At 42.6% G+C, this 57671-nt stretch carries 51 protein-coding genes, 1 tRNA gene and 5 pseudogenes (2 of these 57 running past the window's edge); 9 read left to right on the top strand and 48 right to left on the bottom strand.

The window, feature by feature from the left end; translation table 11 throughout:
* The 6 genes from smc to yycF all read right to left on the bottom strand — a co-directional run.
* Positions 1-2247 carry the 5' portion of a chromosome segregation protein SMC gene (gene smc, locus LXO72_RS01345; RefSeq protein ID WP_233331295.1) on the bottom strand. Its footprint begins 1299 nt before the window's first position, so the window shows 2247 of its 3546 coding nt (coding positions 1-2247); its start codon is at positions 2245-2247; its stop codon lies beyond the left edge, outside the window.
* A complete protein-coding gene (gene rnc, locus LXO72_RS01340) occupies positions 2238-2939 on the bottom strand; it encodes a ribonuclease III (RefSeq protein ID WP_233331699.1) in 702 nt (233 codons plus the stop codon). The genes smc and rnc overlap by 10 nt, the downstream gene beginning before the upstream one ends.
* 158 nt (positions 2940-3097) lie before the next feature.
* A complete protein-coding gene (locus LXO72_RS01335) occupies positions 3098-3460 on the bottom strand; it encodes a YbaN family protein (protein WP_125329070.1) in 363 nt (120 codons plus the stop codon).
* Between the two features lie 83 nt (positions 3461-3543).
* Positions 3544-4353: an MBL fold metallo-hydrolase gene (locus tag LXO72_RS01330; protein WP_048689535.1), complete on the bottom strand. Its 810-nt coding sequence runs from the start codon at positions 4351-4353 to the stop codon at positions 3544-3546.
* An 8-nt stretch (positions 4354-4361) separates the two neighbouring features.
* Positions 4362-5708 carry a cell wall metabolism sensor histidine kinase VicK gene (vicK, locus tag LXO72_RS01325; RefSeq protein WP_140814219.1) on the bottom strand — a complete coding sequence of 449 codons (1347 nt, stop codon included), beginning with the start codon at positions 5706-5708 and terminating at the stop codon, positions 4362-4364.
* On the bottom strand, positions 5701-6402 hold the full coding sequence (gene yycF, locus LXO72_RS01320; RefSeq protein WP_048717457.1) for a response regulator YycF: 702 nt from the start codon (positions 6400-6402) through the stop codon (positions 5701-5703). The genes vicK and yycF overlap by 8 nt, the downstream gene beginning before the upstream one ends.
* Before the next feature lie 577 nt (positions 6403-6979).
* Here yycF and LXO72_RS01315 point away from each other — a divergent pair.
* Positions 6980-8029, top strand: coding sequence for a DUF389 domain-containing protein (locus LXO72_RS01315; RefSeq protein WP_233331294.1), 1050 nt, complete (start codon positions 6980-6982; stop codon positions 8027-8029).
* A 360-nt stretch (positions 8030-8389) separates the two neighbouring features.
* Here LXO72_RS01315 and thrS read toward each other — a convergent pair whose 3' ends face one another.
* The 4 genes from thrS to ccpA form a co-directional block, all read right to left on the bottom strand.
* Complete coding sequence (gene thrS / locus LXO72_RS01310) at positions 8390-10333, bottom strand: threonine--tRNA ligase (protein WP_233331293.1); 1944 nt, start codon at positions 10331-10333, stop codon at positions 8390-8392.
* Positions 10334-10711: 378 nt separating this feature from the next.
* Complete coding sequence (locus LXO72_RS01305; RefSeq protein WP_048789601.1) at positions 10712-12034, bottom strand: glycosyltransferase family 4 protein; 1323 nt, start codon at positions 12032-12034, stop codon at positions 10712-10714.
* A 1-nt stretch (position 12035) separates the two neighbouring features.
* Positions 12036-13034 (bottom strand): glycosyltransferase family 4 protein, encoded by a 999-nt coding sequence (locus LXO72_RS01300; RefSeq protein ID WP_006597024.1) that lies wholly within the window; start codon positions 13032-13034, stop codon positions 12036-12038.
* 95 nt (positions 13035-13129) lie between these two features.
* Positions 13130-14134 carry a catabolite control protein A gene (gene ccpA, locus LXO72_RS01295; RefSeq protein WP_006595886.1) on the bottom strand — a complete coding sequence of 335 codons (1005 nt, stop codon included), beginning with the start codon at positions 14132-14134 and terminating at the stop codon, positions 13130-13132.
* 160 nt (positions 14135-14294) lie between these two features.
* Between ccpA and LXO72_RS01290 the strand changes: the two genes are divergently transcribed.
* The gene (locus LXO72_RS01290) at positions 14295-15377 is read left to right on the top strand and encodes a M24 family metallopeptidase (protein WP_233331292.1); all 1083 of its coding nucleotides are present in this window, start codon (positions 14295-14297) and stop codon (positions 15375-15377) included.
* Between the two features lie 93 nt (positions 15378-15470).
* Positions 15471-15740, top strand: a complete 270-nt coding sequence (locus tag LXO72_RS01285; RefSeq protein ID WP_229099990.1) for a cytochrome O ubiquinol oxidase — start codon at positions 15471-15473, stop codon at positions 15738-15740.
* Positions 15741-16112: 372 nt separating this feature from the next.
* Here the strand turns inward: LXO72_RS01285 and LXO72_RS01280 are convergent, their stop codons facing one another.
* The 4 genes from LXO72_RS01280 to LXO72_RS01265 all read right to left on the bottom strand — a co-directional run bounded on the left by LXO72_RS01280 (position 16113) and on the right by LXO72_RS01265 (position 21047).
* Positions 16113-16562, bottom strand: coding sequence for an Rrf2 family transcriptional regulator (locus tag LXO72_RS01280; RefSeq protein ID WP_023023935.1), 450 nt, complete (start codon positions 16560-16562; stop codon positions 16113-16115).
* A 143-nt stretch (positions 16563-16705) separates the two neighbouring features.
* The gene (locus LXO72_RS01275; protein WP_195610841.1) at positions 16706-17548 is read right to left on the bottom strand and encodes a metallophosphoesterase family protein; all 843 of its coding nucleotides are present in this window, start codon (positions 17546-17548) and stop codon (positions 16706-16708) included.
* 68 nt (positions 17549-17616) lie between these two features.
* On the bottom strand, positions 17617-20334 hold the full coding sequence (locus LXO72_RS01270; RefSeq protein WP_195610842.1) for an FtsX-like permease family protein: 2718 nt from the start codon (positions 20332-20334) through the stop codon (positions 17617-17619).
* Positions 20335-20345: 11 nt separating this feature from the next.
* Positions 20346-21047, bottom strand: coding sequence for an ABC transporter ATP-binding protein (locus tag LXO72_RS01265; protein WP_140814225.1), 702 nt, complete (start codon positions 21045-21047; stop codon positions 20346-20348).
* Positions 21048-21591: 544 nt separating this feature from the next.
* Between LXO72_RS01265 and LXO72_RS01260 the strand changes: the two genes are divergently transcribed.
* Positions 21592-22152 carry a TetR/AcrR family transcriptional regulator gene (locus LXO72_RS01260; protein WP_048789594.1) on the top strand — a complete coding sequence of 187 codons (561 nt, stop codon included), beginning with the start codon at positions 21592-21594 and terminating at the stop codon, positions 22150-22152.
* Positions 22153-22317: 165 nt separating this feature from the next.
* Positions 22318-24486, top strand: a complete 2169-nt coding sequence (gene nt5e / locus LXO72_RS01255) for a cell surface ecto-5'-nucleotidase Nt5e (protein ID WP_195610843.1) — start codon at positions 22318-22320, stop codon at positions 24484-24486.
* A gap of 81 nt (positions 24487-24567) precedes the next feature.
* On the opposite strand, the pseudogene LXO72_RS01250 reads toward nt5e, so the two are convergent.
* Together LXO72_RS01250 and LXO72_RS01245 are read right to left on the bottom strand one after the other, a co-directional pair.
* A pseudogene (locus tag LXO72_RS01250) lies at positions 24568-25122 on the bottom strand (transposase); the annotation flags it as partial.
* A pseudogene (locus LXO72_RS01245) lies at positions 25111-25217 on the bottom strand (IS30 family transposase); the annotation flags it as partial. The pseudogenes LXO72_RS01250 and LXO72_RS01245, both read right to left, overlap by 12 nt.
* A gap of 293 nt (positions 25218-25510) precedes the next feature.
* Here LXO72_RS01245 and LXO72_RS01240 point away from each other — a divergent pair.
* Positions 25511-25816 (top strand): rhodanese-like domain-containing protein, encoded by a 306-nt coding sequence (locus LXO72_RS01240; protein ID WP_048689571.1) that lies wholly within the window; start codon positions 25511-25513, stop codon positions 25814-25816.
* Positions 25817-25910: 94 nt separating this feature from the next.
* Here LXO72_RS01240 and LXO72_RS01235 read toward each other — a convergent pair whose 3' ends face one another.
* Complete coding sequence (locus tag LXO72_RS01235) at positions 25911-26168, bottom strand: metal-sensitive transcriptional regulator (RefSeq protein WP_048689573.1); 258 nt, start codon at positions 26166-26168, stop codon at positions 25911-25913.
* Between the two features lie 86 nt (positions 26169-26254).
* Positions 26255-26860, bottom strand: a pseudogene (locus LXO72_RS01230) (VOC family protein); the annotation flags it as partial.
* Here LXO72_RS01230 and LXO72_RS10220 point away from each other — a divergent pair.
* Positions 26860-27366: pseudogene (locus LXO72_RS10220) on the top strand (transposase); the annotation flags it as partial. The pseudogenes LXO72_RS01230 and LXO72_RS10220 sit on opposite strands and share 1 nt — an antisense overlap.
* A gap of 99 nt (positions 27367-27465) precedes the next feature.
* Here the strand turns inward: LXO72_RS10220 and LXO72_RS01220 are convergent.
* The 20 genes and pseudogenes from LXO72_RS01220 to LXO72_RS01125 all read right to left on the bottom strand — a co-directional run bounded on the left by LXO72_RS01220 (position 27466) and on the right by LXO72_RS01125 (position 46771).
* Entirely contained in the window at positions 27466-28296 is an 831-nt protein-coding gene (locus tag LXO72_RS01220) for a PrsW family glutamic-type intramembrane protease (protein ID WP_048689576.1), read from the bottom strand.
* Positions 28289-29950: a C69 family dipeptidase gene (locus LXO72_RS01215; protein ID WP_048689579.1), complete on the bottom strand. Its 1662-nt coding sequence runs from the start codon at positions 29948-29950 to the stop codon at positions 28289-28291. Before LXO72_RS01215 ends, LXO72_RS01220 begins: the two co-directional genes overlap by 8 nt.
* Positions 29951-30162: 212 nt before the next feature.
* Positions 30163-30858, bottom strand: coding sequence for an LrgB family protein (locus LXO72_RS01210; RefSeq protein WP_048689583.1), 696 nt, complete (start codon positions 30856-30858; stop codon positions 30163-30165).
* Complete coding sequence (locus LXO72_RS01205) at positions 30858-31229, bottom strand: CidA/LrgA family protein (RefSeq protein ID WP_061564218.1); 372 nt, start codon at positions 31227-31229, stop codon at positions 30858-30860. Before LXO72_RS01205 ends, LXO72_RS01210 begins: the two co-directional genes overlap by 1 nt.
* A gap of 135 nt (positions 31230-31364) precedes the next feature.
* Positions 31365-32225 (bottom strand): SAM-dependent methyltransferase TehB, encoded by an 861-nt coding sequence (gene tehB / locus LXO72_RS01200; protein ID WP_048689588.1) that lies wholly within the window; start codon positions 32223-32225, stop codon positions 31365-31367.
* 159 nt (positions 32226-32384) lie between these two features.
* Positions 32385-34130, bottom strand: coding sequence for a C69 family dipeptidase (locus LXO72_RS01195; RefSeq protein ID WP_233331290.1), 1746 nt, complete (start codon positions 34128-34130; stop codon positions 32385-32387).
* Between the two features lie 184 nt (positions 34131-34314).
* Positions 34315-34782, bottom strand: coding sequence for an SsrA-binding protein SmpB (gene smpB / locus LXO72_RS01190; protein WP_048689598.1), 468 nt, complete (start codon positions 34780-34782; stop codon positions 34315-34317).
* Entirely contained in the window at positions 34745-37102 is a 2358-nt protein-coding gene (gene rnr / locus LXO72_RS01185; RefSeq protein WP_125329079.1) for a ribonuclease R, read from the bottom strand. The genes smpB and rnr overlap by 38 nt, the downstream gene beginning before the upstream one ends.
* 126 nt (positions 37103-37228) lie before the next feature.
* Positions 37229-37462, bottom strand: coding sequence for a preprotein translocase subunit SecG (gene secG / locus LXO72_RS01180; RefSeq protein WP_048689602.1), 234 nt, complete (start codon positions 37460-37462; stop codon positions 37229-37231).
* Between the two features lie 43 nt (positions 37463-37505).
* Positions 37506-37655 (bottom strand): 50S ribosomal protein L33, encoded by a 150-nt coding sequence (gene rpmG / locus LXO72_RS01175; protein WP_081453577.1) that lies wholly within the window; start codon positions 37653-37655, stop codon positions 37506-37508.
* Positions 37645-38844, bottom strand: coding sequence for a multidrug efflux MFS transporter (locus LXO72_RS01170; RefSeq protein WP_281281321.1), 1200 nt, complete (start codon positions 38842-38844; stop codon positions 37645-37647). Before LXO72_RS01170 ends, rpmG begins: the two co-directional genes overlap by 11 nt.
* 16 nt (positions 38845-38860) lie before the next feature.
* Positions 38861-39457, bottom strand: coding sequence for a dephospho-CoA kinase (gene coaE, locus LXO72_RS01165; protein ID WP_048689609.1), 597 nt, complete (start codon positions 39455-39457; stop codon positions 38861-38863).
* A complete protein-coding gene (gene mutM, locus LXO72_RS01160; protein WP_233331289.1) occupies positions 39458-40282 on the bottom strand; it encodes a DNA-formamidopyrimidine glycosylase in 825 nt (274 codons plus the stop codon).
* Positions 40283-40330: 48 nt separating this feature from the next.
* Positions 40331-41230 (bottom strand): GTPase Era, encoded by a 900-nt coding sequence (era, locus tag LXO72_RS01155; RefSeq protein WP_048689615.1) that lies wholly within the window; start codon positions 41228-41230, stop codon positions 40331-40333.
* A gap of 29 nt (positions 41231-41259) precedes the next feature.
* Positions 41260-41658: a diacylglycerol kinase family protein gene (locus LXO72_RS01150; RefSeq protein WP_048689618.1), complete on the bottom strand. Its 399-nt coding sequence runs from the start codon at positions 41656-41658 to the stop codon at positions 41260-41262.
* The gene (gene ybeY, locus LXO72_RS01145; RefSeq protein ID WP_048689623.1) at positions 41639-42136 is read right to left on the bottom strand and encodes an rRNA maturation RNase YbeY; all 498 of its coding nucleotides are present in this window, start codon (positions 42134-42136) and stop codon (positions 41639-41641) included. The genes LXO72_RS01150 and ybeY overlap by 20 nt, the downstream gene beginning before the upstream one ends.
* 91 nt (positions 42137-42227) lie before the next feature.
* On the bottom strand, positions 42228-43964 hold the full coding sequence (locus LXO72_RS01140) for an ABC transporter ATP-binding protein (protein ID WP_154857645.1): 1737 nt from the start codon (positions 43962-43964) through the stop codon (positions 42228-42230).
* Between the two features lies 1 nt (position 43965).
* On the bottom strand, positions 43966-45690 hold the full coding sequence (locus tag LXO72_RS01135; protein WP_233331288.1) for an ABC transporter ATP-binding protein: 1725 nt from the start codon (positions 45688-45690) through the stop codon (positions 43966-43968).
* A gap of 403 nt (positions 45691-46093) precedes the next feature.
* A tRNA-Thr gene (locus LXO72_RS01130) sits at positions 46094-46166 on the bottom strand.
* A 50-nt stretch (positions 46167-46216) separates the two neighbouring features.
* Positions 46217-46771, bottom strand: a pseudogene (locus LXO72_RS01125) (GNAT family N-acetyltransferase).
* 215 nt (positions 46772-46986) lie between these two features.
* On the opposite strand from LXO72_RS01125, the gene ald reads away from it, so the two are divergent.
* Positions 46987-48099 carry an alanine dehydrogenase gene (gene ald, locus LXO72_RS01120; protein WP_154857642.1) on the top strand — a complete coding sequence of 371 codons (1113 nt, stop codon included), beginning with the start codon at positions 46987-46989 and terminating at the stop codon, positions 48097-48099.
* Between the two features lie 313 nt (positions 48100-48412).
* Here ald and LXO72_RS01115 read toward each other — a convergent pair whose 3' ends face one another.
* From LXO72_RS01115 to rplK, 7 genes are all read right to left on the bottom strand, one after another.
* A complete protein-coding gene (locus LXO72_RS01115) occupies positions 48413-49411 on the bottom strand; it encodes a PhoH family protein (RefSeq protein ID WP_233331287.1) in 999 nt (332 codons plus the stop codon).
* Between the two features lie 90 nt (positions 49412-49501).
* On the bottom strand, positions 49502-49717 hold the full coding sequence (locus LXO72_RS01110) for a YozE family protein (protein ID WP_048717450.1): 216 nt from the start codon (positions 49715-49717) through the stop codon (positions 49502-49504).
* Positions 49718-49727: 10 nt separating this feature from the next.
* Positions 49728-50582 carry an RNA-binding virulence regulatory protein CvfB gene (gene cvfB / locus LXO72_RS01105; RefSeq protein WP_233331286.1) on the bottom strand — a complete coding sequence of 285 codons (855 nt, stop codon included), beginning with the start codon at positions 50580-50582 and terminating at the stop codon, positions 49728-49730.
* Positions 50583-50688: 106 nt separating this feature from the next.
* Positions 50689-51246, bottom strand: coding sequence for a ribosome recycling factor (gene frr, locus LXO72_RS01100; protein WP_006595853.1), 558 nt, complete (start codon positions 51244-51246; stop codon positions 50689-50691).
* An 18-nt stretch (positions 51247-51264) separates the two neighbouring features.
* Positions 51265-51996, bottom strand: coding sequence for a UMP kinase (gene pyrH, locus LXO72_RS01095; RefSeq protein ID WP_233331285.1), 732 nt, complete (start codon positions 51994-51996; stop codon positions 51265-51267).
* 181 nt (positions 51997-52177) lie between these two features.
* The gene (gene rplA / locus LXO72_RS01090) at positions 52178-52867 is read right to left on the bottom strand and encodes a 50S ribosomal protein L1 (protein WP_006595851.1); all 690 of its coding nucleotides are present in this window, start codon (positions 52865-52867) and stop codon (positions 52178-52180) included.
* 97 nt (positions 52868-52964) lie between these two features.
* Positions 52965-53390 (bottom strand): 50S ribosomal protein L11, encoded by a 426-nt coding sequence (rplK, locus tag LXO72_RS01085; RefSeq protein WP_006595850.1) that lies wholly within the window; start codon positions 53388-53390, stop codon positions 52965-52967.
* A gap of 160 nt (positions 53391-53550) precedes the next feature.
* On the opposite strand from rplK, the gene LXO72_RS01080 reads away from it, so the two are divergent.
* Entirely contained in the window at positions 53551-53895 is a 345-nt protein-coding gene (locus LXO72_RS01080) for a DUF3397 family protein (protein WP_006595849.1), read from the top strand.
* A 60-nt stretch (positions 53896-53955) separates the two neighbouring features.
* Here LXO72_RS01080 and LXO72_RS01075 read toward each other — a convergent pair whose 3' ends face one another.
* From LXO72_RS01075 to LXO72_RS01065, 3 genes are all read right to left on the bottom strand, one after another.
* Entirely contained in the window at positions 53956-56301 is a 2346-nt protein-coding gene (locus tag LXO72_RS01075) for an HAD-IC family P-type ATPase (protein ID WP_233331284.1), read from the bottom strand.
* Between the two features lie 84 nt (positions 56302-56385).
* The gene (gene gloA2 / locus LXO72_RS01070; RefSeq protein ID WP_233331283.1) at positions 56386-56772 is read right to left on the bottom strand and encodes an SMU1112c/YaeR family gloxylase I-like metalloprotein; all 387 of its coding nucleotides are present in this window, start codon (positions 56770-56772) and stop codon (positions 56386-56388) included.
* 101 nt (positions 56773-56873) lie between these two features.
* Positions 56874-57671: the 3' portion of a DNA translocase FtsK gene (locus LXO72_RS01065; protein WP_233331282.1), read on the bottom strand. Its footprint extends 1557 nt past the window's final position; only the last 798 of its 2355 coding nucleotides appear in the window; the start codon falls outside the window, past its right edge; it ends in the stop codon at positions 56874-56876.

Raw genomic sequence — 57671 nt, 5'->3', positions numbered from 1 at the left:
AAGTTCTAACAGTTCTTGGGCATCCAAGAGTTGCTGGTGAGCTTGCTCAAAAGCCAATTGAAGGCGTTGCTCTTCTAGTCGCGCCCCTTCTCCTTGGCCTTTCAAAGATTCTAGTTTTTCTTGTGATTGGGTCACTTGGTCCTGTTGCTCTTGAACCTGCCCTTCTACTTCTCGCAAATTCTTATGAAGAGAGGCCAATTCTTGGTGCAAACGATCCAGTTCTGGCTTGATAAAAATCGAATTATTGCTTCGATTCGCACCACCTGCATAGGAACCACCTGTGCGCAGTTCAGTTCCATCCAGTGTCACGATACGAACTTGGTAGGCAACCTTGCGAGCAGCCGCCTTAGCGTGCTCAATCGTATCAAAAATAGCCGTGACACCTAAAAGGTTTTGGAAAATCGACTCGAGGGAAGGATCATAGTCAACCAAACTGCTAGCCATCCCTAGGAACCCTGGACAGGCTTCAATCAGTTCTTGATTCTTTCCTGCAAGGTAGCGTGGTTTAATGGTTGTCAAAGGAAGGAAGGTTGCCCGACCCGAGCGATTCTTCTTCAGATGTTCGATTGCCCGTGTTGCTGCTCCTTCGTCTTCTACGATAATATGCTGACTGCTGGCTCCTAGAGCAATCTCTAAGGCAGTCTGATACTCTGGTGAGAAGGAGAGTTTTTCACTGACAGCTCCTACAATCCCGCCTAAGCGAGCCGCTTCTTGCAAGACACTCTTCACGCCCGCATAAAAATTACTATGATTCTTTTGAATCGCCTCTAAACTGTTAATGCGAGCCTGTTTTTCCTTACTTTGATCCAGTAGATCAAACATCTTGGCTTGCGCTTCTTGATAAGCCTGGCGAGCTTCCTCAAACCGTTTTGCCTCTGACTGATAGGTCTCAAGCAAGTGTTTCAGATGCTCTTGAGCTCCTTGATAAGCTTCTTGAGCAACCTGCTCTTTTTCTTGCAGTTCTGTCACCATTTGGATTTGATTTTGGTAATCTTCCTTTTTGCTTTGTGACAATTGAGCTGAGGCTTCCAGTTGATTTTCAATGGTTGTTAATTCGTTTGATCGCTCCGCTTCATCCTGCATCAAGGCCACGTATTTTTCACGTAAATAATCGATCACCTGATCTGGATCTTCTGAGAAGCTAGCCAACTCTTTCTCCAGACCTTCCAGAGCTACTTGGCTCTTTTCCAGTTCTTCTTGAAGACTCTTTGTATTGGCTTGTTTTTCTTCCAACTGGTTCCGAAGAACTTGTAGGCGCTCTTCCAGACTATTGACCCGCTCTTGATTTTCCTGACGACTTCGGGCCACCTGTTGCGACTCCAAGCGTGCCAATTCGATTTGTTTCTCCAAATCACTTAAGAGGCGAGTCAATTCCAAGAGGCTAGCTTGATTATCTGACAATTGGTGTTGAATAGTCTGACGACTCTGTTTCAATCGGAGACTTTCCGCCTCATACTCTTCTCTTTTCTGGTAATAAGCCTTTAATTGCTCTTGGATGGAGGCTTCTTCTTGGACGGCTTGATCATAGTCTTTTTTATTGACTTCAATTTGTGCAATCAAAACATCCAAATAAAGAACCTGGCGTTGTTGATCCAATTCTAAGAAACGTTTGGCCACAAGGGCTTGCTTTTCAAGAGGTTTGATTTGCCCCTCTAACTCAAAAATAATGTCTTCCAGACGGTCCAAATTATCCTGGGTCTGAACCAACTTAGATTCCGTTTCCTTGCGACGCGTCTTAAATTTAAGAACCCCAGCGGCTTCCTCAAAAATAGCCCGTCTCTCTTCTGGTTTGGAGTTAAAGATTTCTTCAACCTTCCCTTGGGAAATAATAGAGAAAGAATCTCTCCCAAGTCCAGTATCCATAAAGAGATCATGGACATCTCTCAAACGGACTTTCTTACCATCAATCTTGTATTCACTATCACCCGAGCGATAAATATGACGCTCCACTCGGATTTCTTTAGCAGCCTGTTTGATAAAGCCATCCCGGTTATCCAGTACTACCGTTACGCAGGCGTAGTTTAAGGGTTTCCGAGTTTCAGTCCCTGCAAAAATCACGTCCGGCATCTTGCCACCACGTAGGCTCTTGACACTCGATTCCCCTAAGGCCCAGCGTAGACTTTCTGTAATGTTCGATTTTCCAGATCCATTAGGGCCCACCACTGCGGTTACCCCTTGGTCAAAGATGACCCGGGTCTTATCTGCGAAAGACTTAAATCCTTGAATCTCAATTTCCTTTAAATACATGAGGGATCCACCTTATTCTCCACTGCTTTTTTTGCTGCTTCTTGCTCTGCAGCCTTTTTAGACCGGCCACGTCCTTGACCGATGATTTTCCCATTGACAGACACTTGCACTTCAAATTCTTTGGCATGAGCCGGTCCTGACTCACTCGTCACTTCATAGGTAATCAAGACATCCCCATGGATTTGAAGGATTTCTTGCAAGCGCGTCTTATAGTCGATCACTTGCTCAAATTGACCTGCCTCGACTTTAGGAATCATGACTTGCTGAATGAAGCTCCGCACCATCTCCACTCCCTTATCCAAGAGTAAGGCGCCTAAAAAAGCTTCAAACAAATCTCCTAAGATGGTATCTCGGTTACGTCCACCAGATTTTTCCTCTCCCTTGCCAAGTTTGATAAATTGATCGAAACCACAATCACGAGAGAAACCTGCTAGACTTTCCTCACGAACAATCATGGAACGCATTTTTGACAAATCTCCCTCTGGTTTACTTGGGTAGAGGGCAAATAAATATTCGGAAATCACTAACTGGAGAACAGCGTCTCCTAAAAATTCCAAACGTTCATTATGTGAAATTTTTAAGAGGCGATGCTCATTCGCATATGAGGTATGTGTAAAAGCTGTTTCCAACAATTCTGTATCGTCAAAAGTCAGCCGAAATTTCTCAGCAAGAAGGTTATATAAGGCTTGCATCACGTTACTACTTTCTTTCTTCATTTATGCATCTGGATTGAATCCTGTGACCTATTCCGTCCAAAAGATACACCCTTCTATTATACCAAAAAAGAGTGCGTCTCGCACTCCTTTCCCTTGTTTTCACGATAGGATTTAGGACCTATTCTGTCCTTATATCATTCTTCTTTATCCGGAATCACTTTGAACAAATAATAACTGATAAAAATAGTTAATCCCAGTAGACCTAATTTTACAAACCAGAGTGGTGCCAGGTAAATGGAAATCCCCATCAAAAGATAAATTTGTAGAATAATTCTTTTTTTCCGCTTTTTTGAGATCGACTTGGTTTCCCGATAATCCGCTACATAAGTTTGGTACAACTTGGTCCCATGCAACCATTTTTCAAAGCGTTGAGAACTCTTGGCAAAACAACCCATAGCTAATAAAAGAAACGGGGTCGTTGGTAAAATAGGTAATGGAATCCCAATAATCCCTAATCCTAAGGAAATAAACCCTACTGTTATATACACGTATTTCAAACTAACTGCTCCTATCCTTCCACTTATTTCAAGCTACACTACTGACCTAAAAAGGAGATGAGCTCATCTCCTCTTTTAATCATTTAGATATCTACTAATGGAGTCGCTGTATCTGGAGATGTATCCAAGACGTCAAAATCGTGCCCCACTGCTAGATCTGCTCGAGCCAGTTGATTAACCATGGTCATATGGGCCAATTCCTTGATATTGTTTTCCTTGGATAAGTGGCCCAGATAAATCTTTTTGGTCTTATTGCCTAGGGTCCGAATCATGGCATCTGCACCATCTTCATTAGAGAGGTGACCCAAATCGGATAAGATCCGTTGCTTTAATCGCCAAGCATAAGAGCCTGCCCGTAGGATTTCTACATCGTGATTGGACTCGATCAAATAGCCATCTGCATTTTCAACAATCCCTGCCATTCGATCACTGACATAACCTGTATCCGTCAGCATGACAAAACTCTTCCCATCTTTCATGAACCGGTAGAACTGGGGAGCCGCAGCATCATGGCTAACACCAAAACTTTCCACATCCAAATCCCCGAAGGTTAAGGTCTTGCCCATTTCAAATAAATGTTTCTGGGAATCATCGACCTTCCCAAGGTACTTGCTTCCCTCCATGGCCTTCCAGGTAGCTTCATTGGCGTATAGGTCCATCCCGTATTTACGAGCTAGCACACCAACGCCATGAATGTGATCCGAATGTTCATGTGTGATTAAAATAGCATCAAGATCTTCGGGTTTGCGATCAATCTCTGCAAGCAAACCTGTAATTTTCTTCCCGGACAAGCCTGCATCTACTAGAATTTTCTTCTTAGGAGTCTCTAAGTAAAACGAATTACCACTCGATCCTGAAGCTAAAATACTATATTTAAACCCTTTTTCATCCATTAGTTTTCTTATTCATCCTCATTATCCCATCCATCATCCAGGATAGCATCTTTATCATATGGTAGGACAATCGTGAAAGTAGATCCTTTTCCATATTCACTCTTGGCCCAGATAAATCCTTTGTGTTGCTTGATAATTTCCTTGGCAATGGCCAGTCCTAAACCAGTCCCACCTTGGGCGCGACTGCGTGCCTTATCCACACGATAAAAGCGGTCAAAAATTCGTGGGAGGTCCTTTTTAGGAATCCCTAATCCCTCATCCGAAATCGAGATAATCAATTGGGCATCTGTCGTTTTCATTCCCACACGAATTTCCCCACCATCTGGGGAATATTTGATAGCGTTATTTAAGATATTGTCTAAGACCTGTGTCATCTTGTCTGTATCAATTTCAACCCAGACAGGCGAAATTGGATAATCACGAACAATATCATATTTCTTCTCGCCAGCCTGGTTCTTCATCTTATCAAAGCGGTTCAAAATGAAGGTGATAAAGGCTGTAAAGTTGGTCAATTCAACATCCAATTGACTGGTTTCATTATCGATCCGTGAAAGACTTAATAGATCCGTCACCATCCGCATCATCCGGTTGGTCTCTGTCAAAGACACTTTGACAAATTCCGGTGCAACTGGCTCCGAAATGGCTCCGTCATCCAAGGCTTCCAGGTAAGATTTAACACTGGTCAGTGGTGTTCGGAGTTCATGACTAACGTTGGATACGAATAAACGACGTTCCCGCTCTTCCTTGTCCTGTTCGGTTGTGTCATGCAAGACGGCAACCAGACCAGAAATAAAACCAGACTCTCTCCGGATCAAAGCGAAGCGAACCCGTAAAGAGATGTACTCCCCATTTTCATCCTGCGAATCGATAGTCAATTCTGGAACATTGGTAATCAAGTCACGCAGTTCATACTCTTCACTAATGCCAAGCAGATCTAGAATACTGATGTTCATGACCTCTTCGACCACAACATTGAGTTGTTTTGCCGCCATTTCATTGACCAAGATAATCTGCCCCCGACGATTGGTCGCTAAGACCCCATCTGTCATATAGGAAAGAATACTGGTCAAGCGCTTGGTTTCTTGTTCCAGATTTTCATGCGTCAAACGAATCACTTCAGATAAATCATTGATACTGTTGGAAATCTCTGTTAGTTCTGGACCCCCTTGTAAATCAATGATATCGGAATATTCTCCAGCAATCAAACTCTTAATTTTATCATTCAATAAGCGTAGCTTCATGTTGTCTCGCCGATTTTCCAGGATCAACAAGGCGACAACAATAATAAATCCAAGAGTAATTAGGACAAAGATAAAATTATAAGAGGTTATGACTTCTTTGATGTAATTAATCATTGTTTCTCATATAGTAACCGACACCACGGCGCGTTAAAATATACTCCGGACGACCTGGAATATCTTCGATTTTTTCACGCAAACGTCGAATCGTTACGTCCACTGTCCGAACATCACCAAAATAATCGTAGCCCCAGACTGTTTCCAGTAAATGCTCACGAGTCATGACTTGGCCTACATGGGTCGCCAAGTGATAGAGCAACTCAAATTCGCGATGGGTCAACTCAAGCTCTTTGCCTTTTTTCTGAGCAAGGAAGGCATCCGGAATGATTTTCAAATCCCCAATCACAATGTCTGAATCTGATGTAGACTCTGTTTGTGATTCTACCGTTAATTCTGTCCGACGCAACAGGGCTTTGACACGCGCTTGCAGCTCACGATTTGAGAATGGCTTGGTCACATAGTCATCCGCCCCAATTTCAAGACCGATGACCTTATCAAATTCTGTATCTTTTGCAGATAAGACAATAATCGGTACATTACTGGTCTTTCGAATGGTACGCGCTACTTCCAAACCATCAATTTCAGGAAGCATGAGGTCCAAGATCAAAATATCTGGGCTCTCAGCTTCGAAAACAGCCAGTGCTTCTTTCCCATCGAAGGCAGTCAAGACTTCATAGCCTTCTTTTGCCATATTGAATTTTATAATATCCGAAATCGGCTTTTCATCATCTACAACAAGAATTTTCTTCATACATGTACCTACTTCTATTTTTTTCTTTGCTTCTTCAAATCTCTGTCCTTTCATTATAGCAAATTTCTTTGAAAAATGGGAGTTATACTTTGATTTGTAAAGAAAGAGAAAGAAAAAGGTTGTGCAATAAAAAAAATGATAATCACAACATAGAAGTCACTAAAATAGTGCTTGAATAATTATTTTCAATCCACAAAAAAGCTAGGTTTGAAGCCTGACTTTTCTATCTGTTATTTTCTCAACACGGGATTTGTTGGCGATGTCAGCTAGGATTGCTACAACACACTCATCATGTTTAAACATTAATACGGTATCTTCTTTCAGAGGAGATACCGTTCTTCCTTCTTTGAATAAGGAATCTAAAATTTCTGACTTTCTCTATCTGTTCAACTGATAGATTTCTTCAGAAAAAGGCTGTAAAATTTTTGATATAATGTTAAGGATGGATTGATGGATATTTAAAAGATAATGTTCAAAAGAATTACAAATGAGAATTAAAAATATGTCAAATTGGACAGAAGTCTCTCTACCATCATCCATTCAGAAACAAGATTATATGAAATAAAAGGAGTAACCAATGACCGGAAACTATTCAACACGTGAATTCCGCGAGAAACTATATGATGACCTTCATGTTCGATTAAGAGATACAGTGATTTTGATGTGTTCGATTTTTATTGCCTCTATAGGTCTAAATATGAATTCAACAGCTGTCATTATTGGAGCCATGCTGATTTCCCCTCTTATGACACCGATTATTGGACTGGGGTTTGGTTTAGCTATTTTTGATACGCGTTTAATCAAGCAATCTCTAGAGGTTTTATTGACTCAAGTGTTGGTCAGTTTGCTTGTCTCGACTCTGTATTTCTGGATTTCTCCCTTGTCTTATGCAAGTAGCGAATTGATTGCACGAACCTCTCCAACCATTTGGGATGTTCTCATTGCTATTGCTGGTGGGATAGCAGGCTTTATTGGTTCAAGGAAAAAAGAAGCAAACAATATCGTGCCAGGAGTAGCCATTGCAACTGCTCTAATGCCACCTATCTGTACTGCAGGTTATGGTTTAGCTAATGGAAATGTACGGTTCTTATTTGGAGCTCTCTATCTTTTCTTGATCAACTGTGTCTTTATCATGCTAATCAACATTGTTGGAACAAGAATATTGATGAGAAAATCTCCCTTAAGTTCATTTAATGAGCTAAACATTAAAATGAAAATTGGGTTGATATCCTTGATTGTATTATTGGTCCTTCCAGCCAGCTATTCAGCAGTCACTCTGACGATGGATCAAGCGCGAAAAGAAGGGATCAAACAGTTTGTAGGAAAAGAGTTCGCTAATCATACGGTCATTAATCAAGTCTACAAGTCGAGGAATAATGAATTGGTCTTGACGGTTGTTGGAGATCCGATTTCAGAAGAAGAATTAGAAACCATTCGCCAAAAACAAGCCTCTTACGGTATTCAATCTGTTCAATTGAAAGTCAATCAAGTCCATAATTCGACAAAATTAGATAGTGAGACGACCAAGGAATTTTACGAAAACATTGACAAGTATATCGATCAAAAACTCTCTGAAAAAGATTCACAAAACGATCTCGTAAAAGAAAATGAGGCAAACAAGGATTGAGGATAGTCAATTTATCTAACTCATGGAAGCAAATCTTGGGGGGATATCCTATATCCAAAAGTTAATGGATAGAAAGGATTGTTGATGAGGATACTATTTGTGGTGGTTTGACCAATCACTACTAGCTCAGGTTAAACAAAATATAAAAAGGCGGTGGGACAGAAATCGATAGACAAAGTCTCGATTTCGTAGTCCCAGCCCAGCGAAGATGATTAGGAGCTTTTTGGAGTCTAAAAGACGAACAAAAAGTTCAATCAGCTACCGCGTCAAAGTTTGATTGCTAATAAAAAGTGAGGTCGGGATCTTTTGTCCCAACCTCTTTTTTAGGTAGCTGGAATTTTTATCCCAGGTTTTATCGTTTTATTTCTCAATACGAGATTTGTTGGCGATATCAGCAAGGATTGCTGCTACAAACTCATCTACTGACACAGTGTTTGTTTCTTTTTGTCCATAGCGACGAACGTTGACAGTTCCGTCTTCCATTTCCTTGTCACCAACGATTAATTGGTAAGGAATCTTGCTAGTTTGTGATGCACGGATCTTGAATTGCATTTTCTCATTACGTTCATCCACATCAGCACGGACACCACGGTCACGAAGCTTCTTCGCTACTTCCCAAGCGTAGTCCACGTGTTTTTCGTTAGAAACTGGGATAAGAGTCACTTGGTGTGGTGCAAGCCATGTTGGGAAGGCACCCTTGTAGTTCTCAATCAAAATCGCTGTGAAGCGTTCCATGGTTGAAATAACTCCACGGTGAATCATAACTGGGCGATGTTCTTCACCATCAGCTCCAATGTATTTAAGGTCAAAGCGTTCTGGAAGCAAGAAGTCAAGCTGGATCGTAGAAAGGGTTTCTTCTTTTCCAAGGGCAGTCTTCACCTGGATATCCAATTTTGGTCCGTAGAAGGCTGCTTCCCCTTCAGCTTCAAAGTAGTCAACGCCCATCTCATCAAGAGCAGCACGAAGCATGGTTTGGGCATTTTCCCACATTTCATCGTTATCAAAGTACTTGTGAGTATCTTGAGGGTCACGAAGAGAGAGGCGGAAACGGTACTCGTTTAGGTTGAAGTCTCCGTAAACATCGATAATCAACTGAAGGGCACGTTGGAATTCTTCTTGGATTTGTTCAGGAGTTACAAAGAGGTGACCGTCGTTGAGAGACATTTCACGCACCCGTTGAAGACCTGTCAGGGCACCAGATTTCTCATAGCGATGCATCATTCCGATTTCAGCGATACGGATTGGCAATTCACGGTATGAGTGAACATGGTGTTTAAAGACTTGGATGTGGTGTGGGCAGTTCATTGGGCGAAGGACGAATTCTTCCCCATCTCCCATATCCATAGTTGGGAACATGTCTTCTTGGTAGTGATCCCAGTGACCAGAAGTCTTGTAAAGCTCTACAGAAGCAAGTGGTGGAGTGTAAACGTGTTGGTAGCCAGAAGCTAACTCCTTGTCGACAATATAGCGTTCCAATTCACGACGGATTGTCGCACCATTTGGCAACCAGAATGGTAGACCTTGACCAACTTCTTGAGAAATCATGAACAAATCAAGCTCTTTACCAAGTTTACGGTGGTCACGTTCCTTAGCTTCTTCACGCATTTGAAGGTAGTTTTTCAAGTCTTTCTTGTCAAACCAAGCTGTACCATAAATCCGTTGCATCATAGCATTGTCGCTATTTCCACGCCAGTAAGCACCAGCTACATGGAGAAGGTGGAAGATTTGGATGCGGCCTGTTGAAGGGACGTGAGGGCCACGACAGAGGTCTACATACTCACCTTGACGGTAGATGGTTAAGCCACCCTCGTCTTCTGAGTGCTCTTCGATCAATTCCAATTTATATGGGTCGTTCTTAAAGATTTCACGCGCCTCGTCTTTTGTCACTTCCTCACGAATAGATGGGAAGTTTTCTTTAACGATTTTTTGCATTTCTTCTTCGATACGAGGAAGGTCTTCGTTAGAGATTTGACCGGCTTGGTTGTCTGTATCGTAGTAGAAACCATCTTCGATAGCTGGACCGACACCCAAGTGAATATCTGGGAAGAGACGACGAGCGGCTTGGGCAAACAAGTGTGCTGCTGAGTGGCGCAAGATTGGAAGAGCATCTTCGTGATCAGGTGTCACGATTTCGATGCTTCCATCTTCAGTGATAGCACGAGTGGTGTCAATCAATTTGCCGTTAAATTTACCAGCAAGGGCTTTCTTAGCCAAAGAGTTGCTAATAGATTGGGCAATTTCAAAAGTTGTAACGCCAGATTCGAATTCACGAACAGCGCCATCTGGGAAAGTAATCTTAATCATAATCTTCTCCTTATAAATTTTTAAATATCTTAGTTATAGTGAAACTCTTTTTGATTTCTTCATCAAAAAAACAAAAAAGCGACATCCTAAAAAGGACGTCGCAACGTGGTTCCACCTTCATTTATGTTCCTCAAAAAAGAGGAACACCTCTGATTGGCTCTAACGTGGCCACCGTTTTATGTTTGCATAAAAAATTCACCGAGTAGTCCCAAACCTATCCTCTACGCGATTTCCAGCCCCACGCGCTCTCTATCAGATTTCCTAGATTTGATATGTCTCTGACTAGTATTATAGCACGATTGAAAAATTTTGCAAGAGGAAAAAGCTTCACATCCGTAAGAGGTCCTTCTTTTGAACCTCTTACGGATGTGATTTACTCTAATCCAATAACTTGGTAATGTTGCGTATCTTTTTCACCTGTTTAAAGGAGCCCTTCATGATTCTCACAGACCCATTCACAGGCATAGCGATAACCTTTTGCGGAATTTTCACAATAGACTTGGTCACCCGTTTGGTACGGCTTTCCTCAGGATGACGTTCATTGTAAAAATCTTTCGATATAATAGCGTCTAAATAGAACTCATAGACCCTGCGACCAAAATTTGTCGAAGAAATTTCATAAAGCTTCTCCTCCCACTTAGCCTCATCCTTCTCTGGTGTGGCTAAGGTCGCTTCTAAAATAGCTGCTGCCAAATCTTCTTCCTGGTCATACAAGATTCCGAACATCCGATCATTGATCACATTATCTAAGTAAGGATTACTCTGAGCAATTAGGGGTGTCCCACTAGCGATACTCTCTAAATAGGTCAAGCCTTGCGTCTCACTAGTCGAAGCTGAAATGAAGAAATCTGCTGCTTTATAGTACAGAGCTGTTTCGTTTGGTGGAATCATCCCTGTGAAGACAACCGTATCTGATACACCAAGCTTGGCCGCTTGTTTTTTTAAATCATCCAGATAAGGCCCATCTCCAGCCACAATCAATTTAATATGCGTATTTTCTTCTAGCACTTTAGGCAAGGCCGCAATAACGGCTTGGATATTTTTCTCGTAAGAAACCCGTGACAAGCTCAAGAGCATAATTTCACCCTCTTGAATCCCTAATTTTTCACGAAGGGCTTGCGTCTCCACTTGTGTGATTTCAGGTCGTTCAAACTTCGCCAGCTCGATTCCTGTTGGAATAATCCGTTTTTCAGCCTTGACCTTGTATTTCAGCAAGAGGTCATAGACAATCTCACTCGGACAGATGACCCCATCCAAGTCATTCATATAACCACGGACAATGTACTTGACCATACTTGGTCGGATAACCATCCCCTTGGCAATATAACGTACATAATCTTCATACTGGGTATGATAGGTATGAATCACTGGAATCCGAAGCTCCTTAGCAATCCAAACCCCGAGTAGTCCTAAAGAAAACTCTGTCTGTGTATGGATCATATCCAGTTTGTATTGTTTGGCAATGGCCAGAGCCTTGGTAAAGCCGCGATAAGCAATCCGCCGATCCTTAAAAGCAAAGAAAGGGATACTTGGAATGCGGATAATTTGCCAGTCTTCATAGCGGTTGACATCCTTATCCGTCGTCGTAAAGATAAAAACAGTATGTCCCAACTTCTCCAATTCTGTTTTAAGGGTTCGAATACTGGTCGCAACCCCCGATACCTGTGGAAAATAAGTATCTGTAAATAATCCAATACGCATATTACATCTCCAATACTTGCTGGTAGGCTTTCACTAGTTGATCCGCTACCAAATCAATTGAGCGACTTTGAGCGACTCGATCCCCTGCGTCGCGCTTGTCCACTTGACCAGACAAGACTTTTTCAAGAGAGTCCACAAACTCATCCACTGAATGACACAATTCTGCTGACTCTTGGTCCACCCAACCATGATAAACTGGAATATCCCGGAGAACGACATGCTGGTGACCCGCTAAGGCCTCTAGGACGACAATTCCTTCCGTTTCCTCGTAAGACGGGAAGAAGAAGGCATCCGCACCTGTCATGGCCCCTTGGAATACAGCTCCCTTAAAATAGCCAGGGAATTCAACATTGCTCGGATGATCTTTCTCGACCAGACGACGAATAGCCCGAGGAATCAACCATTTATTAATCGACCCCAACCAAATAAAGCGGACATCTGGCATCCGACGAGCCACTTCTACAAAGTCTTCAATCCCTTTTCGCCTAAAGTAGAGACCCGCACATAAAACGACCTTCTCTCCTTCTTGGATATTAAAGTGCTTCCGAAAAACCTCTTCTTTTTTGGGATCTTTTTTATATTTAGACAAATCAATCCCATTGGAAACGGCGACAATTGGAGTCTTGACCCCGTAGGACTGAATCAGTTGTTTCGAATACTCTGAAGGGGTAATAATAAAATCGGCTTTTTTATACATATGAGCCAAATATTTGCCAAATAAGGGAGCAAATAAATTGGACCCGATAAATGAATTTTGGAAATCTTCCCGTGTGGAATGTCCATGCATGATGACCTTTTTCCCCCGACGTTTGGCAGCATGTAATAGCAACAAACTCCGAGGACCATAGGTATTAATATGAACCACATCGTAGTCCCCTAAAATATCTGTGGTGTAGGGGATTCCAGCCAAATCCAAGGCATGCATCTGATGTTGGAGGGCTCGACCGATCCCCGATTTTTGTAAAACGGATTTTCCTTCTAGATACAGTAAAACTTTCATACCCTCTATTATACCTGATTTAGCAGACCCCTTCAAGTTTTACCGGAGATTCATACAGAGACAAGAAAAAAGGAAGCCTTGGCTTCCTTTGATTTTTACTTCTTCGTAGTTCCACGATGATTGATGGTATGGGCAAGAAGAACTTCTCTTTCTTCCAATTCTTCCTTATGCATAATTTTTGTCAACATCCGCATACTGATAGCCCCCAAATCATAAAGTGGTTGGCCAACAGTTGAAAGATTTGGACGAGTGTAGCGTGTAATTTGTGAATCATCACTGGTAATCAACTCAAAATCTTCCGGTACGTTCACACCTTGATCAGCTAGACCATTAAGCAAACCTGCTGCCAATTCATCCCCAGTTACAAAGGCTGCTGTTGCTTTAGATGCAATGATGCGTTCAGCCAAGTTATAGCCTTCTTCATAGCGGTACTTAGACTCAAAGACCAAGCCTTCACTGTAAGACAATTTTTTTGCTTTCAAAGCATCTTTGTAGCCAGCCAAGCGAATCTTACCGTTGATATCATCTACTAATGGTCCACTTACAAAAGCAATCTTTTTATTTCGTTTAGCCAATAGTGTAACCGCGTCTACTGTCGCTTGCTTGTAATCGATATTGACACTTGGCAATTGATGTTCGACATCAACTGTCCCAGCAAGGACCACCGGTGTCCGAGAACGAGAGAATTCTGAACGAATCTTTTCTGTCAAGTGATAACCCATGAAGATAATCCCATCGACCTGTTTTGAGAAAAGAGTATTGACAACAGAAACTTCTTTATCATCGTCTTCATCGCTGTTGGCAAGGACGATGTTGTACTTGTACATTTCAGCAATGTCATCGATCCCCTTTGCCAGAGTAGAGAAATAACTATTGGTAATATTTGGAATCACAACACCTACCGTTGTGGTTTTCTTACTCGCAAGTCCACGAGCTACTGCATTCGGACGATAGTCCAAACGTTCAATGACTTCCAATACTTTTTTACGAGTATTTTCCTTAACGTTCTTATTTCCGTTCACGACACGGCTAACAGTCGCCATTGAGACACCCGCCTCTCGGGCAACGTCGTAAATGGTTACAGTATCGTCTGTATTCATAATACTTCCTTTCTTTATTGAAAATTTCGTTTTCAGTCTTCTATAACAACTATTCTATCACTTATTGTAAACACTTTCAAGCATTTTAACATCTTTTTGCAAACTCTTGATTTTTTAGGAAAAATTTGACAAAATATTATCAATAGAAAGAAGGTAGCTTATGTCTAAATTAGATCAAATTGTAGCATTTCTTGAAACCGAAAAAACAGATGTTGCTGTTGTATCCGATCCTGTCACTATCAATTACCTAACTGGATTTTACAGTGATCCCCACGAACGTCAGCTCTTCTTGTTCGTTTATCCAGACCATGAACCGCTTCTTTTTGTCCCTGCTCTTGAGGTAGAACGGGCGACTGCAGTTGTGGATTTCCAAGTGGTAGGGTATGTGGATTCTGAAAACCCTTGGGAAAAAATCAAAAGGGCTAGCGCTAATCCAGAAGCCAAAAAGGTCGCTTTGGAATTTGATAATTTGATTTTGACCAAGTACCATGGGCTTCGTTCAGTCTTTGAACAAGCAACATTTACCAATCTCAGCCCTCGAATTAACCGCATGCGCTTGATCAAATCTGCTGATGAAATTCAAAAAATGTTGGTTGCAGGTCAATATGCGGATAAGGCTGTCAATATGGGATTTGACGCTATCTCACTGGGTAAAACAGAAACTGACATCGTCGCAGAAATCGACTTTGGCATCAAACGCTTGGGCTATGAAATGAGCTTTGAAACTATGGTCTTGACTGGTAACAATGCAGCCAACCCTCACGGCATTCCTGGAAACAACAAAATTGAAAAAGATGCTCTTCTTCTCTTCGACTTGGGCTGTATGGTGAATGGCTATGCTTCAGATATGACGCGAACAGTCGCTGTTGGAAAACCAGATGATTTCAAAAAAGAAATCTACCACTTGACTTTAGAAGCTCAACAGGCTGCCCTAGATATGATCAAACCAGGTGTAACAGCACATGACGTAGACCGTGCTGCCCGGAGCGTCATTGAAAAAGCAGGATACGGCGAATACTTCAACCACCGCCTCGGACACGGTATCGGAATGGATGTGCATGAATTCCCTTCTATCATGGAAGGAAATGACATGGTCATCGAAGAAGGCATGTGCTTCTCAGTCGAACCAGGCATCTACATTCCTGGAAAAGTCGGGGTTCGAATTGAAGACTGTGGCTATGTGACAAAAGATGGCTTTGGCCTCTTTACCGAAACCAGCAAAGACTTGCTCTATTTTGATTAAGATAGGAAATAAGGAGATTATTTAATTATTGTTTGGCGTGGTAAAGGCTTGCCCGTTCCCCATGCTCTTATGATTGGAGGAGCTTTGGCGAATATGATTTATTTCTTCCTGCATCTTAATGTAAATAAGAGTACAGATAGTATCATCTTAGGATGTATGTTGGGGATTCTTGCTGCAGCAGTCAATTATTTGCTAACAAAAAAATTTGTTTCCGATCAGGTTCGGTACATGATTGATGAGGAAACAGGGCAACGCATTGCTTTGCGCGATCGTTCTTCCTTTATGTTCATTCCTAATCGTTACTGGACATGGATTTATGCAATTGGATTTATTCTAGTTAGTGTCTTATTTATTAAAAAATAAAAATTAGATAAACTTTAAATCATTTCATTCAACAAAAAAAGCCTTTCAGTTTACACTGAGAGGCTCAGATTAAAGAAATAGTATTCCTAGAAACTCTCCTTAGGTGAGTACGGACGTCAGCGAACTTCTACGAAGTTCCATGACTTAGTTTTGAACCTAAGGTTTCAAAACTCCCGAGTGCTTGAAACGAAAACGTTTCAAGCATTTTTCTCACGGCGGAAAGTTTCGGATATGCTTTAATGATTCAAAGCAACATAATAGTTTTTTGAAAAATTACCTAGCTATCTTAAGTAAAAAGTAGTTTGTCTACATTCAAAGCCTTTCAGTATATACTGAAAGGCCTTTTTACATCACGTTTCTTACAGACTCAAATCAAGAAACGGTTGCTAGTTCCATTTGTTTCTTGGTTTGCTCCACCACTTCTTTGAGGCTGGTCTGAGCCATTTCCTTTTCCATGGCCAATTGAATCTTTTCCAGCTTCCCATCTAAAACACCATGGATACTATTTCCAATCGGACAAGCTGGATTTGGATGCTCGTGGAAACCAAATAATTGACCAGTCTTCCCAAGGCATTCAACCGCCTGGTAGATATCTAACAAACTAATGGCTTCCAATTCTTTGGCCATCTCGGCCCCACCTGTTCCACGCGCCACATGGATCAAGCCTGCCTTTTTTAATTGAGACAAGGTTTTCCGAATAATGACAGGGTTCACCCCAACACTGCCAGCAATCATATCACTGGTCACCTTGGTGCAATCTCCTTTTAAAGCAATCATCACTAATACATGGGTTCCAATGGTAAAACGACTTGAAATTTGCATGGATACTCCTCTCTTCCATCTAGATAGGGATGTCTTAAACTGGATCTAAAACCATCAGTAACTAGACACATTTACTCTTCCGACGTTAAAGTTCTTTCTTTAAGTCTATTATACCCTTATTTGTTGTAATGTCAACTGTTACACTAATTGAAAAAGTCTCTCAACCATGCGTCTACTTCTACATTGTGTCCCTCTCGCTGGGCTATTTCATGTAGAAGCTCATGATTATGGGTATGGTGGATTCCATTGACTAAACTTTCATAGTAAACTTGGAAGTAAGGGAGTTTCAGATCCTTAGCGAGTTGGAGTTCTTTCTCAATGTCATAGGACACCCGCCGAAAGTCAACATCTTTCAAACCCGATTCATCAAACTCTAGAATAGCATACATGGCCCGGAGATCCTTTCGAAGATTGGCTTGCAAAAAGAAGGGGTGGCCGATAGACCCCGGATTCAAGATGAGCTCTCCACCACTTCCATATCGGAAAAATTGTTGGTGGATATGACCATAGACTGCTAGATCACAAGGGGGATTGGTTACGAGGCGATCAAAATCTTTCTGGTCTCCTATATGGATCAATTCGCGTCCCCAGTTTTTGTCTGGCAGATGATGGGTAATGCCCACTCTTAAGCCGGAAACTTCCCGATGCACTTGCATGGGCAGACTTTGCATGGCCTCTATCTCTTCTGGACTAATTTCTTCTAAGATATATTGACAATGGCGCATCAAATAACGGTGACTAGCCCTTGATGGATCCAGCATCCCCTTCATCGCTCGCCACAAGCTATCTTCCCAATTTCCTAAAATCTGTACGGTAATGGGCAATTCTTCAAGTAGGTTCAAAAGATGTCGTCTACCAGTCCCCGGCATAAGGACATCCCCTAATAACCAGTATTCTTCTACACCTGCCCGCTTGGCATCTCCAAGCACAGCCTCTAAAGCAGTTGTATTCCCATGTATATCCGAAAGCAAAGCAATTTTTGTCATGTCTCTTCTCCTTCTTTCATTATACCAAAGCTCTAAAAAACTTCCACCCTAGGGTAGAAGTTTCTTTTTTATTCAACAGATTTCAAAGCCTCCAGCATGTCTACCTTGCGAAGATGATGATTGACCAAGATTCCTAAGCTAGCTAAGATCAGTATGACGCCAGCGATAGGATAAAGATAGACACCAAGGGCTACCCGCGGATAAAAGAGAATGGCATCTGGGGCGATCATGGCAATCAAAAAGCGATGGAGATAAAAGCCTCCTAGCAAACCTAATCCTATCCCTACAAGAGACAAGAGGATGGTTTCTCGATAAATATAAAGGGTAACTTCTTGATGATGGAAGCCGAGGACCTTAATGGTGGATAACTCACGGATTCGTTCTGCCACATTAATATTGGTCAAATTATACAAAATAACCATCGCTAGCAAAATAGATACCAAAACTAAAATCATCATGGTCTTATTCAATGATTGGGCTACAGAACTGAAGAGAGAAATCAAGGAAGTATTTTGCGTAACAGCAAGCACCGCCCCTTCTTCCATCATGTCCCGACTGACCTTCTGGACGAACTGCTGAGAAGAAGACTGTAATCGGACCAAATAGGCATTCTTCTTAACACTTCTTCCATAGGTTTTCTGATAGGTCGCTTGATTCATATAGACAAAATGGCCAACATAATTTTCGGTAATCGCAGCCACCCTAATCGTATGGCCATCTATCCGCAAGTCATCTCCAACGCCCACCTTGGCCAGCTGCGCTAATTTGCTGGTAATTACCGCCCCATTGGATAGGTCGAGTCTTCCCCCTTCTGAGCGGAGACTGATAAAAGGTTCCAAGCTGTCTTTAGAGGACACCATTAAGGTCATGCTTTGTTTTCCACGTCCGGAAGGATAAGAAGCCTCCACTTGTTTTGTAAAAATGCCTTCTGTCTCTTTTATATCTGCTTGCTTCAAGCGCTTCTTCAAGGATTCTTCCTCTTCGTCTGTCAGGCTGGATTTGGTCGAGAGAATCATATCGTACTTGAGGATTTCCCCAAACTGGCGTTGGGGTACTCCACCGACTGAGGATTGAATCCCCAAGCCCGCAAAAAGAAGAGCAACCGAACCAGCAACACCAAATATGGTCATCACCATCCGCTGTTTATAGCGAAAAATATTTCTAGCGGTCACCTTTTGGGTGAAACTCAGACGTTTCCACAAAAACGGTAGCCGTTCGAGCAAAATACTGGATCCGGAAACTGGCGGTTTTGGAAGGAGGAGGTTACTGGCTTCTTCCTTCAACTCTCTCTTAGCGACTAGATAAGCTGGAAAGACGCTAGAAAGAAGGGAGAGCCCCAAGGCTAATAAGCTATAGGACCCATAAAAATACTGTTGACTAGTTCCTACGACCATCCCCTGCGTAATAATTTGCGAAATGGTTCCAGATAAAACATAATGACCGAGAAGAGTTCCGATGCCTGTCCCAACTGTTCCAGCAACCAAGCCATACAAGAGAAACTTTGCTAAGATATCTTTCGTTCGATAGCCCAAGGCCTTGAACAAGCCCGCATGGCTCCGTTCTTCATCAACAAAACGAGTCATGGTCGTAAACGTGACCATGGCAGCGACTGCGTAGAGTACCACAGGAAATAGATTGCCTACGGCGGAGATACTGGCACTGGCATTACTATACATGAGGTAACCCTGGCCACCTGGAATGGTTTTTCGATCATAGACATGATAGTTTGGTTGCTCTAGATTTTTCAGATCTTCCTTGGCCTTTTCCAGGTCCTTCTGTTTAGTTGCTAGTTCCGATTCACCTGTCTGAATGTTGACCAATTGCTGATCTAGTTGCTTTTGAGCTTCTGCCAACTCGAGTCGCCTTGTTTCTAGTTCTTCCTTGGGCAAGAGTGTAGACAGTTGATTCAGTTTATTGGATTGCTCCGTTAGTTGTGTCTGTGCTTGACCTGCCTTTTCGCGTGCGTCTGCTAACTGTTTGTTGGCAGCATCAAGTTCTTCTTGCCCTTTTTGGATCTTTTGTTTCCCATCAGCCTGCAACTTTCGATAGCGCTCCTGACCATTTCCAGCTAAGAGTTCTTCCAGGTCCTTTTGATGGGAGACCAGACGATCTTGATAGCTAGTTGAGAATGGATTGAACCCCCTCAAATCATCAAACCGAATCCGAGCAAGGCTATAAACAGGACTAGTAAAGGCATCTTTTGAGAGGACGCCATAGGCATCCAAGGAACCACTCCCACTTGTAGCTTGGCCCAAGTCTTTTTCGGACCACATCTCAGCAGACTTTACAAAGCCAACAATTCGATAGTTTTTTGTCTTTAAAACAGATGGACTTCCAGCTTTTTCATGTATCCTTAGCTGATCCCCAATCTGGTAACGATCTTTCCAAAACGCTGCTAGAGCGACCTCATCTTCCTTCTGCGGAAGCCGTCCTGAAGTCAGCAGAAAGCGTGAGATGGTTTCTGGATTGGAAAAAAGTCGAACAGCTTCGTCCTTTCCGTCAAGCGTCACATCTGTCAGGTAGGAAAATTCCAAGCTGGCCCCCGTCAATCCTTGTAGCTCTTCTTGGTCAGTCTTATCCAAACCAAGATCTCCCATGACAGCGAGGTCCAGCATCTCTTGTTGGTCTATAAAGCGCTGGGCAGTCCGATGCATATTTGGGGTCGTTACTTTTAAACCGACCAGGGCTAAGGTACCCAGCATCATCAGCGTTAAAATGGACAAAAAGCGCCCTTTGGAACTGGTAAAGGAATGACATAGATCTTTCCAATATACTTTTTGCTTCATGAACAACCTCCCTAATACTCTAGGCTATCAATATCTAGTGGAGTGTTATGGATGGTCACCGATTTTACTTGGGCATCATGCATCTGAATGACACGATCGGCTATTGGCGCTAAAGAAGCATTATGAGTGACGATAATCACTGTTGCCCCTTTTTTACGAGACATGTCCTGAAGAATCTTTAAAACCTGTTTACCGGTTTGGTAGTCTAAAGCCCCTGTTGGTTCATCACAAAGGAGAATCTTAGGATTCTTCGCCACTGCGCGCGCAATGGCTACCCGTTGTTGTTCCCCACCAGATAGCTGGGCTGGGAAGTTGTTCAAACGCTCACCCAATCCAACCTCTCTCAAGACTTGTTCAGGGTCTAAGGCATCAGAAACAATTTCAGAAGCCAGCTCAACATTTTCCTTGGCTGTTAAATTAGGGATGAGATTATAAAACTGGAAGACAAAACCAACATCATTTCTGCGATAATCCGTTCGTTGGTGCGAGGAGAAGCTTGAGATGGCTTTCCCATCCACTAGTACCTCCCCTTCATCATTGGTATCCATACCTCCCAAAATATTGAGAACTGTTGATTTTCCTGCGCCTGATGCCCCCAAAATAATGACCAATTCGCCTTTATCAATTTCAAAAGTAACATCTTTATTGGCAATGATGTCAGTTTCTCCTGACGGATAGCGTTTATAACTATGTTTCATTTCAATATAAGCCATATCTTTTCTCCCACTTAAACACAAGTTCCTATCTTTATTATAGTCCTTTTTTACCGGAAGACCAAGAACAATCAATCCCTTAAAACTACTAAAAAACAAGAAATTTGTGAGGGATGCATTTCCTCTATTTTATGAATAAAGCCATCCAAGAAACTAATACTTTTCTATGCAAAAATAGACAAGGAAAAAGCTTGGTCTTATCTAGTTCCCGATATAGAAATCTCCAAGCATCATCTGCCCTCCTCTCCTTAGTTTGTGATATAATAACAAATAAGTATGAATGATTATTTGCGTTTAAATAACTGATATTTCAAGTTTTTCTTTCATTTTTATATAATAGCCCCTTTGAAAGTAGATCTGGGAAAAAATTTTATAATCCTTCCAAAATGGCTTTCACAGTATAAGAATAAGACCTGATTTTAAGCTATTTAGACTTATAGAATGATACTAAAATTTTATTCTGTTGATGAATAAATTTGATTTCTGTATAATATGATGATTAGTGAACAACATTTATACCAAACTACATGATAAAGGAGGAACTATGACCCGAAAAAAGAGAAAAACGAATTCTAAAAATGCTATCCGAAGCGCCCTATCACGCCTGCTTCTTGAACAATCACTTGAAAGCCTTACAATTAGCCAACTAACAAAGGAAGCCGGCATTAATCGAGGTACCTTTTACCTTCATTATGTAGACAAACAAGATATGTTCAACCAGCTAAAATCTGAACTTTTAGGCGAGTTGGGAGAACTTTTCGCTACAAGCACCGTCAATCGAGCAAATTTTCTTGCCTCACTTCAATATATTCAAGATAATTATGACTTTATCTATGCCTTGATGCAGATGGATTACCAAGAATTTCATTTTCTAATGAAAAATTTCACCCTGCAACTTCTTGACGATACTCCACACGCCAAAGACCACTTGGTTAATAAATTCCAAGTTCCTTATAAGTATGCTGTTGAGATTTTTGCAGCTACGATTGAAGCCGTAATCACAAAATGGTTGTCAACTGGTGCAAAAGAAGAGCCGATCGAAATCGCGACAGTCGTATTAAGTGTGACTGACTTTACCACTTGGAACCAACCCATAACAGAATAAGAAAATGAGAAAACGAAAGTTTTCTTTTTTTATGGATAAGAGCAACTAGCTGGAACCTCAACGCTCTCACAAGATTATTTGCCCAACTATCAGAAAACGTTTTCCTTTTCTTTCCTTTTTAGCTATAATATTTAGTATGCAATAAAATAGAAATGAGGACCGTTTATGAAAAAGAAGAAACTTCTTTTGCCGATCTTATTGCTTGCTCCTGCCTTCCTAGCTTCTCAGGTAGCTGCAGATGAGCAAACAGCTCCAGAAACTAACCTTGAAGCAGCTGCTACTTCCACAAATGCTACAGATGCTGCTACTCCTGCTTCAACAGAAGCTAATACAGCTACTTCAGAAGGTGCTACAGAGAGTTCAGCTGACTTACCTGAAGCAAATATCCTTCATACCAACGATGTTCATGGTCGGATCGTCGAAGAAAAGGGTGTGATTGGTGATGCTAAATTAGCCGCAGTCATCGATGAAGAACGTGCGAAAAATCCATCTACTTTGGTCGTAGATGCTGGAGATGCCTTCCAAGGACTACCGATTTCAAATAGTTCTAAAGGTGAAGAACGAGCTAAAATTTTGAACGAAATTGGCTACGATGCCATGGCAGTCGGAAACCATGAGTTCGATTTTGGTCTGGATGAAGCTAAAAAGTACAAAGAAATCTTAAATTTCCCACTTCTCAGCTCCAACACCTACATCAACGGTGCTCGCTTATTTGAGGCTTCCACCATCGTCGATAAAGATAAGAATGTCGTTGGGGATGAGTTTGTCGTCATCGGGGTGACAACGCCTGAAACAGCCACTAAAACTCACCCTAAGAATGTCCAAGGTGTTACCTTTACAGATCCTATTTCAGAAGTAAACAAGGTCATTGATGAGATTGAAGCACGCGCGACTGCTGAAGGCAAGACTTACAAAAACTATGTTGTCCTTGCTCACTTGGGAGTAGATACTACTACACCAATCAAATGGCGAGGATCTACCTTAGCTGAAGAACTTTCTAAAAACTCAAAACTGAAAGGAAAACGTGTCACCGTTATTGATGGGCATTCCCATACTGTTCAATCAACTACATACGGAGAAAACGTGACCTATAACCAAACTGGTAGCTACCTGAACAATATCGGTAAAATCACCTACCAGGCTAACCAATTGCTTGGAAACCCTCAACAAATTTCAGCAGCTTCAACAAAAAATGTCGTGCCAAATGCCAAAGTAGCTGCCATGGTCCAAAAGATCAAGGAACAATACGATGCTGAGAATGCAAAAATCGTTCGTGACAATAGTCCGGTAGAACTAAACGGTCAACGGGAAAATGTCCGTGTCCGTGAAACCAACCTAGGAAATGTCGTGGCAGATGCCCTCTACGAATATGGTCAAACTGGTTTTAGCCATAAGACAGACCTTGCTGTAACCAACGGTGGTGGCTTACGCGAAACCATCGCTAAAGACAAGCCAATCACCAAAGGAAGCGTCATTGCTGTTCTTCCATTTGGGAATACCATCTCTCAAATTAAAGTAACTGGTCAGGATATTGCTGATATGTTTGCTAAATCTCTTGGATCCATTTTACAAGAAAAAGATGGCAAAACCGTTCTTGACGAAAACGGTCAACCCCTTCTTGAACCAAGCGGTGGCTTCCTCCAAGTCTCTGGAGCAAAAGTTTATTACGATACAACCCTACCAGCTGAAAAACGCGTCCTCTATATCGAAATTAAAAACCCAGAAACTGGTCAATATGAACCGCTCAACCTTGCTAAAGATTATTACTTGACTACTAATGACTTCTTAGCAGCAGGTGGGGATGGCTACACCATGTTAGGTGGAGCTCGTGAGGAAGGTCCTTCCATGGACGTTGCCTTTGCAGATTACCTTGCTAAGGCAGATCTCACAGCCTATGCAACCATCAATCCAAATTCTCGTACCATTTCTATTTCTGCTAGCAAAGATACAGATGGAGATGGTGTGGCAGATATTGAGGAAATCAAACAAGGAACAGATCCTGCTAATCCTAAGTCCTACCCAGGAAGCAATAACCAACCAGTTATCCCATCTACCGGTAAAATGGATCAAACATATATTCCAGCTCTAGTTGGTACGAATTCTCCTAATCAACTAGCTAGCCAAACAAAGAATACTTTTACATCTGCTAAGGACGATACACAGATCAAGGCCAACAACCATCACCTGTCCTTCACCTCAGCAAAAACATTTAAACCAGCAGCTGCTACTCTACCAGAAACAGGAACTTCCGACTCTCCTGCTATCTACATGCTCGCTCTGTTGACATCCGTCTTAGCCTTCTTTGGTCTAAAGAAAAAAGAAGAAAACGAATAGTCACTGTAAAAAATAGTCTGGGACAACATTGTTCTCAGCCACAAAAAAGCTAGAGATTTCCAATTATGGACCTCTAGCTTTTTAATTTTGAGTAGTTTTCTTATTGTATTTGAGGAGATTATTGGCCATGAGTACTAATCCCATGTCATTTATTACCTGACGCTTGGATTTCTTTTACTTTTAAGAGCTGATACCTCTCATTCACATAGAGCCCCTTTTATGGAGCCAAGTCAGCTTGTTCTGCCTTATAAACCATATTTTCCTGTCTAAAACCTGTTGTGCTATGCCTATGTTTGAGGTGATCAAACTGGTATACCCAACTCTCTGGATGGGTGTAGGTATCAGTTGTTTCATCGTAAGTCCAATTATCCAGATTCCTATCAGATTCTTTGTATTTTTCTTCTGTTCCTTGTCAAAAAGACTATATTTAATAAAATGCTCAATACCCATCCTATCTAAGGTAAGAAGAATCTCCACGCTACCGTATCCCGCATCGGCGACAGCTCTTTTTAACTCATGTGTATAGGTTTCTAAAAATGGCAACAGCGTTCTGGTATCTGTTGGATTTTGATAGATGTCATCGTGAAGGACGAACTGATTTTCAGTAGCGATTTGTAGGTTGTAAGCAGGTTTGAGTCCTACGCTTAAATAAGCTTCAATTTCCCTCGTTCAGCTTCAGATAAGTACTTGTAGGATTGATTTGTGGTAGGATAATTAGCAGACATGTTCATCTTCCTTTATACTGTTTTTCGCAACTCTAGTATATCAGATGAACATGTCTGTTGTGTTGCACTTCATTTTACAACAGAGCATGTGGTCTGTTTTCAGAAAAGGTAATTTTCTAGACAAGTAGTTGTTGAATAAATAAGACAGGTTCTATTCATTAACCTATCAACCAACTCTTTAGTTTGTAAGTTGGCATCTTGTATACTGAAAAAGAAACAATACTAATCAATTCAACTTACTTGACAAAAGCGTTGCTTAGTGGTTTAATATACCCCATAAGGGTATATCGGAGGTGCCTATGTTTCACTTATTTACAAAAATTGATAGTATTTCTACCAGCGAATTAGAAGCTAAACTCAAGGAACCAATTCAGCTACTGGATGTGCGGACGCCTACGGAATTCCGTAGAGGCCATATCAAAAACGCCAAGAATGTTCCTCTAACCGAAATCGGAGCTTACACACCTGCGACAAATGAAACACTTTATGTCATTTGTCATTCCGGTGTTCGAAGCAAGATGGCTGCTAAAAAGCTCAAGAAAAAAGGCTATGATGTTATCAACGTCCGAGGTGGTATGAGCGCTTGGCCTGGTGATGTTGAATAAATAAAAATCAAAAAGAGCAATTGGTCTAATTTCAAGAAAACCAACTGCTCTTTTAATCATTTGTTCACTATTTAAGAGAAACGTATGTTTTTTATTACTTGCGTTTAATCAAGTATTTAACCGCCTTTTCCAATCTTTCCTTCTGTGCTTGAGGATCCTCTAAAGGGTCGTTAATACAAGTTGTTAAATTCTCCGTTATCATCAGTTCAATAATACGATCAACACTGGACCGCACTGCTGTTAATTGAGTAATGATATCAATACAATCACGCTCTTCCTCCATCATTTTTTGAATACCTCGCAATTGACCTTCTGAGCGTTTGAGGCGTGTAATGTACTTTGATCTTGTCATATCTTTATCCTAAAACGATTTTTCTACATTATATCTCTAATACAGTCCTTTGTCAAAAGGAGCATTTATCTTAAAGACAAAGACTTCTAGTTCTCCACTCTGACTCTCGTTATAATTCCATCTTTATCTGTAATGGAGAATTCAGAAAGAGAAATCCAGTGGGTTCTAGCCTTGTTTCTCTGAGCTTGCGTAAGCAAATTGACCAAAAACTTTTTATTCTCAACTTCAACCAAATAGTAGGCAAGACCTACCATTCCATTCTCACGAGGAGCTAAGTTTTTACCACCCCATTCATTTACTGCTAGATGATGGTGATAATTCCCTGATGCTATCCAACTGACATGTGGAATCGTGAATTTATCCTCAAGACCTAGAGACTCTTGATAAAATGCATATGCCTCTCGGCTATTTTTAACAGATAGGTAAACATGGCCCATGCGAGTGCCTTCTGCGATCACAAAAGGATCAAGTTCTTTGCCTAATTCATAGATTTCTTGCGCAGACAGCTCTTCTGTGATTCCAGTAATTCGACCATCCTCACGAATATCCCACTCGTTCACAGGCTTGTCTCTGTTGAGTTCAATGCCATTGCTCTCTAAATCTTCTAGATAGACAGCTTCACTATAGCCATGATCAGCTCCGCCAACTAGTGGAACCTTTAGGTCTAACAAGCGTTTAAAAATATTTGCCAGATCTTATCAACTTGGATAGGATGGGTATTGAGCATTTGATTAAATATAGTCTTTTTGACAAGGAACAGAAGAAAAAACACAAAGAATCTGATAGGAATTTGGATAATTGGACTTACGATGAAACAACAGATACCTACACCCATCCAGAGAGTTGGGTATAGCAGTTTGATCACCTCAAACACAACCATACCACAACAGATTTTAGACAGGAAATTAGGGTTTATAAGGCAGAACAAGCTGACTTGGCTTCACAAAAGGGGCTCTATGTGAATGAGAGGTATCAGCTCCTAAAAGTAAAAGAAAGCCAAGCGCTTTTATCTGTCAAAGGCAGTCACATCTTTGCCCAACGCAAGGTTAATGTGGAACCTGTCTTTGGGCAGACAAAGGCTTGTTTGGGTTACAAGAGATGTAATCTAAGAGGCAAATGACAGGTTAAAATTGACATGGGATTGGTTCTCATGGCCAATAACCTCCTCAAATACAATAAGAGAATGACTCAAAATTAAAAAGCTAGAGTTCCACAATTGGAAATCTCTAGCTTTTTTGTGACTGAGAACAATGTTGTCCCAGACTATTTTTTATTTCCTGACTACCAAATCCATCTCTTACTGTTTCTTTAAAAGGTTTAGATTCGGATTTTTATGAGTAAAGAGCACGACCTCAATAAAGGTTCCCACTTGGAAGGCAAAGAGCAAGCCTACCAAAATATTGACCCGATGGTCTGTTTCATAGAATGGGGAATTCCATAAGAAGTGATTGGTCACCGTGGAAACTACACACCAGAGACCAAAGAGCTTTTCTTTTTGCTTGGTGCACTGAGACAGGATGAGAAAGGCTCCAACAGATACAACAGCTGTGTAGACTGCATGAGATGCTAAACCACCAGAAATGCGGTTCACTGCCTCTGTTACTGCTGAGAGGTCTCCAGTTCGCGTTTGACGCGCCACATAACCTAGATCTTCAATGATTTGGAAACCAAGACCAGATCCAAAGCCGGCAATTAAAATCGATTTCAAATCCTTACGACCCAAAATCAAGAGGATCCAGAAGGCCACCAGAGCTTTGAAAAATTCTTCAGAAAAAGGTGCTGTCAAAGCATCTGTCCATTTATTAAAGGTACTAACATCCTGAATGAGATGACTATTGAAATGGTCAATGAGGCTGTTCCCTGAAAAACTGAGCCAGCCAGCAACAAAAGCACCACCAAACATGGTCGCCCACAAAACAAGAAGAGGAACCTCAAATCTTTTTGCAAGTCGCTTAATAAAGAGATAAAGAGGAACGACAATCACCGCTAAAACGAGCAGATTTAATACCAAATCTCTTCCTGCTACTTGGTTAAACTCTTGTTGAGAGAGAGAGCCTAGCTCAAACTCCATCCCAATCCCTGCTAAGACCAAAAATAGGAAGAGCAATATTCGTTGAAACTTATTCATCCTTCTTACCTCCCTTTGCTTTCTTTGATTTAATGAAGAAAATTCCTACTCCTATCACTGTCACAAGGGCTAAGCCAATCGTGATGACGAAGTCATAATCAAATGGTACCAAATTGATTTCTTCTTCTTGGTTTGCATCTTCTTCATCTGTTAAATCGTCAATAGCACCTTGTCCATATTGAGCAATCACCTTTTCTTCTGCTTCTTGACGAATTTCTTGCAGACGATCGAAGGTCTTTTGAGCTCGAGTCATGCTCGTTTCTGTCGCTTTTAGGCTCGCCTGCTCTGGCTGCGAAGCGAGGGCAATTTGTTCTTGGTCACTGATTTCTTGCTCAGCCATCCATTGAGATTCTAGGCGTTCCATTTCAGTACGGATGGCTCCATCTCCGAACAAATCAGGATATTTGGCAACTAAATCATTAATGCGAGACATGGTCCAATACCAAGATTGGGGATTATAGGCTGTCCCTAATTCTTGATAGGCTTGGTAGGTATTGGTGATATTGCCATAGTAAGGCAGGTAAGGAGCATTTCGTGGGCTTCCCATCGCTAACCACATAGTTCCCCCACCAGCACTATCAGGAACATTGTCCTTTAATTGGAAAATATGGGCTTCCATGACATTCGGGTTCGAAATCGGGTATTTATAGACTTCATCAAACTTCCCTTTTTCTGGAATCCCTTTTCCATCTAACTCCATTTGATCTTGTGGTTTGAAGTCTGTTCCTTCTAACCGATTGCGTTGGAGATTCATCGCATCACGTAGCGTCAATTTCCGATCCGTTGTATGCATCAAGTCAAAATACTCGTCATCGTAGTTCACATCTGCATCTGGATCCAGTGACTTAATACCAGACCAAACACGAGAACGATCTGCCTCATGCAAAGGAGGATTATAGGATTGGGAAACATGGAATTGGCCATCGATTTCTTTATAGGTTCCTGCATCACGGGCGACTTTTTCAACATCCTTAGAGGCAATAGTCCGTTCCTTATCTGAAAAATCGACATGTCCTAAGAAGAAGGTATTTGGAAAGACTGCATAGCGATCTTCTGGGAAGAGAATGGCTACATATTGGTGACCAGAAAGGATCTCCATGTACCAGATACCTTCCTTGTCCGCGATCGTCACAATATTTCCTTCTGCTGCCCCTTTTTCTTCCACAATTTTCGCAATGAGCTCGACTCCTTCACGAGCCGTTTTGACACTTGGAAGAACGACAGTGGTGAGGGCAGACTCAGCCAAGCCGTCCTCTACATAAGGATCGACCTTTTTAATGTTGTCATTTGCTGAAGCTGAGACGGTCGCCGAGATGGACACACCATGCTCATTAAAACCAGCTTCATCAAATACACCCTGTTCTGGTGTAACATCTGGGACAGCTGTATATTTATAACTTACTTCTGGGAGCTCATACTTAAAGCCATTGGTGGCATCTTCAAAGACCTCCCCTTTCTTGTTATAAGTTCGTTCTCTGACCACAAAGTTCTTATTGTGGTTTGGTTCTAAGTCCTCCGTACGTCCGTACAAAGCATTCCCATCTGCTGTTAACTTTTTACCGATGATAAAACCTGTACAGGCCTCTACCGGTTGGGCAAAGAGGAAGAGAGCAGTGATCAAGCCCAAGGCTGATCGAGCATAACGTTTCTTCATATTGAACTCCTTTAACTAGATATTAACCGTATAACCTCTTTTAGTATACCTTTTGAACCAAAGTTTGGCAAGCGCTTACAACGACTGTAATCAATTAGTAATCTATCTGAAAATTGTTTGACCTTCAAATTATTAAACAACCTTCTCTATCTAACTGTATACAAAAAAGCTCGGAACTTCTTCCAAGCTTTTTCTGAATACTCTCTACCTTTTTAGGAAAGAATCAGGCTCGCGACAAGGGGACTTATAAAGACGTAGAAAACGCCAGTTATCCCAATTGCTAAGCCACCCATAGCTCCGGCTACTTGACCATACTGAAAGGCTGTACCAGTCCCCACCGCATGACCTGTACCCCCAAGGGCCAAACCAATGGCAACAGGATCCTCTACTTTTAGGAACTTAAGAATCGTTGGTCCTAGGACACTTGTCAGGATACCTGTCGCTACAACGACAACTAGGGTAATGGTAGTTATTCCCTGCATTTTTTCAGAAATCCCCACTGCCATAGCTGTTGTCACAGACTTAGGAAAGAGGGAAATAGCTAGAAAGTACTTCATCCCAAAAAGCTTAGCCAAGACAGCTGTAAAAAGCGTGTTGACTACTACTGCTAGAAAACTACTAAGAAGAATACTCTTGGCATGGTGCTTCATCAAATGGAAACTCTTATACAAGGGAATTCCCAGGACAACCGTTGAGGGCACAATCAAATTACTGAGGTAGGTCCCGCCAATATTATAGGCCTTATAGGAAATCCCTGTCAGCTTTAAGAAACCAATGATCAAGACCGTTGCAACTAAGAGGGGGGTCGTGATGGGATGGGGAAAACGACGAAAAATCATCATCCCAATCAGATAGGCAAAGACTGATAAAGAAATCCCAAAGAGAGGATTTGACCACAAACTTTCCATTATTTTTTCCCTCCTTCATAATCCCCCTCATACCTTGTCTTGATAAAACCGACAACTAAGGCAATAAGGGTTACATTGATGATGATAGCCCCTAAAATAATCAATACGATGGGCAATAAATAAGGCTGGATAACATCAAACTTATCCATAATCCCAACCGCTGGAGGTAAAAATAAAATCGTCATATTGGCTAAGAGAAAAGATCCGACCAGATTCACATGGCGGATACGAAGCCATTTCAACTGCAAGCAAAGAAATAAAATCAGTAGACCGATAATACTTCCTGGAATTGGCAAATGAAAGAGGGTCGATATCCCTTCCCCAATCAAAGAGATGGTAAAGATAATCATCAGTTGAACATATAGTTTCACGCGCTTCTCCTCAAAATTCTTGAAAGATACACTAACAGTCTACTCCTTTTCTGTAAAAAATCAAGTATTTTCAGAAAGTTTTCAGATATAAAAAGACAAGGACGACTGCAAGGGTGTCCTTGTCTAGAGAGCTATTTATATTTTCTTGGCTAGCATGGTCGCAAAGCGTAAGGCAATTCGATTGCCATTTTCATCACGTCGGTGCAGATGCCCTGGATTTTCATTGTATTTAACGAGTTCCCAATCTTTGTAGTAGTCTGCTAGCTCGCCTTCCTTAAAAGTAAAGGAGAAAGGAACCTGGCAAGGATAGTCCTCTGTATCCATGGCACAAACGATCAAGTTATAGCCACCTGGATTGGTCTGGTCTTGCATATTTCGAATAATCGCCGGAATGCGATCCGCTTGCAAGAACATGAGGACAACCGTTGAAACAATCAAGTCATAACTTTGTTTTAGGTTCGCTGAGTTGATATCATAGAGTCCCACAGTCATTTCCAAATCTTCTTGCTCTACAATACTTTGTAGGATCTCTAGGGCCAATTCATTTTGATCGACTGCTGTCACTTCAAAGCCATGTTGGGCTAAAAAGAGAGCGTTTCGTCCTTGTCCACACCCCAAATCCAAGGCCTTGCCTGGAGAAAGGGACTCCATGGCTTCTAGCACTTCTGAATGGACGGGATTGCTATTATATTTTTTGGGAAAATAATCTTTGGGTTCACAGTAGAATTCCAAAAACCATTCCACATCATCTGTAAGGGCCTCTACGCGGTGCCAAGCTTGAGGTTGTGCCATCGGGTTATCCGCACCTGCCTCAAACACATGGCTGGCTACTTCTTCCCCATCTTCCGTCAGCTCAACAAACTTGAGTTTTCCTTTGAGAACGGTAATCTTTCCCCAAGTACCTACTTTGGTATTGTGTTTTCTTTGGACTGCTTCAGGCATGGTATCCTTGGTCCACAAAGGCATCCGTTTATAAGCAATTAATTTTTCAGGCATCCGTTTCTTCTCCTTCTTTCTATCTATCCCTATCATACAAAAATTGCATGCAAATAACAATAAAAAGAGTGGAATTACAAGCTCCTTTTGTGAAGACTTCTATTCCACTCTCATAGAATCCAGTTGAGGCAGGATGCTGATTTAGCAGTCTCAGTCTACTTATTCTTCATTTTCATTCTTTTTTGATTTTTTAAAGTAGAAACCTGCCAAGCCAAATCCTGCAAGTGCCAAAACTCCTAAGACGGCAGATAAACTGCTGTTTAAATCACTTGCCTTGCTAGATGATTGACTAGAAGCTGTTTCTTCCTTCTTTTCTGTCTCTTTCGATGCATCTTTTTTAGCTTGAGCTGCTGCGACCAGATTGGCCTTGTTATAGCCATCATAAACAAAGTCTGCTTCCAAACCTTTTTCTGTACGAATCTTATCTTCCATCTCACTTTCAACTTGCTTGATTTGTTTGAAGATAGTTTCCGCACGTTTAAGTGAGTCACTTGTTACTTCGTCTGCAGTAGCTTTCGCTTGGTCATCAGTGAGTCCACTGTATTTTTGATCCAAAGCTGCTTGTTCTTTGATCCAGCCTTTTTCCAATTCTTTCCACTTCTCTTGGATGCTATTACCAAATAGATCTGGGTATTTCATGACCATTTGGTCAATATGCCAAACAGCCCAATACCAAGAAGTTGGATCATATTTGGCAGAGCGAACTTTGAATGGTGCGTAGGTATCGTTGACAATACCATAGAATGGCACATAAGGCGTGTTCCGGCTTTGAGCGAGACCTAACCAAACAACACCACCAAATGGTGTTGGCAAGTCCTTCTTAATTTGGTATACGTGGGCGTTAATGACGTTTTCATTTCCCAAAGCATATTTGTATTTATTGGTATCGACTTCTTTACCTGGTTCCACTAAGTCATCTGGTGTGTATTGTTTGAGGTGTTCGAACCGGTTCCGTTGTTCAGCGAAAACATCTTCTAGACTATACTTTTTAGAAGGATCCGTTGGTTTGTGCAAGAGGTCAAAGTGCTTATCATCATATTTGATGTCCGCTTTAGGATCCATCAAGGTAATCCCTGCATAGGTCCGTGAGCGGTTGCGTTCGGTATATTCATCTGGACCATATGAGTCTGCAATATGGAAGTTACCATCTTTATCAGTCTTGTAGTGGTCTGCCTTTTTAGCAACTGCTTCCACATCTTTTGAAGCAATGACATTGTCCTTGTCCTTGAAATCCACATGTCCTAGATAGTAGGTATTGGCAAAGATGGCATAGCGGTCTTGAGGGAATTTAATGGCTACATATTGGTGACCAGAGAGGATTTCCATGTACCAGAGTTCATCTTTATCTGCTACGACAATGATGTTTCCTTCGGCAGATCCTTTTTCATCAAGTACCTTGGCAACCAACTCAATTCCTTCACGAGCTGTTTTGGCACGTGGGAGAACCAAGTCTACCATAGCAGCTTCAGCCAAGCCATTTTTCACAAGTGGATCTGCTTCCAAAATCTTATCGTGTGGGGTTGCAGATACGGTAGAAGTCATGGAAACGCCCGCTTCGTTAAAGCCGTGTGCTCCGAAATTCCCGTTGGAACCATCTCCATGGGCTGCATCATAAGTTGCGGTATATTTCATTTCATGACTCAAGTGGGGATAAGCAAAGCCGTTGGATTCGTCCTCCAACATATCCCCATCCTTATAGTCTTTGGCAGGTACCACTTCGTAAGTTTTATTGTGGCGACCACCATCGGGAGCATAAGGATAGTCTTCAGTCCGCCCAAAGAGCATGGAACCATCTGTCGTGAGTTCCTTCCCAACAATGAAGGCTGAGCAGGCCTGCGCAACTTGAACTGGAATCAAGGCAAAGGCCATCAAAGCAATCATCAGTTTGACCAGTAGTTTTCTCATAGTCGATCTCCTTTATGACTACAAAAGAGGCTAGAAAATCATTTTCAAGCCGACGAAAAACAACTATACCAACGCTACCTTCAGTATACTCTTATCCAGATAATAATGCAAGCGGTTTCAAGAAAGGAAATTTAAAAATAGGAACAGTTTTCAGCCCTTGCTTCAGCTGTTCCTATTTCTTACTTTAACGCGTATTGTATTGCTTCATGACACGAGCAATGTCACGATTTTGCTCCCGCCGTTTGATGGATTCACGTTTGTCATAATCGTGCTTCCCTTTGGCTAAGCCCAGCAAGAGCTTGGCGTAGCCATCCTTAAGGTAAACCTTAAGGGGAACTAGAGTCATCCCTGTTCCTTTAGTCTCCTGCTCCAACTTTTGAATTTGCTTCTTATGCAGCAAGAGTTTGCGACGACGCTCTGGGTCTTGGTTCCAGATATTGCCTTCCTCATAGGGAGCAATATGAACATTGCTGAGCCAGACTTCCCCATTTTTGACTTGGGCAAATCCATCCTTGAGGTTGATACGAGCTGCTCGAACACTCTTGATTTCTGTACCAGTCAGGACCATTCCTGCTTCAATGGTTTCAACAATTGTATAATCGTGGCTTGCTTTCTTATTTTGTGCGACGACCTTTCCCTCGCCCTTTGCCATGCTTAGCTCCTTTCTTAGCTACTTCCTTGTAAAAAGGTTTCTTACTCTTTTTCTTCTTGTCTTTTGAAGAATGCTTGCGCTTGTTCTCTCTAATGCCTCCTTGCTTTCGTTCTTCTTTCTTAGAAGAAGCGCGCTTAGAGTGTCCATTTCGATCTTTACGACCCGATGTTTTAGTGACTTTTTCAATCAAATCCAGCTCACTTGGGATATAAGAAAAATCAATCTCGCCAGTCATCTTATCCGCTCTTTCGACCCTGATTCGGATCTCCTGACCGACACGGAAGGTCACGCCTGATTTTTCCCCACGCAAGGTCAAATCTCGCTCGTTAAAATGATAAAAACCAGGTAAGGTGGTGATGTGGATCAAACCTTCTACGGTATTTGGCAATTCAACAAAGAGACCAAACTTGACGACACTGGACACCAAAGCATCGTACTCTTCGCCAACATAGTCTTCCATGTACTCTGCCTTCTTCATGGCTTCTACTTCCCGTTCGGCATCAATGGCGCGGCGTTCCCGACTAGAGGATTGGCTAGCAATATCTGGAATGACCTGTTCAAAATGACTAGCTACTTCAGAATCTTTTCCATACTCTCGCACCATGCGGTGGACTAATAAGTCTGGATACCGGCGAATCGGACTGGTGAAGTGAGTATAGAACTCAGCTGCTAGCCCATAGTGGCCGTGGTTGTGCTCGGAATAACGCGCTTGTTGCATGGAACGAAGCAACATCATAGACAAGACATCAGCATAGGGTTCCCCTTCTACCTTCTTCATGATGTCCTGCAAGGTTTCCTGACTCATGGAACTAGCTGTCCCATAAATTGGAAGGCCAAAACTAGAAGCATAATCGATAAACTTTTGCACTTTCTCTGCTTTGGGTTCTTCGTGAATCCGGTAAATAAAGGGAAGTTTTCGTTTGGCAAAATGCTCTGCTACTGTCTCATTGGCGATCAGCATGAAGGATTCAATCATCCGTTCTGCAACCCCACGTTGGCGCAAGACGATGTCTACTGGTTTTCCTTGAGGATTGACTAGGATTTTTGCTTCACTGGTATCAAAGTTCAGAGCTCCTCGTTTTTCCCGCATTCCTTCTAAGATCTGATGAAGAGCAACCATGGCTTCGATACTTGGCACAATAGCTTGGTATTCCTCACGCTTCTCCTGGTCCCCAGCAATGATCTCATTGACATCGCTATAGGTCATACGGAAAGTCGTTTTAATGACCGTTTGGGTGATCTGGTAGCGAAGGACCCGACCACGCTGGTCGATCTCCATAATGGCTGATTGGGTCAAGCGATCCACTTGAGGGTTTAAGGAACAAATCCCGTTTGATAGACGCTCAGGTAACATGGGCACGACCCGGTCTGTGACATAGACAGAGGTCGCGCGGTTGAGGGCTTCCTTGTCCAAGGCAGAACCTTCGGTTACATAATAAGAGACATCTGCTATGTGAACGCCAAGCTCAAAATTCCCACCTTCCAAGCGCTTGATGTGAACCGCATCATCCAAGTCCTTGGCATCGGCACCATCAATGGTAAAGATGATTTCATCTCGAAGGTCCAAACGTCCCTCCATATCCTTCTCACTAGGCTGGTCTGGGATGCTTTCTGCTTCTTTGAGGACTGCTTCTGGAAATTCTGAGACGATATCCATAGACTCTAAAACTTCCAAGACATCGATCCCAGGATCTGTCACATGCCCAACCACATCTTGTACTGAGGCTATAAAGTAGTTGTGCTTCCGACTTGGATACTGTTCAATAGCTACCTTGAGAACTTCCGTTCCCTCTAATTGTAGGGCAGGTTTTTTCACGTAAATGCGTTGACTAATCTTTTGATTCTTTGAAAGGATGTAGCCTGCATATTTGGGTTTTTCCTCATCCAAAACGATTTGGCCGACGACTGTTTGGAGGCTGTGCTCCAAGACATCAATGATTTTCCCCTCTGCCGCGGTCCCCTTTTGCCGATCGGCGACCTTGGTGATTACAACCTCAACTGTATCCCCATCAATGGCATGGTTGACATCATTTCGTCCAATAAAAAGGTCCTCTTCTTCCCCCTCTAAGCTGACAAATCCAAAGCCACTCTTATGAGCATGGAAAATCCCTTTCACAGTAATGACGCCTTTTGGCTTGGCATCAAGGAGACTTAAAAAACCATTTTCTTCAAAGGTTAGTTGACGACGTCGCTCCATCAGCGAAATGGTCTTAATCAGTTCACGAAAACCTTTGGCGTCAGTACTCCCAATGGCTTGAGCCAATTGATCAACCTGAGCTTTTCCCTCCTGTTTTAAATAATCAATAATTTTACTTTTCATATCTTGTGCTGGTCACCCAGCCTCCTTTATTTTCTTTCTTTCAGAGAGATTTCTTTACAAGTGACAAACTCCCTATCAAACGACCCATAGATGAAAAAATAGGCAAAGACAATGTCTAAGCCTATCTTATTTACTGGATAATACCATTAGAATCATCGCAATCAGTAACCAAAGGAAAATCATGACTCCTGTTAAACGTTGCATGACTGCTTCGAATCCACGAGCTTTTGAACGTTCGAATAAGTCATTTGAGCTTGCATCGAATACGTTGCTAGATTGATTTTTAGTTGGTTGCATGAAGATAGCAATAACAATTAATACAGATAGTACCAATAAAATAGTAATCAACGGTTTAGTCATAATTAAAAAACTCCTTAAAATCTTATCTATTTTACCATAAAAATCATTTTGTTTCAAGATGTAATGTCACTTTTCTCTCTTTGGGACAATACTTCAAAACTTCAATTTTTTCAGGGTGTGTCTTCATATTTTTACTTGTCAAATAATTCTGACTACCACAGCTCGTGCAGGTTAGTTGTACTTTAATGCGCACTGATTTCTCTCACTTTCAAATACTTTCTAAAGATGAATAAAAGGAAGGCCAAATCTATAAAGGCTAGGATAGCAGTCCCATAGAATACCCAATGGTAATTGACATGCATGGCAATACTAGAGCCCATCAGGGGACCAAGAACTCCCCCAACATAAAAGAAGAGCTGATTGTAACTAAAAATCCGAGAAATTCCTTCCTTGGGAGTCATGCGGTTTAAGAGAGCCGTCACTCCGGGCATTAAGGCTCCTGTTCCAATTCCAAATAGGAAGCGAAGAAGGCCTAATTGAAAAGGGGTCTGAGCAAGGGCACAGAAGATGTAGAGGATGCCACTATAGAGAAGAGATAAAAGTAAGAGGCGATGGTTGCCAATTTTATCTCCGAGCTTTCCCATCCATCCCGATGTTAGGATACTGGAAATCCCCATCGCTGATACGATCAGTCCAGATACAAAAATAACATTGTCGCTCTGGCCAAGTTCTCTCACATAGAGTGGAAGAATGGGAGAAATGGACTGACCGATCATCTGAATGGTCATACTGGTCAAAAAGAGGCCCAGTAAAATGTCCTTATGCTGGATAGAAGCCAGTAATTCCCAGCTTGAAAGGTGCTCCTCTTTCGATATTTGTTGGTAGTCTTCCTCAATGCCCCACCAAGTCAAGACAGAGACAAGAAAGAGGAAAAAACCAACGAGGAGAAAGACATTCCGCATACCAAATTGCTCTGCGATCAATCCCCCCAACAAGGGGCCCATCAAGGTACCGGCAACGGTTCCCGTCGATAAGGTTCCTAGAGCATATCCAGATTGATTCTTTGGTACCTGACTGGCAATGAGAGCCGTGCTATTAGGCACAAAGCCTGAGAAGACACCATTTAATAAGCGTAGGAGCAGCAACCAAAAGACGGAAGGGACAAAAGCAATTCCTCCCATGGTCAAGGTCATAGCAATCGAGGCTCTCAACATCATGGGTTTCCGACCATAACGGTCCGCCAAACTCCCCCAGATTGGGGCCATTAGAGCGGAAGTCAAAGAGGAGGAGGCGACTGCAATCCCAGCATAAAAAGGAACTGCCGGACCTTTCACCCCCAATTCCTCCACAAATAGAGCCATAAAGGGAACCACTAACGAAAGACTAGCACCTACGAAAAAGCAGCCAATCCAGGCAATAAAAAGATTTTTACGCCAATTGATTTCCAGTGAAATAGGATCATCTTCTTTCTATTTGTTCTAAAGCACGATCGATTTCCTGATAGAGGTGATCACGCTGGCTATTGTTATCGATCACGAGATCGACAAGAGTTTTTTTCTCATCTAGAGGCATCTGGGCTGCTAAACGATCGCGCGCCTGGACCTCTGTTAAGGCATTGCGCTCCATCAAACGTTCTAACTGAGTATCTTCCGTCACATATACCAGCCAGACTTGGTCAAACCAGTCCAGATATCCCTGCTCGATTAACAAGGGGATATCCATGAAAAAGATGTCTTCTGTTGCAGCTTGTCGGTCCCGTTCTCGCGCCAGAGCTTTGCGAATGATGTCCCCTTGTACTTGGTTGGACCAGGCAATCTCTTTCTGGCTTGAAAAGATGCGTTGAGCCAGAGCAGGACGATTCAAGTCTCCTGTATCTAGAAGGATGTCCCTTCCAAAATGATCTACCAAAGCTTGATAGAGTTCTCCACCTGGTGCCTGCAAATCATGGACTACTTGATCAGCATCAATGACAGGATATCCTTTTTCTCTCAAATAGGAGGTGACAGTAGACTTTCCTGAAGCAATTCCTCCTGTTAATCCGATGATTCTTGCCATCTAGTTCTCCTTTTGACAGTGGGGGCAAAAATGGGTTCCGCGTCCCCCCAGCTGGATTTTCTCAATCGGAGTCCCGCAGCGCAAACAAGGCTGGCCTGTTTTCCCATAGACCTGGTGTTCTTCCTGCATGGTGCCATCCTCACCAAATGCATTGCTGTAGGAGCGAATGGTGGAACCACCCTTTTCAACAGCCTGAGCAAGCACGGCAATCGTTTCTTTGCGAACGGCTTTGGCTTCTCTAGCAGTCAAGCTTTGACCCAAACGGGCTGGATGAACCTTGGCTCGATAAAGAACCTCATCCACATAAATATTGCCCAAACCAGCTACTAATTTTTGGTCTAAAAGAGCTGATTTAATGGGTTTCTTTGATTTTTTAAGAGCTGCTTGGAAGGCTGGGTCTTTAAAATCCGCTTCCGTCGGCTCTGGACCAATTTTTTTCGCCAAAAAATAGCTGTCGACAAGCTCAGGTACTAGGACTTCCATGGTCCCAAACTTGCGGACATCTTCATAGACCAGAGTGCTACCATCTGTAAAATGAAAGAAGACATGGGCATGCTTGCGAAGAGGAACCTCGTCTGGATAAAAGAAACACTTGCCTTCCATCCGCAAATGCGAGATGAGGACCAGATCCGTCAGATAAAATAAAAGGTATTTCCCACGGCGCCCCATGGCCCGAATTTCTTGACCTGGAAGATCTTGACAAAAAGCATCTAGATCCGTATGAATCATCTTAGGATATTTTACTTCCACTGACTGAATGGTTTTTCCAAGAATTAATTTCTCAAGACCGCGTCGGACCGTCTCTACTTCTGGTAATTCAGGCATAGCTTCTCCTTCTCTAAAAACAAGAAGCAGGCTTCTGCCCACCTCTTATTAATATTCTTTTTCGTTGTATCCGAAATCAGCAAGATCCAATTTTTTATCCCGCCAATTTTTCTTGACTTTCACCCAGGTTTCTAGGAAGACCTTATCCCCAAGCATGAGCTCAATATCCTTCCGCGCAAGGGTTCCGATCTTCTTGAGCATGGCCCCACCTTTACCAATCACAATGCCTTTTTGGCTATCGCGCTCGACCATGATGGTTGCACGGATATGAACCTTATCTGTCTCTTCATCCCGCTTCATAGAATCCACCACTACGGCAACAGAGTGGGGAATTTCTTCCCGCGTTAAGTGCAAGACCTTCTCACGGATCATTTCAGAGACCAGGAAGCGCTCTGGGTGGTCAGTGATTTGATCAGCAGGGAAATATTGGAAACCTTCTTCTAAGTTTTCGCTCAAAATATCAATCAAATGCGAAACATTGTTTCCTTGAAGGGCTGAAATCGGCACGATTTCCTTGAACTCCATCTGACTACGGAAGTCATCGATTTGCGCCAAGAGTTGATCAGGGTGCACCTTGTCGATCTTGTTGACCACCAGAATAACCGGTACCTTAGCAGCCTTGAGGCGCTCGATGATCATGTCATCGCCTTTACCACGTGGCTCGTCTGCTGGCACCATAAAGAGAACGGTATCGACTTCTCGAAGGGTGCTATAGGCAGACTCTACCATGAAGTCTCCAAGCGCTGTCTTTGGTTTGTGAATCCCTGGGGTATCGATAAAGACGATCTGTTCCTTATCGGTCGTGTAGATTCCCATAATCTTGTTGCGCGTTGTCTGCGCCTTGTCACTCATGATAGCAATTTTTTGCCCCATGACGTGGTTCAAAAAAGTTGACTTCCCGACATTGGGACGTCCTAAAATGGCTACAAAGCCTGATTTAAATGTCATAGTTTCCTTTCATGAGGGAAGTCTCCCTCTTATCCAAATACCAAAGCCCACAACTTGGGCACAAATATAATGAGACCTGTCACAAAGGCAAAGCCCGAAATAACGAGAACCGCTCCTGCCGCCATATCCTTGGCATTCTTTGCCAGCATGGAGAAATGGTAATCGCTCGCCAAATCCACTACATTTTCAAGAGCAGAATTCATGATTTCAAAGGCAATGACCAAAGAAACACTTAAGAGTAGAAAGAGCCACTCTGTTGCTGAAATGCCAAAAAGGAAGCCTGCAACAATCGCTAAGATAGCTGAAAGTGCATGCTTACGCATATTTCGTTCCTCTTTAAAGGCTGTGAAAATCCCTGTTAAAGCAAATTCAAGACTGGCAATCAGTTCTCGATTTTTCCATTTTCGTTTATTGTCTTGTGAGTCCATAGGCTGTCAAAATCTCTTCCTGTAAGCCAAACATTTCCTTTTCTTCTTCCGGCGTATAGTGATCATAACCGTTGATATGAAGGAAGCCATGCACTGCTAAAAAGCCCATTTCGCGCTCAAAACTGTGGCCATACTCAGCCGCTTGCTCACGCGCCTTGTCTACAGAAATAAAGAGCTCTCCAATATAGGTATCGAATTCAGCCATCATTTCTGCTAACTCTGGGTGATCTTCTAAATCTTCTTCCGAAAAAGCAATGTCCATCTCTGGTTTGTATTCCAGACTGATCACATCCGTTGGGCGATCCGTGTCTCGGTATTCCAAGTTCAATTCATGGCTACGTTCGTTGGTTACAAAGGTCACTGCCATTTCCTTGTCTTCTTTGCCCAATTTTTTTGCAGCAAATTCTAAAATTTCCTGGGTTTGTTTGATCATTTCTTCAGAGACTTGACCGGTCTCATCAACCATCTCAATATACATCTTGGATCACCTCACTATCATTTCAATTATAGCATAAAAATAGCGTATATACTAGAATACACGCTACTTTTACTATTTGAAGAATGCCCTTTTATTCAACCGTCTGTTGGATAGCTTGCATCTGGGCATAGATGCCACCATGGGCAATCAAGTCTGCATGTTGCCCACGTTCGACAATGCGCCCTTCTGATAGAAGCAAGATCTGATCTGCATCTTGAATGGTCGATAAGCGGTGGGCAATAATAAAGGTGGTCCGGCCTTTCTGTAAGACTGCCATAGCCTTCTGAATGATCTCCTCTGTCTCCGTATCAATGTGAGAGGTTGCTTCGTCCAGAATCAGAATTTTCGGGTTCATGTAGAGGGTCCGAGCGAAAGAAATCAGTTGACGCTCTCCACTTGAGAAGGCAGATCCCTTTTCAACCACTGGATGGTCGATTCCCTTTTCTAATCTCTGGATCATAGGTAGGGCACCGACCTGTTTTAGAGCATCCAAGACGCGATCACGGTCGATATCTGTTTGACTCATGGCCACATTGCTAGCAATGGTCCCTGAGAACAGATAAGGATCCTGTAAGACAATTCCCATATGGGAGCGAAGACTCTCTCTAGAGAAATGGCGAATATTCTGGCCGTCGATCCGGATTTCCCCCTCCTGCGGATCATAGAAACGATAGAGCAAGTTCATAATGGAGGATTTACCCGAACCGGTATGGCCAACCAAGGCAAGAGTTTGACCCGGATGAGCTTGGATGGAAATATCCTTCAGAACTGGCTTGCCTTCTTCATAGGCAAAAGTGACATGATTAAACTCCACAGTTGCCCTATCTATTTGGATTTCTTCTGTTGCATCTGCCTCTACCTTTTCATCTAAGAAAGTCAAGACCCGTTGCCCTGTTTCAAGAGAGCGCCGGATATCCGGTAGACGACGGATCAAATTGGCCATCAGATCAAAGAGTTGAATGACATAATTGAGATTGATAAACAAGAAACCTGCAGTCATCCCCAAATCTCCCCCAAGATAGGATAGGCCTGCAATGGTTAAAATTCCTGCAATGACGATGTATTTCAAGAATTCTGTCAGGGTCCAAGAGGCAATGGAGTCTGCTAGGATCAAACGATCATTAGCCACAGTCATCTTCTCAGTCGTCTGATCAAACTCCTCAATTACGCGCTCTTCTTGTCCGTAAAGTTGGATCATACTGGCTCCATGAAGCAGTTCATTTACCTGGGTATTGATTTCACTTCTGGAATCAAAGAAGTCCTTCATGGGCTTGTCCGTCATGCGCTTATACAAGGCCTGAATCCCGTAAAAGATAGGGAAAATCAAGCATAAGAGGAGACCCATCATGGGATTGATAGTAAAGAGAACTCCCATGATAAAGAAGAAACGCATCAAATGAATCACCAAATACATGCAGGAATTGTAAAATTGAGTCCGTAAGGTCTCTGTATCATTAACAATTCGTGTAGCAATTTTCCCTGCTGGCTTGTCATCAAAGTAGGAAATCGGTAGTTGTTGCATCACGAGGAAGGCTTGATCGCGTAGCTGTGCAGTTACCTTATTGCCTCCATGGATCAAAACCCGATTGCCTATATAACTGAAAATCTGACCCACTGCCAAAACAATTAGATAGAGGACACCCATAGGATAGAGTGCTCCTAACTCTCCTCCCTGACTCAAGGCTGTCAAGGGACCATCAATCATTTTTTGTAGAATAAATGGCGATAGATCTGACAAAATCGTTGCCAGCAAAAGACAGATGAAACCTAGCCCAAAAATACCAGGAAAAAGGGATAGTTTTTGTAACAGTCGTTTTAAAATACCCATCTTATTCTCCTTCCTGTCTTTGTTGCCGTTGGTATTGTTCATAATACCAACCTTCTTGAGCCAGTAAATCACTAGCTGTTCCTTCTTCTACAATCCGTCCTTGATCTAACACAAGGATCCAATCTGCCTGATGGACAGCTGAGAGACGGTGGGAGACTATCAAGGTTGTCTTTCCTTGTCGCTCTCTTTGAATGGTCTCAATAATGGCCTGTTCCGTCTTGGCATCCACTGCGGATAAAGAATCATCCAAGAGGAGCAACTGGGCATCACGTAAAAAGGCACGTGCCAGAGAAATCCGCTGCTTCTGCCCTCCCGATACGGATACTCCCTTTTCTCCGATCAAAGTATCCAGGCCATCCGACATCCGTTCCAAATCATCTGCAAAGGCTGCCTGAGCGATAGCATCCATGATTTCCTCTTGACTAGCCCCCTTCTTACCAAGGGAAATGTTTTCTAAAATAGACTTCGAAAATAGGATGTGTTCCTGAGAGACATAACCGATTTTTTCCTCAATAGAGCGTCTCACATAGCGTGTAACGGACTTCCCATTAATGGTAAATGTCCCTTGCCCAAGTGGGTATTGTCGTAAAAATTGACGGACCAAGCTTGTCTTTCCTGCTCCTGTTCGACCCACAATCCCAATGGTTTGCCCTTTATTGAACAGCAAAGAAATCTGCGAAAGACTCTCCTTCTCCGCCATCGGATAGGTAAAGGAATAATTTTCGAAAACTACCTCATTCAGTTCCTCTAACCAATCGTCCCCATCTCTTTCCAAGTCATCATCCTCTTCGACCAATTCTGACAACTTTTTGTGGGAGGTCTTAGCTGTTTGATAGACAAGGATGAAATCTGCTAGCATCCACATCGGCTCAATCAAGGCCACTAGATACAATTCTAGACCTAGCAGTTGACCCAAGCTAATCTGTCCAGTTTTCAAGAAATGGCCCCCACAGACCAAAAGAAGGACGGTTGAAACCCCGACAAAGAAGAGGGCAAAAGGACCAAAGGCATTTTGAATAGAGGCGATCTTATCACCCGTCTTGGCCAAACTTTCTGTCCGCCCTTGAAATTGTCGCACCTGATGCTCCTTGCGACTATAGGCCCGCATTACCCGAATCCCTTCGATAGATTCTAGGACCTCATCATTCAAGTGAGCAACGGCATCACGGTTTTCATCTACATAGACCTCTTCCTTTTTCCCAAGGAGATAGGTTGATAAAACCAGAAAACTCATAGGAATAAAGGAAATCAAACTCAACTGCCAGGAAATCAAGAACATAGCTGGAATAATAAAGAGGAACAAACCTCCCCCATAAAGGACAATGAGCATTCCATAGCCGACCATCCCCATCATCCCATCCACATCTGTGGTAAATCGAGTCAGGAGATCCCCTGAGCGAAACTTTTCATAAAATGGCCGTCTCATGGCTACGAGCTTACGAAAAGCTTGCCCCTGTAGCCTGGCCTTGTAATGGACCGAAGCTTGAAACAACTTCAGATGCCAGTAGTAAGCGGAAATGTAATTTAAAAAAGTAGCTCCCAACAAGAGAGCAATATCTCTCGTAAAACTTGCCTGAGTCAAGGTCTGCTTGCTCAGCTGGTCGACTAGTCGTTGAATGACCTGTGTCGGTATTAAAATTGTATAATCATAAATCACTAGGACCACAGCAATGCTGAGATACAGCCACTTATGCTCCCAGATGTACTTCCATAAAGCTCCTATCATCTTCTCCCCTTTCATTTTGGCACAGAAAAAACCCAAGTAGGAGCTGAGTACGTGCTCAGTCCACACTTGGGCCTTCTGATGCCTGTCACCAATTCAGTTAAGGCAGGCAAAAATGCATACAAAAAACCCAAGACAGACTCCTCCATCTTGGGTTTCATTCAATTTTTACATAGAACTCAACTGAGATTGGAGAAGCTGTGTATTCAATTGTGTCATCAAAACATCTACTTTGTTCATGATGGTTTTCTCCTTTCTCTTTGTTGTTCTAACTTTACCACGGATTTCTGTGCTTGTCAACGTTTTTTTGAAAATTGTTGAAAAAAGATCCATAAATAGGCACTCAATTAGAAATTAAAGCACAAAAAAGAAGCCTAGATCCTCTCTAAGCTTCTCTCTTCTGCTATGCTAGTTGCCGGGATTGAACCGGCGACCTCATCCTTACCATGGATGCGCTCTACCGACTGAGCTAAACCAGCAGTACCTATCTACTATATCATGGAGATAGGTCTTTTGTCAATATCCTGACTCATTTTTCTGCCAAATATTCTTCCTTTGTGAGGACATAATGGACTCTCGTCACCATTCGCCCTTCTTCATGCAGGTCTAGCATCGCGTAGGGCTCCTCGTGAGAAAATTTCATCCCTGATTTGGCCATCACCCGGCCAGAAGCTGGGTTGTCCTTATCATGAACGGCAAGGAGCTTGTTCATCCCTAACTGTTCAAAAGCCAAGGCAATGATTGCCTTTGTAGCTTCTGTCGCAAGACCTTGGTTCCAATAGTCTTTATTCAGAACATAGTCGATACTCCCCTTCTTCAGACAAAGATCCAAATCCAGTAAATCAATCGTCCCGATAAATTTTCAATTTTCTTTGAGCTCGATCCCCCATCTGCCAAGTGGGCTCGCTAGGTAAAATAGGGCAATATTATTACGCGTCTCTCCTAGACTCTGATTGGTTGGAAAGGTATAGCGCGTAACTGTTTCATCAGAAGCATACTCAAACATAGCCGGTGCGTCTTCAAGAGTGACCGGACGCAAGTGCAAACGCTCTGTCTCCACTTCACGATAAGCCGCTAACTTCACATATAAATTTTACATTTGACACTCCTTCTTTAGGGATTAGTTTAGCAAATAACATAAAGGAAGGCAAGCTCAAATTTTTCTTGCTTTTTAACCCACTTTTCTATACAATAAAATCAATCAAAACAATCGGATAAGGAGTGAAAAGGTCATTGAGTCAAGAGAGCAATCTCACACCAATGGCCTTTTCACACCAAAATCTGAGCAAGGAGGCAAGAATGCTCATTGGAATTCCTAAAGAAATTAAAAACAACGAAAATCGGGTCGGTTTGACTCCTGCAGGCGTACAAAGCTTGGTGAAGAAAGGTCATCACGTTTTGGTAGAAACAAATGCCGGACTTGGTTCTGGCTTTGGCGATGAAGATTACGCCAAACAAGGAGCGACTATTGTAGCGACTGCTGCAGAAGCTTGGTCAGCTGAATTGGTGGTCAAGGTCAAAGAACCCCTCGCTGAAGAATACGACTTCCTTCGTGAGGACCTCTTGCTCTTCACCTACTTGCACATGGCTGCTGCACCAGAATTAGCGGACGCTATGGTCTCAGCTAAAACAACAGGGGTGGCCTACGAAACCGTTCGTGACTTAGATGGACAGTTGCCACTCTTGGTGCCAATGAGTGAGGTTGCTGGACGGATGGCCGTGCAAATCGGTGCTCACTTCCTGACCAAACAAGAAGGTGGATCTGGTGTCCTCCTAGGTGGGGTACCTGGTGTTCCTAAAGGGAAAGTCACCATCATAGGTGGTGGGGTCGTTGGAACCCATGCTGCTAGGATCGCTCTTGGACTCGGTGCCCAGGTTACCATCTTAGATATCAGTGCCAAACGTTTGTCTGTTCTAGAAGATGTCTTTGGTCACCAAATCCAAACCCTTATGTCCAATCCATTTAATATCGAAGCCAGTGTACGTGATGCCGATGTTGTCATCGGGGCTGTCTTGATCCCTGGAGCTAAAGCTCCTAAATTAGTGACAGACGATATGGTCAAACAAATGCGTCCCGGTTCTGTCATCGTGGACGTAGCTGTGGACCAAGGTGGGGTTATTGAAACAGCAGACCGTGTGACAACGCATACGGAGCCAGTTTACGAAAAACATGGCGTGCTCCACTATGCCGTTGCCAATATCCCAGGGGCTGTCGCTCGCACTTCTACCATCGCCCTCACCAACGTGACCCTACCTTATGTAGAAGCTTTGGCTGACAAAGGTTTCCATAAGGCCATCGCCCTTGATGAAGGCTTGCGCCAAGGGGTCACTACTTACCAAGGCCATATCACAAGCCAACCAGTTGCAGAAGGGCTAGAACGCAACTTCACACCAATTGATGAATTGGTTTAAACTATCATATATTTAAAGAATTATCATCGAAAAAAAATAAGCAACTTACTTTTTCATATGAACTAATTAAAAAAATTTTGGAAAAAACAAGTTGTTTTGATTTTTTTAAATCATTTTCAGAGACTTTCCGCCGTGAGAAAAGTGCCTGAAACAATTTAGTTTCAAGCACTCGGAATAATTGAGACCTTAGGCTCAATTATTAGTCATGGAACTTCGAAGAAGTTCGCTGACGTCCGTTCTCACCTAAGGAAAGGCTAGAAGATGATTTTATCGTCAATTTAAGGCAAAGATCATAAGATCTTTGCCTCTTCTTTTATTCTGCTTCTTCTTCCACATCCGGTTCTTCTTTGAGGACTGGATTCGGGATGGGCTCATAGGCCCGGATAATTTCAGCAACTACCGGATGGCGAACGACATCCTTAGCAGAGAAATGCACAAAGTCAATCTGAGAAATGTTCTTCAATTTCTCCTGAGCATCAATCAAGCCGGATTTGACATTTCGCGGAAGGTCAATCTGGCTGGTATCTCCATTGACAATCATCTTAGAGTTAAAACCAAGACGGGTCAAAAACATCTTCATCTGCATGATAGTTGTATTTTGCGCTTCATCGAGAATGACGAAAGCATCGTCCAAGGTCCGCCCCCGCATATAAGCCAAGGGAGCAATCTCAATAATTTCTCGTTCCATCATCCGAGTAGTCTGGTCTTTCCCTAAAATTTGATAAAGAGCATCATAGACTGGTCGTAGATAAGGGTCTACTTTTTCCTTGAGATCTCCTGGAAGGAAACCAAGGCTCTCTCCTGCTTCTACAGCTGGACGGGTCAAAATGATCCGCTTGACTTGACCACGCTTGAGGGCAGTCACAGCCAAGGTCACCGCTAGGAAGGTTTTCCCTGTCCCGGCTGGTCCAATCCCAAAGGTCACATCATGGTGCTTGACACTATCGACATAAATCTTTTGCCCCAATGTTTTGACCCGAATGGGCTTGCCGTAGCTATCCTTGATGATTTCTTCTTCATACAAGGCGACGAACTTATCCAACTCATCATTGCGGACCATTTGAATAGCTGTTACGACATCGGGCGTCCCGATGGTCATACCACGATTCACCAAGATCAGCAAAGCCTCAATAACTTGTCTAGCTTTCTCGCAATCTTCTTCTTGACCAATGACCTGGACAATTTCTGTTCGAGCATGGATGATCACATCCAACTCTTGCTCCATCAAACGCAAATGACGCTCATTGGATCCAAACAGATGGAAGAGATCATCTGGATGACTTAATTGAATATCAATTGAATGTTCTTTCAAATAAAGAACCTCTCTATTTCTGTAAGTTTTCTCTATTATAACAAAGTGACCGAGAATTGACCATCCCCGGCTCACCACTATCTTCTGTTACTAATGACTGAGGTATTCTTCCCAGATTGCATCAAAATCTCCTAGATTAAAGGAGAAACTGGCATGCTCTTCCAGAAAGCGGCTGACCTCATCAAAATCATCTGTATGTTTTGGAAAGGCAGACTCATGAAAAGCTAGATCAGCCAGCAAGGCTTTCGGAGCATTGCTTTTGGGATTGCGCTCTGTCATCAGCCAAGTGTAAAATGATTTTCTCATAGGCCTCCTCTTAGATTAGTTCCGTTCCAAACTGGTCTTGCTTGATTTTTTTCGCTTTCATCAAGCCACCCAGAGCCTTTTTGAACTGCCCCTTGGAAATGCCAAAGGTTGCCTTAATTTCTTCTGGGGAGGACTTATCATTCAAGGTCATAAAGCCTCCGTTGTTTTCTAAATATGCCAAAATCATCTGTGCATCGTTTTCCAGCATTTCAAACGAGCGTGGCTTCAAGGATAAATTCAAGGTCCGATCCACCTCTCGGAAACCAATAACCCGGGCATCTAGGACTTGTCCCAAACGAGGTTCTGCATAGCGCTCACTTGGATGGATAAAGCCTAACATATTGTTCTCAGGTAAGTAAACAAAGGTCCCTGAAAGTTTTAAGCGATAGACGATAGCCGGCCAGTTCTGATTCTGCATATTGTTGTAGGCTGGACGAGCAATCCGTTGGAAGTCTTCTTGGTAGGCCAAGACACCCCAAATCCGGTCTTTTTTATCGACTTCCAGGCGAACAAAAAGTTTATCACCTTTTTTAGGCCATAGTTCCTTGATCTCTGGCAAAATATCCAGAGAGACGACAATCTCCTTGTCAGGTAGACCCGTATCGACAAAAACACCCAGGTCCTTACGAACTTCTGTCACTGTCCCCCAACCAAATTGGTCCTGACGAGCTGTGACTTCAAGTGTGGTCAGGCGCAAACGTTGCTTCATATCCGTATAGGCAAAGCCCTTGACAGACTCTCCAAGAGCATGCTCTCCTTCAGACTTGTTCAAGGCATAGGTTTGCCCATCCTTTTGGACAAAGTAAAAACGGTCATTCTCATCCGTAACAAGGCCCACGATATCATGTGCGAGATTGGTATTCATTTCTTCCTTCTTTCTGGCTAATGATGATCAATAGCCCCTTAATGGAAATAAAACCCAGCCAGCAGTGCCAACTGAGTTCATTTCCTCTGTAAACTGCTGGAAATGATTAGACTTCAAGCAATTCTTTTTCTTTGTGAGCTGTCATTTCATCGATATGTTTCACAGCATCATCCGTTACTTTTTGGATTTCTTTTTCAAGACCCTTCAATTCATCTTCAGTGATTTCTTTTGCTTTTTCTTGCTTCTTCGCTTCATCCATCGCATCACGGCGGATGTTACGGATCGCTACCTTAGCATTTTCACCAACTTTTTTCACTTCTTTGGCCAAGTCACGACGAGTTTCTTCTGTCAAAGCTGGGATGACCAAGCGAATGACCGAACCATCGTTAGCCGGAGTAATACCAAGGTCAGAAGCATTCAAAGCGTGCTCAATATCTTTCAATGAAGACTTGTCAAAAGGCGTGATCAACATCACACGGGCTTCTGGAATCGTGATAGATGCGATTTGATTCAATGGAGTATCAACTCCGTAATATTGAACATAGATACGGTCCAAAAGACTTGCGTTTGCACGACCTGCCCGGATACTTCCAAATTCACGTCCCAAACTTTGGTGAGACTGAGACATTCTTTCTTTAGCTTTTTCTACGATTGGGTTTGCCATTTTATTCCTCTAACTTCCTTATTTTTCTACATTATTAGAAACGGTAGTACCGATATTTTCTCCAAAGACAACGCGTTTGATGTTACCTGGCTCATTCATGTTGAAAACGACTAAGTCAATATCATTGTCCATTGAGATGGTCGATGCTGTCGAATCCATGATACGAAGGCCTTTATTGATGACATCACGGTGAGTTAATTCTTCAAACTTCACAGCTGTCTTGTCTTTCTTTGGATCAGCATTATAAACGCCGTCAACACCATTCTTAGCCATCAAGATTGCGTCTGCTTCAATTTCAGCGGCACGAAGAGCAGCCGTTGTATCTGTTGAGAAGTATGGGGAACCAATACCTGCCCCAAAGATGACGATGCGCTCTTTTTCTAAGTGACGAAGGGCACGGCCACGAATATATGGCTCAGCGACTTGTTGCATGGAAATAGCTGTTTGAACGCGCGTATCCACTCCAACTTGTTGAAGGGAATCTGCCATCACCAAGGCATTCATAACTGTTCCAAGCATTCCAGTGTAATCTGCTTGAACGCGATCCATACCTGCTTCTGCCGCGGGTTCTCCACGCCAGAGATTTCCTCCACCGATAACGAGAGCAATTTCAATTCCAAGGTCATGAACTTCTCTGATTTCAAGGGCCATCTTTTGAACCGTTTTGATATCAATTCCGACACCCCGTTCACCGGCTAACGCTTCACCTGATAACTTAATTAAAATACGTTTATACTTAGGTTCTACCATTTTGTCACTCCTTTTATGATCTGTATTATTTTACCACAAAAAGCGTTTTTTATATAGTGAAATCCATCAAAAAATTTTTATCCTTCCAACTTTTATCTCCTGCTAAAACTTCTATAACTATTTTGTTAAAAAATACACTAAACAAACAAAAAAGCTACCCGAAAGTAGCTTTACATTCTAATTAAAGTGAGTTAACATCCACTTTGATACCAGGACCTTGAGTTGTAGTCAAAGTCAAGCTAGTTACGTAAGTACCTTTAGCTGTAGCTGGTTTTGCTTTTTGGATAACATCGTTGAAAGCTTTGAAGTTTTCAACCAATTTATCAGCGTCAAATGACACTTTACCGATAATCGCTTGAACGATACCTGCACGGTCTGCACGGTAAGTGATTTTACCACCTTTAGACTCTTCAACTGCTTTAGCAACATCCATTGTTACAGTACCAGTTTTAGGGTTTGGCATCAAGTTACGTGGTCCAAGGACACGTCCAAGACGTCCAACAAGAGCCATCATGTCAGGTGTAGCGATAACAACGTCGAAGTCCAACCAACCATCGTTGATTTTCGCAACAAGGTCATCTTCACCTACGAAGTCTGCACCAGCAGCTTTTGCTTCTTCAGCTTTTGCACCACGTGCAAATACAAGAACGCGAGCAGTTTTACCAGTTCCGTTTGGCAATACCATTGCACCACGGATTTGTTGGTCAGCTTTTTTCACGTCGATGTTCAAGTTGTAAGCAACTTCTACAGTTGCATCAAATTTTGCAAAGTTAGTTTCTTTTGCAAGAGCTACAGCTTCTTCTACGCTGTATGCTTTTGTGCTGTCGATTTTTTCAAGTGCAGCACGAAGTTGTTTGCTTTTTTTAGCCATTTTATCTTTCTCCTTGTAATGTGGTCATATCGATTTTCATCTCCCACGTCACTCGTCTCATGATCAAGTGTATTGCGGGCAAATAGGATTGTTACAATTAGTCAGTAACAGTGAATCCCATAGAACGAGCAGTACCTTCGATCATACGCATTGCAGACTCAATGTTTGCAGCGTTCAAATCTGGCATCTTAGTTTCAGCAATTTCTTGTACTTGTGCACGAGTAACTGTTGCAACTTTCGTTTTGTTAGGTGTACCTGATCCTTTTTCAACACCTGCAGCTTTTTTCAAAAGAACAGCAGCTGGTGGTGTTTTTGTAACGAAATCAAATGATTTATCTTCATAAACAGTGATCACAACTGGGATAATCATTCCAGCTTGGTCAGCTGTACGAGCGTTAAACTCTTTAGTGAATCCCATGATGTTGATACCTGCTTGACCAAGTGCTGGTCCAACCGGTGGAGCTGGAGTAGCTTTACCAGCAGGGATTTGCAATTTTACAAGTTTTTCGACTTTTTTAGCCATTTCTTAAATCCTCCTTTGTGGTTTTGGCGGTAATTACAGATTTTTACCTCCCACAAGTATGCTCTGCGCATACCTTTCTATTATACACTATTTTCTTCCGAATGCAAGAAAAAATTTCATTTCCATCACACTTTTTTTACTTTTGTGATAAAATGGAGGTATGTTAATAAAAGTTGCTTCCCTTGTATTTATTTTTTTGACCCTGATTCTCAGTGGGATTATTATTCGAGTCTTTAAACTGCGTCGATATGGCTGGAATTTTGCCGATCTGGCTTTTCCTCTGTTCGCGCTTGAATACTATTTGATTTCAGATGCGGCTTACTATCATAATTTGTTGCCGCAATTATTATTGGCCTTGTCCCTCTTAGCTATCGGCTTGACTATCTATTTCTTGAAAAAGAGACGTAGCTTTTACTATCCGAAATTTTTTAAGTACTTTTGGCGCGCAGGCTTTCTCATTACCTTCTTCCTTTACCTCATTATGACGATTAGCCTCTTTATCTGATTTTAATAATAAAATAACGGTATTAACTAGATCCAAGATGGTTTAGCTAATACCGTTTTTCTATTTGTTTCTGGACTTATGCAGATGGGTCACCAAGGTATAGACAAGACGATTCATCAACCATAAGACTCCTTCCATGACCAGTCCTAGGACAAGGGTCAAGATCCAGCCAGTCAGATGAAGACGGCTGAGATTAAAAATGGAAGAAAATACAAAGACCGACAGACAAAATCCTGCTACATTTAGAAGGATAATGCCCAATTTCACATGATTGAAGGGAAGGCTGAGTTGGTATACTTTTGTAAATCCAATCAAAGCCAACAGGTAAATCGAGATGGTCGAAATATCTCCCTGACTTAATCCAAGGAAAGGACCCAGAACCACAAGAAAAAGGACCGATATGAGATTGGTCAAGGCGGCTGGAAGAGCCTGCTCTATCACGGTTTCAATAAAGTCTCCTTCTATCCGGGATCGATTCTTCTCCAGGGCTAGTAAGAAACCGGGGATTCCGATGGTAAATCCACTGATCAAGGACATCTGAGAAGCCTGAATGGGATAAGTGAAAGCAAAGAGAATGGCCAAAATAGCCAATAATATTGAAAAAATATTCTTGACCAAAAAGAGACTCGCCGAACGCTGAATATTGTTGACAACTCGGCGACCTTCATCCACAATCGACGGCATGTGAGAGAAGTCCGAATCTAAAAGCACAACCTGGGCCACCTTTTTGGTCGCATCGTGGCCCGTATTCATGGCAATACTACAATCTGCCTTTTTCATAGCGAGAATGTCATTGACCCCATCTCCTGTCATTCCAACCTTATGACCATCCGCCTGCAAGCTCTCTACGAGGATTTGTTTTTGCTCTGGACTAACTCGTCCAAACACTGTGTAGGTCCGTGCTGCATCTACTACCTCCTCATATGTCTTGAGTTGACTGGCATCGACCACTTGATCTGCATCAGGAATACCTGCTTTCTGAGCAACGGCAGCAACTGTCACAGGATGATCCCCTGAGATAACCTTGATGGTCACCCCTTGTTTTTGGAAATAGGCGAAAGTTTCAGGGGCAGTCGATCGTACAGGATTCTCCAAGATCAAGGCTAGAAGGGGAAGGACTGGAGCTTCTAATACTTCCGTCAACTGCTCACCCTGGTAATGCCCCAAAATAAGGACACGCGCCCCTCGTTCAATCTCTCGCTGCCAGACTTCTTGGTAAGCATCGAGATCATCTCGAAGCAAAACATCCGGTGCCCCTAATAGGTAAATACCTTGTTGGAACTGAAGGCCCCCAAATTTCTTCTTGGATGAAAAAGGAAGACGGTCTTTAACGGTCCATGCTTGGGTGGGTTGGACTGAGTGATACTGCCGAATGGCCGTGATGGTATCATTCTGATCCTCACTTGCTTGGAGATAGTGACTTAATATTTCTTTGCCTTCTTTTTCATCTAGTGCCAAGGGGAGCAGTTCACTCACCTGCATCCTGTGTTCGGTAATGGTTCCCGTCTTGTCTAGACAAAGGACGTCGATACGAGATAGGGTTTCAATCCCCTTCATACTGTTGAGTAGGACCTTTTGAAGGGCTAAACGGGTTGCTCCAAGCACCAAGGCCAGGGTCATTAAGAGGTAGAGCCCTTCTGGGATCATCCCAATGATGGCACCGACCATAGAGGTGATGCTAACTTTGAGGGAGTCTTGATTTCCTAGATAGCTCTGCAAGAACAAGAGCAAGCCAATCGGGATGAGAATCATTCCGATCATTCGGACGAGACCATCCACAGCATGAACCATTTCGGATTCTTCGTGTCCCTTGACTTTCTTAGCAGATAGACTCAGCTGATTAATATAAGACGCATCTCCTACTTGTTCCAAGACGGCAACTGCTTGACCTGAGATAACAAAACTTCCTGACATGAGTTTCTGATTCTCACCTTTAGGGATTTCATCTGCTTCACCTGTTAATTGAGACTCATCAACCATGATCGAGCCATCCAGAACCTTGGCATCCGCATAGATCTGATCCCCTGCTTGGAACAAGACCACATCCCCCTCTACCACCTGGTCGACAGGAAGATCCAGCCGTTCTCCTTCACGAATCACTCGAGCTTTCTCCACTTGAAGGAGGCGCATCTTATTCAAAATCCGCCGAGACCGCAATTCTTGAACAATCCCAATCAAGGAGTTAACGACCACAATGGGAACAAATAACATATTGTTCCAAGACCGTACTAGTATCAATAAGATAGCTAGAATACCAAAAACCAGGTTAAAATAGGTAAAGACATTTGAATAAATAATCTCTCTGGTCGACTTTTCAGCCGTGATGGTTACTCGATTTTGTTTGCCTTCTCTAATTCTGCTTTGGACTTGCTCATTCGTTAGCCCGCTATATCGCTTCTCTTCCATATTTTCTTCTTTCTTTTTTCTGTATCTAGTTTAGCAAAAAGAATGTCTTCTGGCTTGGGACTAGAGACCGAAGATTGTGTAGACCTATTCGTGAAGTTCAAGAGGCAAGCCATCTGGATCAAAGAAGAAGGCCATTTTGCGCCCATCAAAATCATCTACCCGTAGCTCTGTATGAGGAATTCCCAATTGGTCAAACTCTGCTAGACAGGCTTGAACATCTTCCACTTTAAAAGCCAGATGACGGAGACCGGTATGCTCTGGATGAGGGAGAAAGGGTCTTTTTGGGGCAGCTGGTTTGATAAATATTTCCAAGGTCAGATTTCCCTTTCGAATATTAAAGAGAATATCCTGCTTTTCTGGTCGATGGTGTTCGTCTAAAGGTTCAAAGCCTAACTTTTCCACATAAAATTCTCTGGTTTTATCATAATCGTGGCCAATAATGGCAATGTGGTGAATGGTATCGAGATGCATCTGCTGTCCTTTTCTTTTTTATCGTAAACAAAACCTGCCCCTTGTACAGGCAGGTTTTTGCTATTGTCAAATATCTCATTCCCTCTTCATTCAAAGAAAGATTAATTGGTCTGCAAGACCTTTCTTGGCTTGGTTCCTTCAGCTGGTCCGATGACACCCGCTGCTTCCAAGTCTTCCATGAGGCGAGTGGCCCGGTTAAAGCCAACCGATAAGCGACGCTGAATCATCGAAGCACTGGCTTTTTGAGTTTCAATCACGAGCGCCTTTGCCTCTTCAAAAAGAGGATCGCCTTCGTCTGAGCCACCCATACCTCCATCAAAGTCAGACTCAGATACTTCACCTGGATCGAAGGCATCATCATAATCCGCTTCAGCTTGCTCTTTGACGAAGTTGACAATCCGCTCCACATCGTCATCTGAGATAAAGGAGCCCTGTAGACGAATCGGATGATTTTCATCAATCGGTTTAAAGAGCATGTCTCCGCGGCCGAGCAATTTCTCCGCTCCATTTTCATCCAAGATGGTCCGTGAGTCGGTCCCAGATGATACCGCAAAAGCGACACGGGAAGGCACATTGGCCTTGATCAAACCTGAGATAACGTCAACCGATGGCCGTTGAGTCGCCAAGATCATGTGGATCCCCGCCGCACGCGCCTTCTGTCCGAGGCGAATAATGGCATCTTCCACTTCTTTACTTGCGACCATCATCAAGTCTGCCAGCTCATCGACAATGACCACGATCAATGGAAGGGGCACTTGCTTCATCTCAGACTGGGCATTGTACTCAGCCACCTTGGCATTAAAGCCAGCAATATTGCGAGCGCCTACTTTCGAGAAGAGCTCGTAGCGATTTTCCATCTCATCAACGACCTTCTGCAGGGCCCGACTGGCCTTGCGTGG

This window comes from Streptococcus sp. XMC, assembly GCF_021341835.1.
Taxonomy (GTDB): Bacteria; Bacillota; Bacilli; order Lactobacillales; family Streptococcaceae; genus Streptococcus.
Note: the sequence above shows the minus strand (reverse complement) of the source record. Positions and strands in the feature narration are given on the sequence as shown.

What these genes read in the sequence shown, in the direction of transcription:
- rnc (WP_233331699.1), bottom strand. Translation starts at nt 2,939, where the DNA reads ATGCAAGCCTTATATAACCTTCTTGCTGAGAAATTTCGGCTGACTTTT.
- LXO72_RS01330 (WP_048689535.1), bottom strand. Translation starts at nt 4,353, where the DNA reads ATGGATGAAAAAGGGTTTAAATATAGTATTTTAGCTTCAGGATCGAGT.
- vicK (WP_140814219.1), bottom strand. Translation starts at nt 5,708, where the DNA reads ATGATTAATTACATCAAAGAAGTCATAACCTCTTATAATTTTATCTTT.
- yycF (WP_048717457.1), bottom strand. Translation starts at nt 6,402, where the DNA reads ATGAAGAAAATTCTTGTTGTAGATGATGAAAAGCCGATTTCGGATATT.
- LXO72_RS01315 (WP_233331294.1), top strand. Translation starts at nt 6,980, where the DNA reads ATGACCGGAAACTATTCAACACGTGAATTCCGCGAGAAACTATATGAT.
- thrS (WP_233331293.1), bottom strand. Translation starts at nt 10,333, where the DNA reads ATGATTAAGATTACTTTCCCAGATGGCGCTGTTCGTGAATTCGAATCT.
- LXO72_RS01305 (WP_048789601.1), bottom strand. Translation starts at nt 12,034, where the DNA reads ATGCGTATTGGATTATTTACAGATACTTATTTTCCACAGGTATCGGGG.
- LXO72_RS01300 (WP_006597024.1), bottom strand. Translation starts at nt 13,034, where the DNA reads ATGAAAGTTTTACTGTATCTAGAAGGAAAATCCGTTTTACAAAAATCG.
- ccpA (WP_006595886.1), bottom strand. Translation starts at nt 14,134, where the DNA reads ATGAATACAGACGATACTGTAACCATTTACGACGTTGCCCGAGAGGCG.
- LXO72_RS01290 (WP_233331292.1), top strand. Translation starts at nt 14,295, where the DNA reads ATGTCTAAATTAGATCAAATTGTAGCATTTCTTGAAACCGAAAAAACA.
- LXO72_RS01285 (WP_229099990.1), top strand. Translation starts at nt 15,471, where the DNA reads ATGATTTATTTCTTCCTGCATCTTAATGTAAATAAGAGTACAGATAGT.
- LXO72_RS01280 (WP_023023935.1), bottom strand. Translation starts at nt 16,562, where the DNA reads ATGCAAATTTCAAGTCGTTTTACCATTGGAACCCATGTATTAGTGATG.
- LXO72_RS01275 (WP_195610841.1), bottom strand. Translation starts at nt 17,548, where the DNA reads ATGACAAAAATTGCTTTGCTTTCGGATATACATGGGAATACAACTGCT.
- LXO72_RS01270 (WP_195610842.1), bottom strand. Translation starts at nt 20,334, where the DNA reads ATGAAGCAAAAAGTATATTGGAAAGATCTATGTCATTCCTTTACCAGT.
- LXO72_RS01265 (WP_140814225.1), bottom strand. Translation starts at nt 21,047, where the DNA reads ATGGCTTATATTGAAATGAAACATAGTTATAAACGCTATCCGTCAGGA.
- LXO72_RS01260 (WP_048789594.1), top strand. Translation starts at nt 21,592, where the DNA reads ATGACCCGAAAAAAGAGAAAAACGAATTCTAAAAATGCTATCCGAAGC.
- nt5e (WP_195610843.1), top strand. Translation starts at nt 22,318, where the DNA reads ATGAAAAAGAAGAAACTTCTTTTGCCGATCTTATTGCTTGCTCCTGCC.
- LXO72_RS01240 (WP_048689571.1), top strand. Translation starts at nt 25,511, where the DNA reads ATGTTTCACTTATTTACAAAAATTGATAGTATTTCTACCAGCGAATTA.
- LXO72_RS01235 (WP_048689573.1), bottom strand. Translation starts at nt 26,168, where the DNA reads ATGACAAGATCAAAGTACATTACACGCCTCAAACGCTCAGAAGGTCAA.
- LXO72_RS01220 (WP_048689576.1), bottom strand. Translation starts at nt 28,296, where the DNA reads ATGAATAAGTTTCAACGAATATTGCTCTTCCTATTTTTGGTCTTAGCA.
- LXO72_RS01215 (WP_048689579.1), bottom strand. Translation starts at nt 29,950, where the DNA reads ATGAAGAAACGTTATGCTCGATCAGCCTTGGGCTTGATCACTGCTCTC.
- LXO72_RS01210 (WP_048689583.1), bottom strand. Translation starts at nt 30,858, where the DNA reads ATGGAAAGTTTGTGGTCAAATCCTCTCTTTGGGATTTCTTTATCAGTC.
- tehB (WP_048689588.1), bottom strand. Translation starts at nt 32,225, where the DNA reads ATGCCTGAAAAATTAATTGCTTATAAACGGATGCCTTTGTGGACCAAG.
- LXO72_RS01195 (WP_233331290.1), bottom strand. Translation starts at nt 34,130, where the DNA reads ATGAGAAAACTACTGGTCAAACTGATGATTGCTTTGATGGCCTTTGCC.
- smpB (WP_048689598.1), bottom strand. Translation starts at nt 34,782, where the DNA reads ATGGCAAAGGGCGAGGGAAAGGTCGTCGCACAAAATAAGAAAGCAAGC.
- rnr (WP_125329079.1), bottom strand. Translation starts at nt 37,102, where the DNA reads ATGAAAAGTAAAATTATTGATTATTTAAAACAGGAGGGAAAAGCTCAG.
- secG (WP_048689602.1), bottom strand. Translation starts at nt 37,462, where the DNA reads ATGACTAAACCGTTGATTACTATTTTATTGGTACTATCTGTATTAATT.
- coaE (WP_048689609.1), bottom strand. Translation starts at nt 39,457, where the DNA reads ATGGCAAGAATCATCGGATTAACAGGAGGAATTGCTTCAGGAAAGTCT.
- mutM (WP_233331289.1), bottom strand. Translation starts at nt 40,282, where the DNA reads ATGCCTGAATTACCAGAAGTAGAGACGGTCCGACGCGGTCTTGAGAAA.
- era (WP_048689615.1), bottom strand. Translation starts at nt 41,230, where the DNA reads ATGACATTTAAATCAGGCTTTGTAGCCATTTTAGGACGTCCCAATGTC.
- LXO72_RS01150 (WP_048689618.1), bottom strand. Translation starts at nt 41,658, where the DNA reads ATGGACTCACAAGACAATAAACGAAAATGGAAAAATCGAGAACTGATT.
- ybeY (WP_048689623.1), bottom strand. Translation starts at nt 42,136, where the DNA reads ATGTATATTGAGATGGTTGATGAGACCGGTCAAGTCTCTGAAGAAATG.
- LXO72_RS01140 (WP_154857645.1), bottom strand. Translation starts at nt 43,964, where the DNA reads ATGGGTATTTTAAAACGACTGTTACAAAAACTATCCCTTTTTCCTGGT.
- LXO72_RS01135 (WP_233331288.1), bottom strand. Translation starts at nt 45,690, where the DNA reads ATGATAGGAGCTTTATGGAAGTACATCTGGGAGCATAAGTGGCTGTAT.
- ald (WP_154857642.1), top strand. Translation starts at nt 46,987, where the DNA reads ATGCTCATTGGAATTCCTAAAGAAATTAAAAACAACGAAAATCGGGTC.
- LXO72_RS01110 (WP_048717450.1), bottom strand. Translation starts at nt 49,717, where the DNA reads ATGAGAAAATCATTTTACACTTGGCTGATGACAGAGCGCAATCCCAAA.
- cvfB (WP_233331286.1), bottom strand. Translation starts at nt 50,582, where the DNA reads ATGAATACCAATCTCGCACATGATATCGTGGGCCTTGTTACGGATGAG.
- frr (WP_006595853.1), bottom strand. Translation starts at nt 51,246, where the DNA reads ATGGCAAACCCAATCGTAGAAAAAGCTAAAGAAAGAATGTCTCAGTCT.
- pyrH (WP_233331285.1), bottom strand. Translation starts at nt 51,996, where the DNA reads ATGGTAGAACCTAAGTATAAACGTATTTTAATTAAGTTATCAGGTGAA.
- rplA (WP_006595851.1), bottom strand. Translation starts at nt 52,867, where the DNA reads ATGGCTAAAAAAAGCAAACAACTTCGTGCTGCACTTGAAAAAATCGAC.
- rplK (WP_006595850.1), bottom strand. Translation starts at nt 53,390, where the DNA reads ATGGCTAAAAAAGTCGAAAAACTTGTAAAATTGCAAATCCCTGCTGGT.
- LXO72_RS01080 (WP_006595849.1), top strand. Translation starts at nt 53,551, where the DNA reads ATGTTAATAAAAGTTGCTTCCCTTGTATTTATTTTTTTGACCCTGATT.
- LXO72_RS01075 (WP_233331284.1), bottom strand. Translation starts at nt 56,301, where the DNA reads ATGGAAGAGAAGCGATATAGCGGGCTAACGAATGAGCAAGTCCAAAGC.
- gloA2 (WP_233331283.1), bottom strand. Translation starts at nt 56,772, where the DNA reads ATGCATCTCGATACCATTCACCACATTGCCATTATTGGCCACGATTAT.